Here is a 44884-nt window from a genome sequence, read left to right on the forward strand (position 1 = left end):
CGCTGTCGACCGTGACCCGCCTGGGCGGCACCGTCCTGGACGGCCCGATGGACTCGCCCTTCGGCCGCCTGGCCACCGTGGCGGACCCGCAGGGCGCGAGCTTCCAGATCATCCAGGCGGTCTGAGGTCCCCGCGGTCCTCGTCGCGGCCGCTGGAGCGCGACGAGAACGCCGTGGTTCCGGGGCGCGATGCACTTCCGCTCGTTGACCGGGATCAAGGCGCCTGGCGCGTCCAGCGGGCACCGTGAAGGCATCAGCTCACCGGAGCCGCATCCTGTCGAGACGGAGGACCGCCATGGAGCCGCTGCACCGCATCGCCGACGACCTGCTGGAGACCGCGCGGGGCGAGGAGAACGGACGAGCCGCTCGCCTGCTGGTCCACGACGGCCCGCTGCGGCAGACCCTCGTGGCCCTGCGAGCCGGCGCGGAGCTCGCCGAGCACAACTCGCCGCCCGCGGCCTCCATGCAGGTGCTGCGCGGCCGGGTCCACGTCACGGCCCAGGAGCACGACGAGCTCTCCGAGGGCGAGATCGCAGCCCTGACGCACCACCGCCACGGGGTCCTCGCCCAGGAGGACTCGGTATTCCTGCTCACCACGGTCACCGGCGTTGCCGGAATGGACAGCCACTGCGACCAATGAGGTCGTTCTTGCTCAGCCGCGGGCCCAGACGATCTCGCTCGAGCCCAGCAGCCGACCCTGCGGATCGCGGACCTGCGACTGCGTGATCGCGATCCGGCGGCCGTCCTTGAGCACCTCGACCCCCACGCTCAGGGGTGGGCCGTCGACCGGCACCGGGCGGTGATAGGTCGTCCCGATCGAGACGGCCCTGCGTGCGCCGTCCGCTGATCCTGGCCGGCTCAGCGCCTGGGCCGCCTCGCCACGGCCCTCGTGCGCGGCCTTGGCCGCAAGCATCCGTCCTGCCGCCAGCTCGTGCAGGCGCATCTGGATCCCGCCGTGCATGATCCCGGCGCTGTTGGCCGTGTCGGCGGAGGGGATCACGCTGAAGCGGCCGTCGTCGTTCCCGGCAGGCTCCAGCGGCAGCAGCCGCGCCCAGTCCTGGGGCTCGGCGACCTCTCCCCACTGCTGGGTGGACTCCGGGCTGGAGCCCGCGTAGCCACCCTGGCCGTCGACCGCCATGAAGCGTCCCAGCGCCTCGGCGACCGCGCGCCCGTCCTCGCCCACCAGCACGCCGCGGGCCACGATGCCGGTCGGCCCCGCACTGAGCAGCTGGCCCGCACCGCGCAGCGTCTCCCCCGAGCGCGGCGCGCTGAGCTGCTCGACCCGCAGCGACAGCGTGAGCATGGACTTGCCCTTCCCCAGCCCCTCCCGGATGCCCTGGGCCACGGAGATGTCCGCGGCGACTCCCAGATGGCTCGCCACGGGATCCTGGGGCATGCGCGCCAGCACGGCGAGGTGCTCGCCGTGGATCGTCGTCACGCGCGTCCCGCCCGTGAGATCGCCGGGCTGACGGGGGCTGCGGACGACGGTGGCGTCATCGGCGAGGAAGTCGCGGCCGATCGCCTGGAGCGCGGCCGAGGGAAGCATCTGCCGGAAGGGCATGGAGAACTCCTGAGGTCGGGGCCGCTCTCACCTTAGGTCGTTCGCCGTCGCCCAGGTCAGAAAGGCTCTCCTCAGACGACTCCCGTTGAAGCCGCACATGCACCACCGCTCAGCGCTGATGGCCTGCGGTGGTGCGGCCTCGTCCCACGCGTCAGTTCAAGCCGCACCAATGACTCCGATCGACTCTGATCAGGTGCGCACATGCGGCTTCGAAGCTCAGCGACCCGCTCTCGCAGCCCGTACCAGTCGGACCGCTTCCGGAGCTGTCCCAGGCACTTCCTGGCGCATGTCCTTCCAGCTCAGGCGGATCTCGCGCCAGCCGGCGGCGGCGGTCGCTCGCTCGCGTTCGATATCTCGAACTCGCTGATCGATGCCGTCGTGGTGGGGGCCCTCGATCTGCAAGGCAAGACGATTCCCCACGTCCGCCAGATCGGGCCAGACTGGTCGATGCCCGGGCGCCGTCAGCTCGATGTCGGTGACCCACCCCCGGAGACCGAAGGCCTCCAGCAGCAGGCGCATTCGCGTCTCCAGCGCCGAGTCCACGGCGGGGAGCGCACGCTCGAGTCCCTGCCGCACCCGCGCGACGCCGCGCACACGCGACATCCGCCGCAGATCGGTCGCCATCGTCTCCAGCGGACGAAGGCACCCCAGGCCGGCTCGAGGGCCCGTCGAGTGCTCATCGATGATGCCCTCCAGCAGAACGAGCAGGTCGTCGTCGGTGAGCAGCGGTCGGCCCCGGCCGCGGGTCATCCCGGCCAGATCGACGGCGGTCCGCGTGGGCCCGGTGACCAGCATTTCCGCGCGCATCACGACATCCTCAGGGACCAGGAGTGCTCGGTGCCCGACAACGCCGATCCGTCTGGGGGCTTTCCGGCCAGCCGTCTGGGTGAGGTGGACCGCTGTGGAGCCGCGAAGGCGCTTCGAGAGTCGCAGACCGAGCACCTGCGCCGCGGTGACATGACTGATCACAGCTCCTGGAGTCACCACCTGAGCCGGCAGCGCCAGCGACGGGGCGTGCCCCGGCGGAGTCTCCGGTGCCCGATGCTCCGTACAGGACCAGAGGCTGCGCCCTTCGCTGCCATACGCCCTGCCGGAGAGCTGTCCTCGCGTCAGGCCAGCGGCGCGTGCGTCGTCGAGGGTGAATGTGCGCGCCTGCAGAGACGCCGGCGGATGATGCGGTGGTGTGGGCATGAGCCCCATCGCACTCCGACCGACGACCGGCTCCAGCTCTCTGCCCCTCCGAAGAGGATGCTGCGACGGGCGCACCCTGGAAATGTGTCGCTGTGGAGCCGCGAAGGATGGGCGGCCTGCAGTCATGCGCCCTCATCGAGGCCGCACCACCGCATGTCATCACGTCCGATCAGCAGCAGAAGTGCGGCCTCGGCGCGGCGTCTTCGCTCATGCCGCAGCATCGCAGGCCATGGGGCGGGATCAGAGGAATACGTGCGGCCTCAACCGAGGGGGCGGGGCGGCAGGTGCAGGACGACGACAGCGGCGGATCAGCTGCGCAGCGCGCGCTCTGCGCCGGAGGCGGCCAGCACGGCGCAGGACAGCCAGATCGCACTCGCAGGCCCCAGCGGGGCGGCGACCGCGCCGGCGATCAGCGGCATCCCCACCTGTCCCAGCCGGTTGGCCATGAGCCGCACGGCCAGCGCCGAGCCGCGCCAGCTGGAGGGAACGGCCGTGGTGATCATGGACATGGTCAGCGGCTGGCCGAGCCCCAGGAAGAAGCCGCCGATCGCCAGCAGCAGACCCGCCAGCCACACGTGCCCCATCACGAACGGCGGCACGGCGAGCGCGATCGCCGAGCCCAGGAGGCTGGCCTTGAGCAGCCCGGGCCGGGAGAAGCGCACCACGAGCTTGGGCAGCACCACGCGCGAGAGGATCGAGGCCCCGCCGCGGATGGCCAGCAGTGCACCCACGACCACCGGGGCCACCCCCGCCTGCTCGCCGACCAGCGGCAGGAACGCGGTGAGGATGTCGAGCATGGCCAGCAGCCCGAGCGAGGCGGTCATCTGCGGCGTGACACCGGGGGTGCGCATGACGCGGGCGATGGAGGCGCGCGGCGCGTCGTCGTCGGAGGAGGCAGCGGGCCGAAGCGTCCCGGAGCTCGTGCGCAGGACGACCGGAAGCAGCGCGGCCAGCGCCAGTCCCGCCCCGACCCACAGGGCGAGCTCGATCCGCGCCAGACCGTCGGCGGAGCCGGTGACCGACTGCGAGCCCACGAGCGCCCCGCCCAGCAGCGGCCCGAGCATCTGCCCCACCGAGTACGAGGCGGTGAACCAGCCGAAGCCGGCATCCAGGCGGTCGTCGGGAGCGATGCGCGCGATCGAGGTCTGCCCCGCGATCGTGAAGGCAAGGTGCCCCAGCCCGAGCACAGCACTGGCCGCGGCGATGCCCAGCACCGACGGGAGCAGAGCCAGCCCGGCGCCGCCGATCGCCAGCATGGCCACGCCGGCGCAGAGTATCAGCCGCAGCGAGGACATGCGGTCGGAGACCCGCCCGAGCCACAGGGCGGTGAACAGCGGCAGGATCGCGTACGCGGCGGTGGTGATGCCGATCGTGAGCGGGCCGGCATCCAGGGCGATCAGCTTGTAGCTCGTGATGGGGCGCAGCAGGTTCAGACCGGTCTGGGTCAGCGCCCCAGCCAGGCACAGCAGCCACAGCCACATGAGCGAGCGCGCAGAACGGGTCATCGTCGACGAGGATACGCCCGTGTCAGTCCAGGGGCGCGGCGACCTCCGGGTCGAGCCGCCGGCGGGCGTCGCGGCGCCTCCAGTAGGCGCGCAGCCCCAGCACCAGCGCGATCACCACGACGACCGCCGCGGCCGTCACCACCGGCTGGCGCAGCCAGGCCTGCAGCACGGCCATCCCGACCGTGCCGTAGATGCAGCCCCAGAAGAAGGTGCCCGCGAGCATGGCCGGGATCCAGCGCACCAGGGGCATGCGGGTCAGCCCGGTCGTGACGATGACGGCCGTCTGGAATCCCACGGTGAGGAAGCATGCCGGGACGGCCAGCACGCCCCACCGGTTCACGAAGGCCTCGGCGCGCAGGTACGCCGGGGAGGCGACGACGCGCTGCACGAGCCGCGAACGACGGCCCCCGCTGCCGGCCGCGCGTGCGATCCCGTACATGATCGACGTCCGCAGGATGCCCACGGCCCAGAAGAAGAGGATGGCGCCCACGACGGGCAGCGATTCGATCCACTGCCCCATCGCCTCGAGGGAGGAGGGGGCCTGGTCGTCCATCCCGCCAGGCTACAAGCGCGCCGAGCCGCTGGTTGGCGACGAGGTGTCGCCCGCCAGCACGCACGACGACGGCGCCGCCCCCTCGCACGAGGAGAGCGGCGCCGTCGTCGATCGGTCCTATCGGGCCTCAGCTCTTCTTGGCCTCCGGGTTCACGGCGTAGGGCGGGACCTCGCCGGCGGCGATCGCGATCGCGTTCTGGGCGCACATCTCGCCCATGCGGGCGCGGGCGGACTTCTCCGCCGAGCCGATGTGCGGCAGCAGGTACGCGTTGGGCAGATCGATCAGCCCGGGCTCGAGCACCGGCTCGTTCTCGAAGACGTCCAGCCCGGCGGCCGAGATCTCGCCGTCCTGCAGCGCGGCCACGAGCGCCTTCTCGTCCACCACCGGTCCGCGGGCGGTGTTGACCAGCACCGCGGTGGGCTTCATGGCCGCGAGCTCCTTCTGGCCGATCAGATGCCGGGTGCCGTCGCTGAGCGGGACGTGCAGGGAGATGTGATCGGAGGTCTCGAGCAGCTCCTGGAACGGGACCTGCTTCACCTTGCCGGCCAGATCGCCGAGCTCGTCGTCGGAGACCTCACGGTCCTCGGGGGCGCGCTGGACGAACACGACCTCCATGCCGAAGGCCAGGGCGCGGCGGGCCATGGCCTTGCCGATCCGCCCCAGGCCCACGATGCCCAGACGCGTGCCGGAGACGTCCTCGGAGAGCTTCTCGTTGGGTGCCAGCGGTTGGAACTGCCCGCCGCTCTCTCGCACGATCTGCTGCATCTCGTAGGCGCGACGGGCGGCGCCCAGCAGCAGGAGCATGGCGATGTTCGCCGTGGGATCCGTGACCGCATCCGGGGTGTTGCCGATCAGCAGGCCGTGCTCGGTGGCGGCGTCGACGTCGAAGTTGTTGAAGCCCACGCCGAAGTTCGCGAAGCCCTTCACCTTGGCTCGGGACATGAGGTCGGCGTCGACCTTCTGGGACAGCTGCTGGATCACGGCGTCGTACTCGCCGCCGCTGATCGCTGCGTCGAAGTCCTCGGGGGAGATCCCCTCGATGACCTCGAGCTCACCGGCCTCGCGCAGCATCTCCTCGGCGGGGCCGGGGACGTTGAACGTGCACAGGAACTTCGGCATGGGGCTTCCTCTCGACGGGCTCTCGACGCACGGGCCAGGGGTTTCCGCTGAGACCAGCGCTCGCGTGCGGCCCGTGTCACACGCATGCTTCCCATCGTCGCCCGGAACCGCGCTCGAGTCCACCGCGCACCCGTCGTCGGCGCCAGCCACCTGCGCCCCGCGCCGAGATCCCGCTTCCGTGCACCGAACCGGCGATCTGGCGCATTTGAGCATGATCTCGGCGCACCACCTCGCTGCGCCTACAAGGCGGGGGGCCCGGGCATGGCAGCGCCCCCGTGCCCTTGCGGGCGACGGGGGCGGTGCGGGCGGACTCGGCCGCGCTCAGGCGGTCGGAGTCAGCTGCTGTTCGGAGACGGTCGGTCTCAGACGAGCGAGGAGGCGCCGGCGCGGGCCTTCTCCAGGCGCTGGGCGACGTCCTCCCAGTTCACGACGTTCCACCAGGCCTTGACGTAGTCCGGCTTCACGTTCTGGTAGTCCAGGTAGAAGGCGTGCTCCCACATGTCCAGCTGCAGCAGCGGGAACGTGGCGACGGGGACGCCGTTCTGCTGGTCGTACATCTGCTCGATCACCAGGTTGCCGGCGATCGGCTCGTAGGCAAGGATCGCCCAGCCGGAGCCCTGGATCGTGGTGGCCACAGCGGTGAACTGCGCCTGGAAGTTGTCGAAGGAGCCGAAGGCGTCATCGATCGCGGAAGCCAGGTCGCCGGTGGGCTTGTCGCCGCCGTCCGGGGACATGTTCTTCCAGAAGATCGAGTGGTTGATGTGACCGCCCAGGTTGAACTGGAGGTCCTTGGAGAGCTTGGCAGCACCGGCGGCGTCGCCGTTGGCGCGGGCCTCCTCCATGGACTCGAGGGCCTTGTTGGCCGCGGTCACGTAGGTGTTGTGGTGCTTGTCGTGGTGCAGCTCCATGATGCGACCGGAGATATGCGGCTCCAGTGCGGCGAAATCATAGGGCAGGTCGGGCAGAACGAACTTCTCAGCCATGAGACTTCCTTCCTTCTTCCTTCGTCGAAGTGACTCTTCCATCCAATAGTTCTGAGTCACTCAGGTCAAGGTGGTTCAGCCAAGGGCTGAGGAAAATCTCAGTGTGCTGATCACCGGGGGATGACGCGGACCCAGGACCAGCCGTGGGCCTCGAGCAGGATGCCTTCGCGCAGGTCGATCTCGACGTCGTCGCGCAGTCGCGTGCCTCGCGGGAGGAAGCCAGACAGCGTCTCGCCGGTCACGAACTGGGCCCAGTCCGAGAAGTTGGCCAGGCACAGGACGACGGTCTGCGGCAGCTCGCCGTCGGGGCGCAGCCCCACCCGCTGGAGCCCGAGCACGGCGGGGTTCCGAGTGTCGAAGTCCACGACCTCCTGTCCCTCGAACTCGAAGGCAGCCGCGCGCATCTGGGCCAGACGGCGGATGGTGCCGTAGACCTGCCCGGCTGTCGCGAAGAAGTCATGGCGGCTCTCGAGCGCCGAGGCCTCGAGCCGCGGTCGGTGCAGCCAGCGCGGATCGTCGGCATGGCCGGGCTCCCGCTGCCAGTCGACGTCGTTGAGCACGGCGAGCTCATCGCCGAGCCACAGCTCGGGCACCCCGCTCATGCTGAAGGCCACCGCGTGGGCCAGCAGCAGGCGCGCGGCGCCGGCTCCGGGCTCCTCGCGGACGCCGCTGAGCGAGGCCGAGGTGCCGCAGACCCCGTGCTCGGTGCGCACGCATCCGGACTCGGCCGCGAAGGCACCGGGGAAGCCGCCGGTGTAGAACCGGTCCAGGAACTCGCGATGCGCCTGCGGATCGATGCCCTCGGGGACGTCCTGGGGGCCGAAGCCCCAGCTCAGGGCGTCGTGCTGGCGCACCGGCAGCAGCCGCCCGGTGCCCGCGCTCGCCCCGGGCTGCGAAACCGCGCGCTCGAGCATCTCGACGCTGCGGGTGGCCAGTGCGCTCCAGATCAGCGACGTCCGCCCGAGCCCCTGCCCCACCGGGGCGCCCTCGGACCGGACATCATCGGCATCCTGGGTCTCGAGCACGCTCGAGGGCGCGGCGATGCACAGCACCTCGGCCAGCGCCTCCAGGACCAGCAGGCCGCGGCGGTGGGATTCGCGGGCGTCGTCGCCGCTCCACAGGCGGTCGGCGGGATCGACGCGCAGGACCTGCGCCCCCAGCCCGGCCACGTGCAGCAGCTCGCCCGCCACGCACAGCAGGACGTGCGGCGAGGTCCAGTCGAGATCCCACTGCTCCGGTGCGGCGGTGGAGCGCACGAGCCGGGGATCGAACCGGCTGCCCGGATTCAGCGGCACCCACTCCTGGCCTGCGGCCGAGCGGGCCTGGGCTTCGTCGAGCGTCAGCGGCCGTGACGACCCCCGACGCGTCCCCCGCCGCACCTGGTAGAGGCGCTCGAAGTACTCGCTGCCATCGGCGGCGGCCCGCGCCCAGTCGTGGTCCGACGACGTCCTCGACGTCACGACGTCGAGCATCAGCGAGATCCCGGCCCGGCGCAGGGCATCGGCGAGCCGCCGCAGGTCGCCGGCACCGCCCAGGCGGGGATCGGTCTCGCGGTGGCTGGAGACCGCGAAGCCACCGTCCGGACGCTCGGGATGCGCGCGGAAGGGAGGCATCAGCCGCAGATGCGTGACCCCCAGCTGCTGCAGATAGGGGATGCGCTCCTGCACGCCGGAGAACCCGCCGGCCCACCGATCGGCATAGGCGGCCGCTGCGAACGAGCTGCGCGAGAGCCACCAGGGCTCAGCCCCCTCGGCCTCCGCATCGGCCTGGCGCAGCGCACTGGAGCGGGCGGCCCAGGACCCTGCCAGCATGACGGCGAGATCCCCGACGACGACCGCCAGCTCCTGGTGCTCGGCCCGGTCTCCGTAGATCTCCACGATCAGCTCGACGAGCCGCCCCAGATGCTCCTCGGCGCGGCGGCGGAAGGCCGGAGCGTCGGGAAGGTGCCGCAGGGCGTCGTCATCGAGGCGCGTTCGCGCCACGCGCAGCAGGTCGGCATGCGGAGCCTCGGCCCGCTCGGGGAGCTCCCGCTCGCGGGGGCTCGGTGCGAAGGCCTCGACGGACCGTTCGGCCGGTCGATGCGCGGTGAGGCCCTCGGAGCTCTCGGCGGATGCGAGGGCGGCTGCGACATCGCCGCCGCTCAGGTCCGCATGCGGCCGTGCGACCGAGCGCCGACGTCGGCCGACGGTCCCGGATCCTGCCCCAGGGACGGAGGCGCCGGGACGGTCGTCGTCGGGGTGGCCGGGTGCGGAGATCGCGAGCTGAGTGATGTCTTCTCCCAAAGGTCAACCCGCGTGGGCAGCAGCGGGAACGGCTCAGGATCTCCATCGACTCCGAGTAGGTGCTTCTGCCCCGACGAGCGGCGCGGGCACGAGGTCCGCAGGTCGCTTCGAGTCGGGACGCCGCCAGCATAGTCAGCACATAGCAGGAAGCCACTTCCAGGAAGCGCTGTGACACTGTGGGCGGTCTGGGGGGCATTTCGGCAGATGACGCGGAGATCACCCGCCCCTGCGCACCCATCCACCACCGCCCACAGCCGGTCCACACGGTGATCCACAGAGTTCTCCACAGCTGGTGGATAGTCCACCATGTCGCTCACAGATTGTCCACCGGGTTATCCACAGGCGAAGCGCTTTCGGGAAGGGCGTTCAGGAGTCAGCAGCAGTCGTGTTCGACCCCATGCGCACTGAACCCCCAGGTCAGGGGCCGTTTCTCTGCAACGATCCCCTCCCATGAAAGGCCACATAGCACAGTCGGACCGCACTCGCGAAGCTGTGGAATCCACCGTCCACTCTGTGGACAGCTCGTCTGAGAGTGTGGAGAACAGGGCTTGCCCTGGGGACAGCACGCAACCAGAAGGTCCGCGAAGTCCGCCAGCATGCTGATCCCGGCGTCCCCAGCCTGTGGAGCGGCCCGTCAGCCGACTCGATAGCCGTTGTCCGCCAACCAGCCCTCAGCCGCCTGCTGTGCGGAGATCGCCTGATCGCCGCTGATCTCCTGATTGAGCTCGAGCAGGTCCTCGGTGCTCAGCTTCTCCGAGACGCCGTCGAGCACCCCCTCGGCCCCGTCGGGAAGGCGCTGCGGGGACACGAGCGGGATGACCTGCTGCGCGGCGAAGTTGCTGCGCGGGTCCTCGAGCACCACCAGGTCCTCCTCCACGATGGCCGGCGTGGTCGTGAAGATGTCGGCGGCATCGGCGTCGCCGCTGGTCAGGGCGTCGACGGTGAGCGGGCCGCCGGCGTCGTTGATCGGCTGGAAGGACGCGGGCTCGCAGCCGTAGACGGAGGCCAAACCGTCGAGGCCGTAGGAACGCTCCTGGAACTCCGGGGCGCCCGCGAAGGTCATGTCCGCGCACAGCGGGGCGAGATCCTCGAGGCTGCGCAGCCCGTGCTCGTCAGCGGTCTGGCGCGTGACCACGATCGAGTCCTTGTTCTGGGCCGGCGACGGCTCGAGCACCGACAACCCCGGAGGCATGGCCTCGGGAAGCTCCTGCAGGATCTCCTCCTCCCCGGTGGCCGTAGCCTCCGGATCGAAGTAGGTCAGCAGGTTGCCCGTGTAGTCCGGGACGGCGTCGATCGAGCCGTCCTGCAGGGCCCCGATGTACGCCTCGCGGGCGCCGATCCCCGGCTCCGTGTCCGCCTCGATGCCCTCGGAGCGCAGGGCCCCGGCATAGATCTCGGCGATGATCTGCGACTCCGGGAAGTCGGCCGAGCCCACGGTGACGGAGCCGTCCGGCGTGCTGGCTCCCCCACCGGTGGCCAGCGGGTCCGAGTTCAGCCCGCAGCCGGTCAGCACGAGCATGAGCGCCGCGCCGAGGGCCAGGACCGGACGACGGCTGCGCTCGGCCGGGGAGGGTCGGAATGCGGGTCCGGTCACGGTGTGCCTCCTGCGGGACGACGGATGCCGGGCGAGGTGAGCCCGCGCTGCAGCAGCGAGAGCAGGGCATCGACCAGCAGCGCGAGCACGGCCACGAGCAGCACCGAGCCGAGCATCCGGCCGTAGTCGCGCACGGCGAGCCCGTCGATCAGGTAGCGGCCCAGTCCGCCCAGGTTGATGTAGGCGGCCACGGTGGTCGTGGAGATGACCTGCAGGGCGGCGTTGCGCACCCCGCCCATGATCACCGGCACCGCCAGGGGCAGCTCCACGCGGGTGAGGACCTGCCACGGCGTCATGCCCTGGGCGATCACGGCGTCGCGGACCCGCGGGGAGACCTCGGCCACGCCCACGCAGGCCGCGCTGAGGATCGGCGGGACGGCCAGGATCACGAGCGCCAGCAGCGGAGGGACGAGCCCCAGGCCCATGAGCAGCGAGAACAGGGTCAGCAGGCCCAGGGTCGGCAGGGCGCGCAGGGCGCCGGCAGCGCCGATGACCGCTGCGGCCCCGCGCCCGGTGTGCCCGATCGCCGCTCCCAGCGGCACCGCCAGCACGACGGCGATCAGCATGGTCAGCCCGGAGTACTCGAGGTGCTCCAGGATCCGCATGGGGATCCCGGCGCTGCCGCTCCACTGCTCGGGATCCGACAGCCAGGACCAGGTCAGCTCGATCAGGTTCATGCCGCACCTCCCGTGGCGGCCACGCGCGCGTGGACCCGGCGACCGGGTCGCTGCCAGCGCGTCAGGCCCAGTCCGAGCAGGCGCAGCAGCTGATCCAGCACCAGGGCGAGCACGACCGTGAGCACCACGCCGACCGCGATCTCCTCGACGATCCCGCGGCGCAGCCCGTCCGTGAACAGCGTGCCCAGCGACTGGATGCCGATGACCGCGCCGACCGAGACCATGGAGATGTTGGCCACCAGCGCGGTGCGGACGCCCGCGAGCATCACGGGCACGGCCAGAGGCAGTTCGACCGCCCAGAAGCGCTGCCACCGGGTGTACCCCAGCGCCGAGGCGGCCTGGCGCACGTGGGGATCCACCGAATCGAAGGCGTCGGCGCACGAGCGGACCAGCAGCGCGATCACGTAGAGGCTCAGGGCCACGATCACGTTCCACACGGAGGTGATCAGCGTGCCCAGGATCAGCGGCAGGAGCACGAACAGGGTCAGCGACGGGATCGTGTAGAGCAGCGCCGACCCGTTGATCAGCAGCGGGCGCAGCCACCGCGAGCCCACGGCCGCGCGTGCCACCGGGATCGACACCAGCAGCCCCACGACCACCGGCACGATCGACTGCACCAGGTGGGTGAGCAGCAGCTGGCCCACCCACTCGAGGTTGTCCTGCAGCCAGCTCACCGGCCGGCCTCCCGCTCGCGGCGCGCGTCCTCGATGGCCGCGAGCACGTCCTCGGGCCGCAGGACGCCGCGCACCCGTCCGTCGTCGTCCACCGCCACGGCCAGGCCCGACGGCGACGACAGCGCCGCGTCCAGCGCCGAGCGCAGCGGGGCGCCCCGGCGATGGAGGGAGCCGCCCACGCGCTGCGCGTCGGAGCGGTCGGCGAGCGCCGGCTCGGACTCGCCGCCGCCCCACGGAGCGGTCCTGCCTGAGCCCGGAAGCGGGGCGAGCCAGCCGATGGGGCGGCCGTCGTCGTCGACCTCGAGCGTCCACTCCCCGGCCGTGGCGTGGCCGCCGAGCGTGGTCGTGCTGCCCTGCGGATCGCGGACCCGCACGCCGCTGAGCACGACGTCCGCCTGATCGAACTCGAGCGCCCGGAAGCCGCGGTCGCGGCCCACGAACTCGGCGACGAAGCCGTCGACTGGCGCCCGCAGGACCTGCTCGGGGGTGTCGTACTGCGCCAGGCGGCCGCCCTGGGCCATCACGGCCACGCGGTCGCCCAGCATGACCGCCTCGTCCATGTCGTGGGTGACGAACACGATCGTCTTGTCGAGGCGGTGCTTCAGCTCGATCACCTCGCGCTGCAGATCGGCGCGCACGAGCGGATCCACCGCGGAGAAGGGCTCGTCCATGAGCAGGATCGGCGGGTCGGCGGCCAGTGCGCGGGCCACGCCCACGCGCTGCTGCTGTCCTCCCGACAGCTGCGAGGGATAGCGCGAGCCCAGCGCGGGATCCAGCCCGATGATCTCCATGAGCTCCTCGGCGCGCTTGCGCCCGGAGGTCCGCGAGCCGCCCTGCAGCCGAGGCACGGTCATGATGTTCTCGCTGACCGTGCGGTGCGGCATCAGGCCCGAGGCCTGCATGACATAGCCCATCGAGCGGCGCAGCCGGTGGGCGGGGACGGTGGAGACGTCGCGGCCGTCGACCTCCACGACCCCGGAGCTCGGCTCGACCATGCGGTTGATCATCCGCAGCGACGTGGTCTTGCCGCAGCCGGACGGGCCCACGAAGACCGTCAGGGAGCCGCGGGGGACCTCGAGATCAAGGTCGTCCACCGCAGTGGTGCCGTCCGGGTAGGTCTTGCGCACACCGCGGAAGGCGATCGCGATCTCATCGCTTGCGTTCACAGGAGGTCCTGACGTCGGGGAGCTCCAGTGTAAGCCTGTCCGGCCCGAGTTCGCTCAGCAAGCTGGCAGTTCATCGGATGTTCCGGGCGATGCCCTCGTGGCATCGGACGATTCGCGGCCGCGGCGCTTACCCTGCTGGCATGACCCGGACCCCCGCGCTCCCGCGCCCCCTGTGCCCCCTCGCGGCCGTCGCCGTCCTGCCGAGCCGAGGCGCGCGATGAGCGGCGGTCTGATCGCGCTGCTGGACGACGTCGCGGCGATCGCCAAGGTGAGCGCGGCCTCCGTCGACGACATCGGCGCCGCCACCGGCCGCGCCTCGATCAAGGCCGCCGGTGTGGTGGTCGACGACACCGCCGTGACCCCCCAGTACGTCAAGGACGTGGAGGCCTCGCGCGAGCTGCCGATCATCTGGCGGATCACCAAGGGATCGCTGCGCAACAAGCTGCTGATCATCCTGCCGATCGCGCTGCTGCTGAGCCAGTTCGCGCCCTGGGCGCTCACGCCGATCCTCATGCTGGGCGGGTCCTACCTGTGCTTCGAGGGCGCCGAGAAGATCTGGGGAGCGCTGTCCGGGCACTCCCACGAGGAACCGGCCGTCGACCAGGACGCGGCCTCCGACGGCAAGTCCGCCGAGGACAAGATGGTCGCAGGCGCCGTGCGCACCGACCTGATCCTCTCGGCGGAGATCATGGTCATCTCCCTCAACGAGGTCGCCTCCGAGGGCTTCCTCTCCCGCCTGATCATCCTGGCGATCGTGGCCGTGGTCATCACGGGCGTGGTGTACGGGGTCGTGGCGCTGCTGATCCGCATGGACGACGCCGGGCTCAAGTTCGCCTCCACCGGCTCCGGGGCGCTGCAGACGATCGGGCGCGGCATGGTCAAGGCCATGCCGAAGATTCTGCAGGTCATCTCGGTCGTCGGCACCGTCGCCATGCTCTGGGTGGGCGGGCACATCATCCTCGTGGGCCTGGACGAGTTCGGCTGGCACGCCCTCTACGGCTTCGTGCACCACATGGGCGAAGCCGCCGCTCACGTGGTGCCCGTCCTCCAGGCCGCCGTGTCCTGGATCGTGAACACCTTCTTCTCGGCGGTGCTCGGACTGATCTGGGGCGCGATCATCGTGGTCGTCGTGACGCTGATCCAGAAGGCCCGCGGCAAGTCGGCCCACTGACGCCCGCTGCCGTCAGCCGACGGCCGTTTCCTCAACCCACCCGCATCGAGTGGCACCGCAGTGTGCTGTGCCCCGTTGAGTGGCCCCGCAGGCCCGACGACGCGACCGATCACTCCTGGTCGGCGAACTGCGTCTCGTAGAGCTCGGCGTACCGGCCTCCGGCGGCCAGCAGCTCGTCGTGGGGGCCCTGCTCGACCACGCGGCCGCCCTCGATCACCAGGATCCGGTCGGCGCGGCGGATGGTCGAGAGCCGGTGGGCGATCACCAGGGCGGTGCGCTCGGCCATGGCCTCGTCGAGCGCGGCCTGCACGAAGGCCTCGCTCGTGGAGTCGAGCGCGGAGGTGGCCTCGTCCAGGATCACCACGCGCGGGGAGGCCAGCAGCAGCCGCGCGATGGTCAGCCGCTGCCGCTCGCCGCCCGAGAGCCGGTAGCCGCGCTCCCCGATCATGGTGTCGAGCCCGTCGCCGAGCTCGCGCACCACATGGTCCATGCGCGCGCGGGACAGCGCGGACCACATCTGCTCGTCGTCGGCGTCGGGCGCGGCCAGCGCGAGGTTCTGCCGGATGGTCTCGTGGAACAGGTGCCCGTCCTGCGTGACCATCCCGACGGCGCCCTGCAGATCCGTGAACGAGGTCTCGCGCACGTCCACCCCGCCGATGCGCACGGCCCCTGAGGTGGCGTCGTAGAGGCGCGGGACCAGTGAGGCGATCGTGGACTTGCCGGCGCCGGAGGACCCCACGAGCGCCACGGTCTGACCGTGCTCCACCGTGAAGTCCACACCGTGCAGCACCTCCTCGCCCACCCGGGAGTCGAGGGCGCTGACGTCCTCGAGCGAGGCCAGCGAGGTCTGCTCGGCGGAGGGATAGGTGAAGCGCACCTGGTCGAGCTCGACGGACACGGGACCGTCGGGGATCGCCCGGGGGTTCTCGGGCTCGCGGATCAGGGGCTCGAGGTCGAGGATCTCGAAGACCCGCTCGAAGCTCACCAGCGCGCTCATGAGGTCCAGGCGGGCATTGGCGAGCATGGTCAGCGGGGTGTACAGCCTGGTCAGGAGCAGGGCGAGGGTGACCACCTGGCCGGCGTCGAGATTCCCGACGATCGCCTGCACGCCGCCCACGCCGTAGACCAGCGCGAGCGCCAGCGCCGAGACCAGGGTCAGGGCGGTGAGGAACGTGGCCTGGAGCATGGCCACCCGCACCCCGATGGTGCGCACGCGACCTGCGCGGCGGGCGAACTCGTCGGACTCGGACTGCGGCTTGCCGAACAGCTTGATGAGCGTGGCCCCGCCGGCGGAGAACCGCTCGGTCATCTGCGTGGACATCGAGGCGTTGTGCTGGGCCGCCTCGCGCTGCAGCCTGGCCAGCCGCCCGCCCATCAGCCGCGCGGGGATCAGGAAGATGGGCAGCAGCAGGACCGACAGGAGGGTGACCTGCCATGAGATCGAGACCATCACCCCGACGGTGAGGATCAGCGAGACCAGGTTCGAGACCACCCCGGACAGCGTGTTGGAGAACGCGCGCTGGGCGCCCAGGACGTCGTTGTTCAGCCGCGAGATCAGCGCTCCCGTGCGGGTGCGGGTGAAGAAGGCGACCGGCAGGGTCTGCACGTGGTCGTAGACGGCGGTGCGCAGGTCGAGGATGAGCCCCTCCCCGATCGTCGCCGACAGCCAGCGGTTGAGTATGCCGAAACCGGCATCCAGCACGGCGATCAGCGCGATCAGCAGCGCCAGGCGCACGACGAGATCCACTGAGCCGCTGCCGGTGATCGCATTGACCACGCGGCCCGCGAGCACCGGGGTGATCACGCCGAGCACCGCCACGACCACCGACGTCAGCAGGAAGCCCAGCAGCATCCGGGAGTGCGGGCGGGCGAAGCGCACCACGCGGCCGACGGTCTCGCGGGAGATGCGCGATCCCTTGAGGCTCTCGCTCTGCGTGGCCGAGCGCATCAGGGCCCAGGGGGAGGCGTTCATGCTCATCCCGCCCACGCTAGACCCGCTCCGCTGCTCGCGGGCCGGATCAGAGCGGGGTCATCAGACAGCGAACAGCCGGACCACGACGCTCAGACGCGCGGAGGCTCGACGCCGTCGGTGAGGTCGCGGGCGATCCGGGCGATCTGCTCGACCTGCCGGGCGCTGAGGCGATCGAAGATCTCCTCGCGGACGTGGGCGACGTGCCCCGGCGCCGCGCTGCGGACCTTCTCGAAGCCGTCCTCGGTCAGCTGGGCGACGACCACTCGGCGGTCCTGGGCGTTGGCGCTGCGTCGGACGTAGTCATGGCGCTCCAGCCGCGCGACGATGCGCGAGAGCCGGGACTGCCCCGTGAAGGTGGCTGCGGCCAGATCTGACATGCGATGACTGCGATCCGGGGCCTCGGAGAGCATCGCCAGGACCAGGTACTCGGCGAGGCTGAGGTCCTCGTCATCGACCAGCTGGCGCTCGATCGTGCCGGGCATCTTGAACATCAGCGCGACGAGGGCAAGCCATGCCTCTCGCTCGTCGTCGTTGAGCCATTGCGGTTCCACCATGGTCGTAACCTTACTGTCCATTCTGAGTACTTGACGCATCACGTAACAAGGCGTAGAAATACTTTCCGACGTAACCGGCAGAAGGCTTGCCTCTTCGAACAGGAGCCCCCGATGACCACCCAGCCCACCTCGGCAGGAACCGCGCCCGGCATGATTGCCCTGGACCGCCACGACCTCACGGCCGTGCCGCGCAGCGCCATGCAGCCGCGCTGGCAGGACGGCGACGCCCCGCTGCCGACCTTCTACATCGGCCATGGCTTCCCCGGGCTGCTCGACGACGGCCTGTGGATGTCGGAGCTGTTCGAGTGGGCGGTCTCCCTGCCCAAGCCCAAGGGCATCGTGATCGTCTCCGCCCACTGGGAGCAGGCACCCACCATGATCACCGCCCCGGCGGCGGGGACCCCTCTGGTCTACGACTTCGGCGGCTTCGAGGAGCGCTTCTACCAGCTGCAGTACGCGACCCCGGACGCCACCGAGCTGGGCCGCCGGATCGCCGCGACCATGCCGGACGACGAGCCCCTCTACCAGCACCGCATGCGCGGACTCGACCACGGCGCCTGGGTGCCGCTGCGCGCCATGTACCCGCTGGCCGACGTCCCCGCCCTGCAGGTCTCCATGCCCACGCACGATCCCGAGCGACTGATGGACCTGGGACGGCGCCTGCGCGAGCTGCGCGCGGAGGGGCACCTGGTCGTCGGGTCGGGATTCATGACCCACGGGCGCCCCTCGGTCCAGCTGCTGCGCGCCGACGACGGCACCGCCGAGAACTGGTCCTCCGACTTCGACCTGTGGGCCGCCGAGATGCTCGACGCCGGCCGCGTGGACGCCCTGGCCGACTTCCGCCGCCAGGCCCCGGGCATGCCGCACGCCCACCCCACCGTGGAGCACTTCACGCCGCTGTTCATCACCCTGGGGGCGGCCTCGTCCCCCGATGCCGAGGTCCGCACCAGGATCGAGGGGTTCAAGATCGGGCTGTCGAAGCGCTCGATCGAGATGAGCTGACACCGGCCCCCGCTGCTCTGCGAGGATGGTGGGCATGGATGATCAGGGAACCTGGCCCGTGCCCCTGTCCGCTCAGGACGGCACCGACGCACGCGCCTTCGACCGCCAGATGATGGACGAGATCCGCTGCGACCCGCAGGCGCTGCAGGATATCGGCGGCGTGAAGGGCAATGTGCTGATCGTCCTGGTGCCGATGCTGGCTGCGATCGCCGCAGTGGTGCTGCTGCTGCAGTGGATGCGCGACGGCTCCTGGGTCTGGCCCGCGATCCTGGCGGTCGTGCTGATCGCGGCAGGCGTCGTGTGGATCGGGCGCCTGCGCGCGGTCATGGGCCAGGCCCGCCAGGTGCTGGGCCAGGCAGCCACCGGCTCGGTGGGCTACGGGATCGGCATCATCCGCGAGCTGCGCATCGGCGGGGACGCGGCCGGCGTCGACGACGACCCCGCGGACCACGCCGCTGAAGAGGCCCCGAACGCCGCCGGGGCCGACGAGACCTCCGACGGCCCCGCCGAGGATGGCTCCTCGACCACGGGCCCGATCCGCGATGCCGACCCGGCCGACGAGTTCGAGCTGTCGGAGGACGAGGACGACGACCTCTCCTCGGTCGAGGTCCAGCTGACCCTGTCCGTGACTCCGGGGCGGGGCAAGCCCTTCACGGCCCAGCTCTCCCAGCGCTACGCCACCGTCGATGCCCTGCGCCTGGAGCGCGGCCAGCACGGTCCGGTGCGCTACCTGCTGCGCTCCCCCGAGACCACGGCGGCCGTGGACGCCAGCCTCAGCCCCGACGCCGTCCAGCGCCTCTACCGCGCCGCCGCCATGAACGGCTGATCCGCAGGCCCGGGCGGGCGGATCAGCTGGGCAGGTTCGGCTCGGCGCCGCCGATGAGCGCCTGCAGCCGATCCAGCAGCTTGGGGCTCAGGTCCTCGCCCGCCTGGAGCACTCGGGGCGCCAGGTCGCGCTCCAGGGTCCGCGCCCGGAAGGCCTCGGCCACCGTGATCCCGTGCTCGGGACGGGAGATCACCCGGACCTCGTCGCCGCGCCGGACCTCTCCTGGGGCGTCGACGGCCAGGTAAGCCCCGGAGCGGGCTCGCTGCGTGAAGCGCTTGATCCAGCCCTGCTCCTCCATCACGCCGGCGAATGTGCCGCACGGGATGCGGGGCTCGGTGACGCGCAGCCACGCGGTCCCGATCTGCCAGAGCTCGCCGATCACGGCGTCGTCCACCGCCACGGACTCGAGCGTGAGGTTCTCACCGAACATGCCGTCGTGCAGCGGGCGGCCCAGCTGCTCCTCCCACCAGTCCAGCTCGGCGCGGTCGAACGCGTAGACGGCCTGGAACCTGCCGCCGTGGTGGGCCCGATCGCCCACGAAGTCGCCTGAGACCCCCGAGGCGACCGGGGCGTCGGGGTCCCTGGGACCCGGGTCGGCGATCGCCACGGGTCCGTCGATGGGCTGCTTGAAGATGCCGGTCGAGACCCGACGGGGCGCCGGATTCTCCCGCTCGGTGCCCACGTTGAGGCTGCGGACCCGGCCCGTCGCGTTCCCTCTGTGCTCGTGCGCGCTCATGCCGGAATCCTAGATCCGCACCCTGTGCGCACAGACCGAGCGCTGGGGCCAGGCGCATCGCTTTGCTAACGTGGCAAGCGGTGAGCCGGGAAGTCTGGTCGGCCCGCGAGAGCGGAATGCACATGCACCTGCCCTCATGCAGGCCGGATCCCACAGGAGACCGATGACCACGCCCCACAGCTCTGCGGAGAGCTCCGCCGAGCCCGATCATCACGCCGAGCCGCACCACGACCCCGTCTACGGCGCATCCGACACTCCCTCCTCGAGCGGGATCGGTCGGCTCCTTCGCTCGGAGACGGTCGCCGGCGTCCTGCTGCTGATCGCCACGGTCCTCGCCCTGAGCGCGGCCAATGCACCCGGGCTGCGCGAGCTCTACGAATCGGTCAGCGACTTCCACTTCGGCCCCGTCCTGGGCGACCCCGACAGCCCTCTGCTCACCCTGGACCTGAGCGTGAGCCACTGGGCGGCCGACGCCCTGCTGGCGGTGTTCTTCTTCCTGGTCGGCCTGGAGCTGAAGCAGGAGTTCGTGGACGGCGAGCTGCGCAATCCAGGCAAGGCCGCCGTGCCGATCGCAGGCGCCTTCGGCGGCGTCGCGGTCCCCGCCCTGATCTTCGTGGCCTTCGCCGCCAGCAGCGGCGGCGGCGAGCTCATGGGCGGCTGGGCGATCCCCACCGCCACGGACATCGCCTTCGCGACCGCAGTGCTGGCGATCGTCGGCTCGCACCTCCCGGTGGCCATGCGCACGTTCCTGCTGACGCTGGCCGTCGTCGACGATCTGATCGCCATCACGATCATCGCGCTGTTCTACACGTCGGATCTGAGCCTCGCTCACCTGGGGGCTGCGATCATCCCGATCGCCGTCTTCGCGCTGATCGCCTACAAGGGGCAGGCCACGTTCGCCGAGAAGACCTGGCTGACCTGGCTGAGCCTGTTCCCGCTGGGCGTGATCACCTGGGCGCTGTTCTACAACTCGGGCATCCACGCCACCATCGCGGGCGTCGTCCTGGCCTTCATGGTCCCCGTCCACCCGAACCGCCGCACCATCGAGCGCAACCCCGAGGCCGTGGGCCTCGCCTCCCACCTCGAGCACCTGGTGCGCCCGTTCTCCGCCGCGCTGTGCGTCCCGATCTTCGCCTTCTTCTCGGCCGGGGTGTTCGTGGAGGGCTGGAGCGGCCTGGTCGAGTCCTGGACCTCGGTCGCGGCGCTGGGCGTGATCGTGGGCCTGCTCGTCGGCAAGACGGTCGGCATCACCGCCACCACCTGGCTGCTCACCCGTCTGCGCAGGTTCAACCTCGATCCGGATATCCAGTGGATCGACGTCGTGGGCCTGGCCGCGCTGGCCGGCATCGGCTTCACGGTCTCGCTGCTGATCAGCGAGCTGTCCTTCGGGACCTCGTCGGATCTGGGCGCCACCTCCAAGGTCGGCATCCTGACGGGCTCCGTGCTGGCCGCCGTCGTGGGCGGCGCCCTGCTGGGCATCCGCAACCGCCACTACAAGAAGCTCGGCACGGGCTCCTCGGACGAGGCCACGCAGGACGAAGCCTCTCAGGGCAGCTGAGCGGACATGAGTGAGGGGCCGGGACAGCTGTCCCGGCCCCTCACTCATGTCGACTCCGCCTCAGCGGCGCTTGCTCGAGCTCCCCGCGGAGGACGACGCCCGCGCAGATCCCGGCACGGCGGTCGAGCCGGCGCGGGAGTAGGCGGACTTGTCTCCCTTGCCCGGCTTGCCGTCGCGCTGAGCGGAGACCGTGCGGGAGGGCTGCGCCTGGACCGGCTGACCGTCCGCGTCGCGGATGACCTCGGCCTCGGCCTCGCGCTCGTCGTCGTGCTCGACGCCGCGGGAAGGCGCCGCCGAATCGCGCAGCGCCAGGCGCTCGCGCTCTGAGCGCTGAGCCGCCCCCGGACGCGCCGGAACGCGGCGGGCGCCGTCGCCTTCGGAACCCGGGACCGCGATGACCGCCACGGCCACCACGTTCAGGGCCAGGCCGGCCAGCCCCAGGATCCAGCCCAGGATGGCCCAGCCGAAGCTCACGAAGAGCAGCGCCAGGAAGATCAGCCCGAGCGAGGTCAGGACGGCGGGGGTGAGGCGTCGGAAGTCGTACTTCATGCGTCCATTCCATCACAGGCACCGCGGCGGCGCCGGGCCCGCATGGGCTCACGGCCGGGGCGAGTCGCCTACCGTGGGGGCCATGAGCACCGAGAAGGATCCCGACGAGTCCCTGTCCGAGCGCGCCGGCCGGCTCAACGCCCAGCTGCAGGCGATCGGTCCCGAGGTGCTGGATCTGTGCCGCTCGGCCTCGAGGGTCGCGGTGCTCTCTGGCGCCGGCATCTCGGCCGAGTCCGGCGTTCCCACCTTCCGCGCCCCGGAGACCGGGCTGTGGGCGCGGTACTCGCCGCAGGAGCTGGCCACCCCGGAGGCCTGGGAGGCCGATCCGGAGCTGGTCTGGGCCTGGTATATGCAGCGAGCGCGATATGTCCGGCAGTGCGCGCCCAATGCGGGGCACCGGGCGCTGGTGTCGTGGAGCGAGTACGCGGACGTCACGATCGCGACGCAGAACATCGACGACCTCCACGAGCGCGCCGGCTCCTCCGATGTCTCGCACCTGCATGGCTCCCTGTACTCGTTCCGCTGCTCGCACTGCGGCCGCCCGGCGGATCAGTGGCAGGTCGCCGACCTGCGCCTGGACGAGCCGCCCCTGGACGAGCCGCGCCCCGAGACCCCGCCGGAGTGCCTGGAGTGCGACGGCCCCATCCGCCCGGACGTCGTGTGGTTCGGCGAGGCCCTGCCCGAGGGCGCCTTCGACGACGCCGAGTCCGCGATGGCCTCCGCGGAGCTCGTGCTCGTGATCGGCACGTCGGGGCTCGTGCAGCCGGCCGCCTCGCTGCCGCTGACCGCGATGGGCCTGGGTGTCCCGGTCGTGGAGATCAACCCCGAGCCGACCGGCTTCTCCGCCCACGCCGATCACTCGGTCCAGCTGGCCTCCGGCACCGCGCTTCCGCTGATGCTCTCGGCGGCCCGTCGCAGCCCCGGCAGGGCCTGACCGGCCCTCTCCGGCGCCGGAGCGCAGCGCAGCCGTCGTCGGGAGCCGAGCGCTTGAGCACGGTCCCGTGGGGCCGGGCTGTCCCCGCAGCCCCATGCGGAAGAATTCATCCCCGCAGGACACGGCGGATGTGGCGCATCCGGGCCGGAAGGGCCGTACAGTGGGCGCACCCTGTGGGTCCAGTCACAGCCACCTGTGATAGCGGCGACAGCGCACCACCTGTCACCCCGGGTCCCGTCCGCATCCGTCCTCGGGAGCACCCAGTGAGCACCAACTCGCGCGAGAGCGCGCCCTCAGATCCCCGCGGCACCTCCACCGACGGCACCGCACCTGTCGAGAGCAGCGACCTGGCCAAGGTCATGGGCCCCGGCCTGCTGCTGCTGTTCATCGTCGGCGACATCCTGGGAACGGGCGTCTACGCCCTGACCGGCACGATCGCCGGCGAGATCGGCGGCGCCGCCTGGGCCCCGATCCTGCTGGCCTTCTTCGTGGCCGCCGTGACCGCCTTCTCCTACCTGGAGATGGTCACCAAGTACCCCGGCGCCTCGGGCGCCGCGCTCTACACCCACAAGGCCTTCGGGATCGGCCTGCTGACCTTCATGGTCACCTTCGCGGTGCTTGCCTCCGGCCTGACCTCCGCCTCCACCGCCGCCCGCACCGTGGCCTCCAACCTCGTGGCGGGCTTCGGCTGGGAGGATCCGCCCATGACGGCGGTGACCCTCATGGCCGTCGGCTTCATGGTCCTGCTCATGATCATCAACCTGCGCAGCGTCAAGGAATCCCTGATGCTCAACGTGGTGCTGACCTGCATCGAGCTCTCCGGCCTGGCCATCGTGATCCTCATCGGCCTCTGGGCCGCGACCCAGGGCAACGCCGACTTCTCCCGGACCATGATCTTCGAGACCCAGGGCGACAAGTCGATCTTCCTGGCGCTGACCGCCGTGACCTCCCTGGCCTTCTTCTCCTTCGTGGGATTCGAGGACTCCGTCAACATGGTCGAGGAGACCAAGGACCCGCAGAAGAACTTCCCGCGGATCATGCTCATCGGCCTGTGCATCACCGGCGCCGTCTACGTCCTGGTCTCCATCCTGGCCGTCGCGATCGTCCCGATCGGCGTGCTGGGCGAGTCCACGACCCCGCTGCTCGAGGTCGTCAACGCCGGCGCCCCCGGCATCCCGGTCGGCGCGATCTACCCGTTCCTGACCATCTTCGCGGTGGCCAACACGGCGCTGATCAACATGCTGATGGCCTCGCGCCTGCTCTACGGCATGGCCTCCCAGGGCGTGCTCCCGGGCTTCCTGGCCAAGGTCAGCTCCAAGCACTCCGTCCCGTGGGCCTCGGTGGTCTTCACGACCGTCCTGGCCGCGGCCCTGATCCTGGTGGTCGGACAGATCATGGCCAAGGAGACCGCTGCCGCACTCGGCGGCACGACCGCACTGCTGCTGCTCGGCGTGTTCGCGGTGGTCAACGTGGCCGTGATCGTGCTGCGCAAGGACAAGTCGCGCGAGGGCACCGGCTACTTCCGGGCTCCCACGTTCATCCCCTTCATCGGCGCGGCCACCACGCTGTTCCTGATCGGCCCGTGGGCGCAGGACGTCATCGAGTACCAGATCGCCGCCGTCCTGCTGGGCATCGGACTGCTGCTCTCGGCGGTCAACTGGGCGTACAAGCGCTTCGTGAAGCACGAGCCCATGGGCTTCGAGGACACGCAGGCGATCGCGACCCTGGGCGAGGGGCCGGACGGGCACGATCCGCTCGGTGACTACTCCACGCACGAGCACCACAAGAAGTGATCTGCGCCCCGCCGCGCGGGGTGCAGCTGCCGGCCAGGGGCCGTCGGATCGATCCGACGGCCCCTGGCCGCTGTCGCTCACAGGGCCATGAGACAGTGAGGTCTCCCCAGCGAATCGAGCAGGACCAGTGAACACTCCAGCAGAGCACCGCCGCCCGTGGGCGCGCACCCTGATCGCCCCTGCCCTGATCCTCATCTGGCTGGCCGTGCTGATGCTCGGCGGGCCGTTCTTCGGGCGGATCTCGGACGTCTCCACCAATCAGCAGAGCTCGTTCCTCCCCCAGTCCGCCGAATCCACCCAGGTCTCTGACCGGGCAGACGACTTCACGGAGGACCCCTTCCTGCCCGCCGTGGCCGTGGCCCAGCGCGACGACGGCCTCACCGACCAGGACAGGCAGTGGGCGCAGGAGCTCTCCGACTCGCTCGTGGACCGCGGCATCGCCGAGCAGCAGCCCTCCCCTCCCGTGGTCTCGGAGGACGGCAAGGCGCTGCAGCTCTTCGTGCCCATGGACGAGGACGAGTTCGGGGACCAGGTCTCTGAGCTACGCAGCGCCATGGAGGACCAGGCGCCCCAGGGGCTGACAACGGCGGTCACAGGCCCTGCGGGCTTCGCCAGCGAGCTGGCCGAGGGATTCTCCGGGATCGACGGCATCCTGCTGCTGGTGGCCCTAGCGGTCGTGTTCGTGATCCTGGTGGTCGTCTACCGCTCCCCGCTGCTACCGGTGCTGGTGCTGATCACCGCCATGGCGGCGCTGTGCGCGGCGATCGTGGTGGTCTACCTGCTGGCCTCGGCTGGGCTGATCCAGATCAACGGCCAGGTGCAGGGCATCCTGTTCATCCTGGTCGTGGGTGCCGCCACCGACTACTGCCTGCTCTACACCGCCCGCTACCGGGACGCCCTCCATGCTCATCGCAGCACGCGCCAGGCCACCCGGGAGGCGCTGCGCGGCACCATCGAGCCAGTGCTGGCCTCGGGCGGCACGGTGATCGCCGGGCTGCTGTGCCTGCTGGTCTCGGACCTGGGCTCCACCGCAGCGCTGGGCCCGGCCGCCGCCACCGGCATCGTCTTCTCCATGCTGGCCGCGCTGACCCTGCTGCCGGCGGCGCTGATGCTCATCGGGCGCGCGGCCTTCTGGCCGGCCCGCCCCCGCTTCCAGGACCAGGGTCCGCAGGCCCTGGAGGTCGTTCCCGGCGACCGCGGACATGCCGTGGAGGGCAGCGGCCTCTGGGCGCGGATCGGCCGATTCATCGCCAGACGCCACCGCCCGGTGTGGATCCTCTCCACCCTGGTCCTGCTGATCGCCGCGGCCTTCGCCCCGCAGCTGCAGGCCTCGGGCCTCAAGCAGTCCGAGACGCTGATCGGCGAGTCCCCGGCCGCCGACGGCCAGCACATCCTCTCCGAGCACTTCCCCGGCGGCTCCGGATCCCCGATCACGGTCATCGCCCCGGAGTCGCGCATGGATCAGGTCGCGGAGGAGGCGGAGGCCCTGGATCCCGTGGGCTCCGTGACGGTCACGGCGCTCGATGCCCCGCAGGGCTCCATCCCGCTGGGCTCGGCGGCCGCTCAGCTCGAGTCCGCTCCCCCGGGCGCGAATCCGTTCGAGGGGGTCTCCCCGACCGTCGTCGACGACGACGTCCAGATCCAGATCACCACCACCACCGACCCGGATGCCGATGAGACCTTCCAGGCCGTCGAGACCCTGCGCTCCGAGCTGCACGGGATCGACGACACCATCCTGGTCGGCGGCGAGACCGCCAGCACGCTGGACACCAATCACGCCGCCGAGCGCGACCGTGCGGTGATCATCCCCATGATCCTGGCGGTCGTGCTGGTGATCCTCATGCTGCTGCTGCGCTCGGTGCTCGCGCCGGTCCTGCTGGTGGTGCTCACGGTGATCTCGTACGCCTCGGCGCTGGGCGTCAGCGCGCTGGTGTTCAACCACGTGCTCGAGTTCCCGGGCTCGGATCCCTCGGTGCCGCTGTATGCGTTCGTGTTCCTGGTGGCGCTGGGCATCGACTACAACATCTTCCTGATGTCGCGGGTGCGGGAGGAGTCCCTGGAGCACGGGACGCGCGCCGGCGTGCTGCGGGGAACGGTGCTGACCGGCGGTGTCATCACCTCGGCCGGTATCGTGCTCGCGGCGACCTTCGCCGCGCTGGCCGTGATCCCCATCGTGTTCATGGTGCAGCTGGCCTTCATGGTGGCCTTCGGCGTCCTGCTCGACGCCCTGCTGGTGCGCTCCCTGCTGGTCCCGGCGCTGACCTACGACATGGGCCGCATCATCTGGTGGCCCCGCCACCGCCGCCTGGCCCCCTGAGCCGCACTCTTCCCCCGCCTGCGTGCTGCATCGCGTCTCTGCGCGCGCTGCGCCGGCTGCACCCGGAAGCACGTAAGCGCGGGGGCCCGGCGTGCGCCTCCGTGCGCATGTGCGCTCTGGGTGCGGGAAAGCGCAGGGACGCACGCAGGCGCGGGGCGGGAGGGCGGCGACGACGAAGGGCGCCTCCCCCTGGCGGGAGAGGCGCCCTTCGCGGAGCAGCAGGGGCCGGGTCAGGCGGCGGCGTCGTCCTCGCGGATGACGGGCAGCTCCTCGGTGATGGGGCCGTCGTCGAGGTCGCGGTGCGCGGAGGCCGCCGCAGTGCTGCGGGACTCGGAGCGGGCGTAGGCGGTCTCGGCGTCGCTGTAGCGCGGAGCCTGGCGGTGAGCCAGCTTGCGGTCCGCGCGCGGGAGACCCCAGCCGAAGCGCTCTGCCATGGCCGGGACGACCCGGTTGGCCAGGCCGCAGCCCAGCACCACGCCCGCCCAGGCGACCGGCAGGGACAGCACGACGTCCAGCACGTAGGCGGATGACGTCAGCAGCGCCGACAGCGCCACGGCCAGGCTCACACCGGCACCGGCGAGCAGGACCGCCATTCCGGAGATGTGGCGCCGCGAGGCCACCAGGAAGGACAGGGAGATGCCGATGGCGGCGCACACGGCAGCGGAGGGCAGCGAGGAGCCGACCTCGGCGGTCAGGACGCCGTCGCCCAGGCCGGGAGCCGGGCGGCCGATGATCTGCTGGGCGGTGCTCGCGACCACGACCATGGTCACTGCGGTCACGGCGAAGCCCGCGGCATCGCGGCCGCTGCGCTTGACGAGCGCCAGCCACGCGGTGAGTGCGGCGATGATGCCGTAGACCCAGGGTGCGGAGAAGATGCCGTGGACGAAGCCCGCGACGGCCAGGAGAAGGCCGGAGCGAACAGGGTCGAGGGCCGCGAGGACCTGGGACTCCGCGGCGCCGACCTCAGGTGTGAGACTCACGATCCGTCCGATCGCGCCGATCGCCAGGACGACGATGAGCGGGACGATGATCCAGTGCTCAAGCTGGGGCAGGTGCCAGGTAGCCCGGTCCGGCGAGGGGGAAGAAGACTGCGCCGGGGTAGACATTCTTCGATTCTGGCATCCATTTGCCCCTGGACCTGGAGACACAGCGTGGAATGACAAGAATCCGCAGGAATTTTTCGCCGATCCCACAGCCGCTGTCATGGTGGGGGAACAACGGCTCGGCCTCGGCGGCTGCGGTACCCGGACCCGCATCACCCTTGAAGGAGACCCTCATGGCCCTCGAATCCCGTCCCAGCGCCGACCAGGCGACCGCCCTGCAGCACATCGCCGACGGCGGCGCCGTCGTCTACTGGCGCCCGGGCTGCGGCTTCTGCGCCGCGCTGGACCGCTCGCTCGGCGAGACCGGCGACCGCGCCCTGTGGGTGAACATCTGGGAGGACGACGCCGCCAAGGGCTACGTCGAGGACATCAACGACGGGAACGCGACCGTGCCCACCTTCGTGACCACGCAGGCGGGGTTCGTGGTGGCCACGCCGGAGGAGCGCGCCCTGGCCGCGACAGCGCTGGAGCAGGCGACACCCGCGGCCTGAGCAGCCGCCGAGGACACAGCCCCCGGAAGGCACGGGCGCCGATGACCCGGTGATCACGGCGGCCGGGCCCCGACCGGACCGCCCGAGCGCGCCGCCCACCGGCGGCGCACTCAGTCGTTGCCGCTCGGATGCCTCATCTGATGGACATCTGCAGTGAGCGCGCCTAGCCTGTGCCCACTGTTCACCCGCGGTTCACCATGGACGACCCTCCTCGCCCAGCCGCGGCGGAGCGCGACCGACCCCGGCCCGAGCGCCAGGGCCAGCCCGCCACCACGTGCTCGACACAGCGAAGGAGCTGCGATGTCCACCTACACCTCGCCGATGTCCCTGGGAGGGCATACGGCCAACATGGGTGCTGTCCTGCGGATCACCCTGGTGGCCGCCATGGGCGGCTTCCTGTTCGGCTACGACTCCGCGGTGATCAACGGCGCCACCGGCGCCATGCAGGAGTACTTCGACGTCTCCCCCGGCGCCCTGGGCTCGGCCGTGGCCTCCGCTCTGCTGGGTGCGGCCGCCGGCGCGTTCTTCGGCGGCCGGCTGGCGGACAGCATCGGCCGAGTGAAGGTCATGCGGATCGCGGCGATCCTGTTCCTGGTCTCAGCGATCTTCTGCGCCTGGGACCCGTTCTTCACGGATGACACCGCCGGGTTCGCGTGGCTGATCTTCTGGCGCGTGGTCGGCGGCGTGGGCGTGGGCGTGGCCTCGATCATCGCCCCGGCCTACATCGCCGAGGTGGCACCGGCGGATGTCCGCGGCCGCCTGGGCTCGCTGCAGCAGCTGGGCATCGTGACCGGCATCTTCGCCTCCCAGATCGTCAACCGCATCATCGTGGGGATCGCCGGCTCCGCCGACGGTCATGTCCTGGGCGGCATGGATGCCTGGCGCCTCATGTTCCTGGTCTGCGCCCTGCCTGCCGCGCTGTACCTGATCGGGGCGTTCATGATCCCCGAGTCCCCGCGCTGGCTCGTGGGCCAGGGCCGCCGCGACGAAGCCCTGCGCATCATGACGCACCTGCAGGGCGAGGGCCCCGCGGTGCACCGCCTGGGAATCATCGACAAGACCCTCGACTCGGAGCGCAAGCCGCGCTTCTCCGATCTGCGCGGCGCCGTGGCCGGCCTGAAGCCCGTCGTGTGGGTGGGCCTGGGCCTGGCCGTGCTGCAGCAGCTGGTCGGCATCAACGTGATCTTCTACTACTCCAACCAGCTCTGGCAGTCCGTGGGCTTCCAGGAGTCGGACGCCTTCACGATCTCCACGATCACCTCGGTGACCAACGTGGTGGTGACTCTCGTGGCCATCGCCCTGGTGGACAAGATCGGGCGCAAGAAGCTGCTGCTGATCGGCTCGGCCGGCATGGTGCTGACCCTGGGCACCATGGCCGTCGTGTTCTCGACCGCCACGATCACCGACGCCGGCCCCGTCCTGGGCGACACCGCCGGCCCGATCGCGCTGGTCGCCGCCAACCTGTACGTCGTGTTCTTCGGCGTCTCGTGGGGCCCGGTCATGTGGGTCCTGCTGGGCGAGATGTTCCCCAACAAGATCCGCGGCGCCGCGCTGGCCGTCGCCGGTCTGGTGCAGTGGCTGGCCAACTGGGCCGTCACCGCGTCCTTCCCGGTGCTCTCCGAGGCCTCCCTGGTGCTGGCCTACGGCCTGTACGCGTTCTTCGCGGTGGTGTCGCTGATCTTCACCGCCAAGATCGTCCGGGAGACCAAGGGCGTGGAGCTCGAGGACATGCAGAACTGATCTGCCGCTGAACCGCTCGAGGGCCCGACGCCCGCGCACCTGAGACGGTGCGCGGGCGTCGGGCCCTCGTCGTGCGGGGGACTCGCCGGACGACGACGGCCGCGCGCCCCGTCCTTGCAGATCAGCTCTCGGGGGCTGCAGTGAGCTCCTGGAGCAGGCGCTGGACGCGGGCGTCGATGTCGTCGCGGATCAGGCGCATGCGCTCCATACCCTCGATCCCGCGCGCGGACGGCTCGTCGGTCTCCCAGGTCTCCAGCCGACCGTCGAGCGGGATCTCGGTGTCGAGCCTGGCCTCGGTGCCCAGCACCACCACGCGGTCGGCGCGGCGCAGGAGCTCGGGATCGATCGGGCTGGGCCGCCCCTGGGACATGTCCGCGCCGAGCTCGGCGACGGCCTCCACGGACTGCGCATTGAGCTTGCTGCCGGGCTCGGTGCCTGCCGAGCTGACGCGGACGGCGCCCTGGGCTCGGTGGTCCATCAGCGCTGCGGCCATCTGGGACTTGCCGCCGTTGCGGACGCAGACGAAGAGGATCTCGGGACGGGTGTCGTCGTTCATCGGAATCTCCTGGAGGTGGGTCGGTTCAGGCGCGGAAGGCCGGCACGGTGGGGTCCCCGGGGAAGAGCCTGCGCCCCGCCCAGAGGCTGACGTACACGAGACCCACCAGCACGGGCACCTCGATCAGCGGGCCGACCACGCCCGCCAGCGCCTGGCCCGAGGTCACGCCGAACGTGCCGATCGACACGGCGATGGCCAGCTCGAAGTTGTTGCCGGCGGCGGTGAAGGCCACCGTCGTCGAGTGGGCGTAGTCCAAGCCCGCGGCCCGGGAGGCCAGCAGCGCCAGGGCGAACATGACCACGAAGTAGGCCAGCAGCGGCAGCGCGATCCGCGCGACGTCCCACGGGCTGGAAGTGATCGCCTGACCCTGCAGCGCGAACAGCAGCACGATGGTGAACAGCAGCCCGCGCAGCGCCCAGGGGCTCAGGCGCGGCAGGAACGACTCCTCGTACCACTGCCGTCCCTTGGCCCGCTCCCCCAGCACGCGCGTGAGGAAGCCGGCGAGCAGCGGGATACCCAGGAAGACGAGCACGCTGAGCACGATCGCCCCGACCGAGAACTCCACGGAGGTTGTCGCCAGGCCCAGCCAGGAGGGCAGGACCTGCAGGTAGAACCAGCCCAGCGCGCCGAAGGCGATGACCTGGAAGACGGAGTTGATCGCCACGAGGACCGCCGCAGCCTCGCGGTCGCCGCAGGCCAGGTCGTTCCAGATCAGCACCATGGCGATGCACCGCGCCAGGCCCACAATGATCAGCCCCGTGCGGTACTCGGGAAGGTCGGGCAGCAGCAGCCACGCCAGGGCGAACATCAGCGCCGGGCCCACGACCCAGTTCAGCACCAGCGACGTCCCCATCAGCCGGTGGTCGGCGGCGATGCGGCGGGTCTCGTCGTAGCGGACCTTGGCCAGCACCGGGTACATCATCACGAGCAGCCCCACCGCGATCGGCAGGGAGACGCCTGCAATCGAGACGGACTCGAGCGCGGTGTCCAGACCCGGGATCAGCCGCCCCAGGGCCAGGCCCAGCGCCATGGCCAGCAGGATCCACACCGGCAGCCAGCGATCGGTGAAGGACATGGCCTGCATGACGGGCTGGTCGGGGGCGGTCGTCGCAGCGTCAGCAGCCAAGGAGCGCGGGCCTCTCAGATCGATGGATGTCGATGGGAGGTTACGTCCTCATATCGACGTTCGTCAATGTATTGTGAGGGCATGAGCGCCATCGCACGCGAGCAGAGCACAGAGGGCACACAGGCCATGGCATCCGGCCAGGAGTGCTGCTCGCTGTCCGCCGGGCCGCTGAGCTCCGCGGACGCCGAGCGCTCCGCTTCCATGTTCAAGGCACTGGGCGATCCCATGCGCCTTCGACTGCTCTCCCACGTGGCCGCGCAGGGCTGCGAGTCCGTATGCGCCTGCGATCTCACGGAGCCACTGGGGATCAGCCAGCCTACGGTGAGCCATCACATGAAGCGCCTCGTGGAAGCCGGCCTGATCGTCCGGGAACAGCGGGGCCGCTGGGCGCACTACAGCGTGGTGCCGGAGGCCTTCGCGCGGCTGCGCCAGGTGCTCGACCTGCGCTGAGCGACCCGCGCGGCTCAATCCTTCAGCGGGTGCGCGGCCTCGTCGCGCGCCATGCGGAAGGCGAGCCAGACGACGACGGCCATCACCGCCGGCACGATCGCTGCGGCGGCGAAGATGGCCTCCACGGGAACCACCGTGGACAGCGGCCCCACGACGGCCATGGACACCGGCATGAGCAGCAGCGAGACGAAGAAGTCCAGGCTGGAGACGCGTCCGAGCATCCGTGCCGGCACGCGGCGCTGCAGCAGGGTCCCCCACAGCACCTGGCCGATGCCGTCGGTGGCGCCCACCACGATCATGATCGCGACCAGCACTGCCCAGGACTCGGTGAAGCCCACGAAGAGCAGCGGCAGCGTGCCGAAGCCCCAGGCCACCATGATCCAGGTCAAGTACCGCCGCGGCAGGGGCATCCCGGAGATCACCAGCGCACCCACTGCCGAGGCCGCGCCCGTGACGCCCAGCAGCAGACCGACTTCCGATGCCCCACCGCCGAAGGAGTCGCGCACCACGAACGGCAGCAGCACTTCGAGCGGGCCGATGAAGCAGAACACGGTGATCACCGCGAAGATCAGGGTGCCCATCAGCCACGCGGTGCGCCGGACGTAGGAGACGCCGTCCATCATGTCGGCGAGCATGGATCGCAGCCCGCCGGACGGGGCTGCGGCGGGGTCGGGCGGGAAGAGGGTGACGGGCTCGTCGTCGCCGGTCTCCCGGTGGTGCTGTGCACCGGTGACCAGCGGATCCGCCGACGGCAGCTGCGGGAGCTGGCCCGTGACCGGGTCCGGGACCAGCTCGGGCACGCGCAGTCCCAGGATGATCGCCACGGCGACCGCGTAGCAGAGGGCGACCATGGCGAAGCCTGCGGTCGGCGAGAGCGCCGCGGCCAGCAGCCCGGCCAGCGCGGGCCCTGCGGCCGTCTGCAGCAGGGGCCGCGCGGAGCCCTCCAGCCCGTTGGCCGCCAGCAGCGCCTCGGCCGGCAGCAGCCGCGGCAGCGAGGCCGAGTACGACGGGTAGAAGATCCCCACGCCCGCGAAGACCAGGAACGACGCCGCCGCCAGCAACCCCACGCTCAGCATCCCGGTGGCGCTGAGGATCGCGGTGACGGCGGTGACGAGCGTGGAGGAGAACATCACGGCGCGCAGGACCAGGTGCGGCGGGAAGCGGTCGGCCACCACCCCGCCGATCAGCGCGAACATCACCACGCCCACCGCGCCGGTGGCCGAGACCACGGAGAGCTCGACCGGGGAGCCGCCCTGGGCCATGACCTGGAAGACGACGGTCAGCGCCCACGTGCCCTGCCCCAGCACCACCGAGAGCATGGCGCCGGCCAGCCGGGGGAAGCCCGCGTGGCTGAACGGGGCCACAGCACGCCGGGCCGCCCGGGACGCACCCGCCAGACGACGACGCCCTCCCTCGCTCGGGTCGGGCTCAGGCGTGGGCTGCTGCGGCTGATCGGTCGGGGTCATCGCGGGAAGTCTAGATGCTGGTGGTCAGGGGCCGCCCGGGCTGCGCGAGGCCGCCCCGAGCCGACTCTCCCCTACAGCAGCCCGCGGATCACGAGGACGAGCCCCACCACAGCGAGCAGACCGCCCATCACGCCCATGGGGAGCATGATCCGCTGGCCGCCGCGCGCGATCCCCTTGTTGATGACGTGCTTCTGGAACAGGTATGCGACGACTATCGAAAAGAGAGCCGATGCCGAACAGAGCAATGCCCAAGGCATCCATGCCGGGACTCACCCAGCCTTCCATACTTTCGCACACGAACTACCACCGTCGATGGCCATCAGCGACCAGGGTTCAATTTTCATTACCGCCGCAGTATGTCACTGCTACGCATTAACGGCCTAGTGACACCGACGCTTCAATGGTCCAGAACAAAGACATCACAATCATCCCACAAACGCCTATGCAGTAAAACACCTTTATCCGCTCGGGAACCTCATGGAAAAATAGACGGCCAGTTCTAGCGAGATTGATGAGCATGGCCACCGTGGCGATAACGAATATAGGGCCCATAATTAGCACTACGGACGCCCCTCTTTCGTCTTGACTTTAGGACACTAGACAATTTCGAATTGGCTCTAGCCGCGTTCAACTAACTGTACACGACCCACCACTTCACAACTCCCCGGCAGGCTCGATACCTCCCCGATCGTCGCCCCTCGACCCCCAGCCACGAGCCTCCGAAGTAATGCAGTGTTCTGCAGATGAAATTCCCCGTGTCTAAATGAAGGAATTTCTGGCGACGAGTGCAAATGACCGCCTTCCGCCGACTAGCGCCAGGTTAACCATCAACTCGAGCACCCCGTCATAGTCAGAGATCGACTCTCCCCTCGAGCAAGGCGACTCCTATGCCGATCACGATGAGCCCAACCAGTCCAAAAAGGAATGCCGAAGCAATTCGTCGTCCGGGAGGACAAGCGGCCCGGCTCGGAGCGGCCTGGCTCCGGTCAGCGGGTGCACCTGAGCTTCCAGAACGTGCAGGCGATCCTGCATCATCTGGCCCACCTGGAGCAGACGGCGCAGACCGGCTGAGGGTTCAGCGCCCGTCGGGTGCTCCCACCGCCTCCAGGCAGACCTCCCGGGCCACGGCCCACGAGGGGTGGGAGGTGTCGATCAGGTCGTTGTGCTCGGCCCCGTCGATCAGCTCCACGCGGCCTCGACCACCCGAGATCCGGCGCCGCTCGAGGTAGGGCAGGATCGTGGCCGCAGGAACGGTGGCGTCGGCCATGCCGTGCACCACGTTGATCGGCAGATCCACGGGCAGCTGCTGCAGCGGCGAGGCGCTGCGATAGCGATGCGGCACCTCAGACGGGGTGCCGCCGAGCAGGTCCATCACGAACTGGTCGTCATCCACCTCGACCGCTCGGACCGGATCCAGCACGCCTGCCAGGGCCGTGGCGCTGACGGGACGGATCCGCGTGGGCCCGAACTCCTCCGAGGACCCGACGCCGCGCGGCAGCCCGCCGAGCCAGGCCGCCAAGTGCCCGCCGGCGCTGTGTCCGAGCAGGTGGACCCGAGACAGGTCCGGTGTGAAGGCAGCACGGGCGCCGAGTTCGGCGACGGCGTCGAACCCGTCGACCGCATCCTGCAAGGTCACGGGCCAGCCACCCGGGGACGGGGTCCCGCGATAGGCGGGCAGCCAGACAGCCGCGCCGTAGCGCGCCAGATCGCGGGCCGCGCCCAGGACGTAGTCCCAGCTCGACGTCTCCCGCCAGCCGCCGCCGTGGAAGAAGACGATCACGGGCAGCCGCTCCCGACCCCACGCTCCGCGCTGCGGCAGCACGAGATGCCCGTACTGGCTCCGATCCTGGGAGCCCCAGACGATCACGCCGACGTCGTCCCAGCCTCCGGCCCGGGAGCGCCCGGCGACCACGAGCGACTGCGCCTTCCCCGGGCGCACTGGAGTGCTCGCTGCCAGACCGGCGACGGCCGCGGCCGAGAGGCCGGCACCGCGCAGCAGCACCCGCCGCGGGATCCGGGCGCTCACGCGGCGCCGAGCGGGATCTGCTCGAGCAGGGCCTGGCGCGCCCGGAACCAGGGCTCGCCGTGGACGTCGGCCCACGCGTCGTGATCGGCGTCGTCCAGGATCACGATCCGTCCGGTGTTGCCCGTCTCCTCGTGGCGCTGCACGTAGCTGCGGGTCGTGGACTCCGGGACGGTGGCGTCGTTGCGCCCGTGCAGGACGTTGACGGCCCGGTCCAGAGGCAGCTGGTCGATCGGGGAGGCCATCTCGTAGCGCTCGGGATCCTCGTCCGGGTCGGCGCCGCTGAGCAGGGAGCGCACCAGCCAGCCTCGCTGCGAGCGCTCCGCGAGCTCGAGGTCGTAGACCCCGGCCATGGCGGTGGCCGAACGGGCGATGACGCGGCAGTCGTTCCCCGGAGCGCCCTCGGGGAGCAGATCGCGTCCCAGCGCCCATGCAGCCAGGTGCCCGCCGGCGCTGTGGCCCAGCAGGTGGACCTGCTCCAGATCCGGGGTGAACTCCCCGGGCTTCCCGAGCTCGGCCACGTAGTCGATGGAATCCGAGACGTCCTGGAAAGTCTCCGGCCAACCGCCAGGGCCGTCGCTGCCGTCGAGCCCGCGGTAGGTGGGCACCCACACGGCCACGCCCCAGGCGGCCAGGTCCCATGCCAGATCCGCCATATACGAGGGATCCGAAGCGTCGTGCCAGGAGCCGCCGTGCAGCATCACGACCACGGGATGCGTGGGGCGCGAGGAGCCGTCACCCCACGCCTCCGGATCGGGCACGAGCAGCCAGCCGGTCTGGCGCTTCTCATCCGCGCCCCAGGTGTGGCGGCCGCGGTCCACCGGGGTGCCGGCGGGCTCGCGATCCGCGGGGTCGCGCCACGCCTGCGCGCGCTGCTGACCCACCGGCGTGGTGACAGTCGCTCCCACCCCGACGGCGGCGGCCAGACCGCCGAGCGCCTGCAGCAGGCGGCGACGTCGGATCGCCCCCGGCGCTGCGGCCCTCTCGGCGCGCTCCTGGAGCCGACGGCGCTCCTGCTCTGCTGCCAGCTCGCGCGCCTCTCGCCTGGATCCCGGTTCGGGGCGCGGCTGCTGCGCGCCGTTCACGACCCGCGGACCACGGGACGCAGGGCGGGGTCCTCGGTCTCGCGCCCCCACTCGGACCAGGAGCCGTCATAGATCGTGAGGTCGCGGTCCTCCCACCCGGCGGCCACGGCCGCGAGCGCCCCGACGCAGGCGGAGACGCCCGAGCCGCAGCTGAAGGCCACGGGGCCTCTCCCGCCCAGGCGCTGCTGAAGCAGGTCGTCCAGCTCGGCGGGCTGCAGCAGGTGCCCGCCGGGGGCCAGGTCGCTGAACGGCAGGCTCACGGCGCCTGGCATGTGACCGGCACGCAGCCCGGGACGCGGCTCGGGTGCGGTGCCGGCGAAGCGCTCGGCGGAGCGGGCGTCGGCCACGGCGCCGTCGTGCTCGGCCAGGCGACGGGCGACGTCGTCGGCATCCGTGAAGGCGCGCGGATCCAGCTGCACGCGCGGAGCGGCGACGGGCTCGGGGCTGTCGTCGAGCGGGCCCTCCGGGCGGCCCGAGGCCACCCAGGCGGGCAGGCCGCCGTCGAGCACGTAGGGCGTGCCGACCCCGGCGGCGCGCAGCATCCACCACGCGCGCGCCGAGGAGAACAGGCCCTGGCGGTCGTAGGCGACCACCACGGTCTCGTCGCCGATCCCCAGCTCGCCCAGGCGCTGCGCTAAGTCGTCGGCACCGAGCATGGTGTGCGGGATGTCGGCCTCCTGATCGGACAGCGGGCCGTCCAGATCGAAGCGACGCGCACCCGGGATACCGGTGGCGGCACCGCGCTCGCCCATGATCGAGGCGTCGACGACCACGACGTCGTCCAGGTGATCGGCCAGCCAGTCGGCGTCGACGACGGGGCCCTGCGGGAGATGCTCGGAGCGCGCGGTGTCCATGTCCGGCATCTTCGCACTCCCGCCCGTCCAGCACAGCGGCGCAGGCCGCACTGGAGGCGGATCGACCCGAAAGGGACTACAGCAGCGCCCGCGCGCCGCGGCGCACGGCGTCCTCCAGCAGGGCCAGGGCCGGAAGCGCCGTGGACCAGCGCTGCAGGTGCAGGCTCACCGCCTCCGGGTGGAGGCCGGGAACGGGTAGCAGCGGGGTGTCGGCGGCGGCGAAGGGCGCCCCCGGCAGCTGGAGCCGCGGCACCATGCCCCATCCGATGCCGTCGGCGATCGCTCGCACGAAGGCCTCCGCCGAGGGCACCCGGTGCTCGGGCGGGCGGCCCGTGATGCCGGCCCGGTGCAGCGCCGCGGACTGGAGGTCGTCCTTGTCGTCGTAGACCACCACGGGGAGACGGGCGAGGTCAGGCTGCGGTCCCGCGTGCTCCAGCAGCGAGGCCGCCGCGCGGGGTTCGTAGACCATGGCGCCCAGGGGGATCGTGCGGCAGCCGGTGACCGGAGCCGAGGACGTGGTGATCGCCGCCGCCGCCTCACCGGCCAGCAGGAGCCGGCGGGAGTGGTCCTGGTCCTCGGCGCGCAGTCGCACGCTGATCCCGGTGCCGGGTGCGGCCAGCTCCGCCAGGACGGGGCGGAACCAGGTGGCCAGCGAGTCCGCGTTGACCGCGACGTCCAGCGGCGTGGACTCGGCCTGATCCATGCCGAGCTCGACCCGGGCGGCGTCATGCAGGGACAGCACCTGACGCGCCATCCGCAGCACGGCCTCCCCGGGCTCGGTGGGGCGCACGGGCGCGCTGCGGCGCAGCAGCACGCGGCCAGTCTGAGACTCCAGGGCCTTGATCCGCTGACTGACCGCCGGCGGGGAGATCTGCAGCCGGGCGGCAGCGCGGTCGAAGGCGCCCTCGTCCACGGCCGCCACCAGGGTGCGCAGCTGCTCGATGTCCACTTTTGAATCTCTTATCTGTGTTCAGGATCTTTCGCTGGCCTGAAGGGTAGCTGCACCGTAGGTTTCCTGGCCATGGACATCTACTTCACCGGCATGCTCACCGGCCTGGCCCTCATCGTGGCCATCGGCGCCCAGAACGCGTTCGTGCTGCGACAGGGCATCCGCCGGGAGCACGTGCTGGTGGTCGTGGCGATCTGCACGGCGGCCGACGCCTTGCTGATCACCGTGGGCACGCTGGGCATCGGCTCGGTCGTGGAGCGGGCTCCGTGGCTGCTCACCGCGCTGCGCTGGGGCGGGGTGGCCTACCTGGTCTGGTTCGCGATCGGGTCGTTCCGCTCGGCCCTGTCTTCCCATTCCCTCACAGCCGACGACGCGGTCGGCCCCGGCGGGTCGCTGCGCAGGGTCGCCCTGACCGCCCTGGCGCTGACCTTCCTCAACCCGCACGTCTACCTGGACACCATGGTGATGCTCGGCAACCTGGCCAATCAGCACGGGGACCAGCGCTGGACCTACACGCTGGGCGCGATCACCGGGTCGGTGCTGTGGTTCCCTGCCCTCGGCCTGGGGGCGCGTGCGCTGGCCAAGCCCCTGAACCGCCCCGGCACGTGGCGCGCGGTGGATATCGGGGTGGGCGTGGTCATGCTGCTGGTCGCGCTGCGGCTGGTCGTGGCGGGGTGAGCGGATGAGGTTCGCCGTGCGATGACGACGACCACGGCCCTTGTGCTGTCGGATCCTCGGCGCATCCTGCTGACATGGACACGCACGCACCGGCTCCCGGACCCGGCCGCGGCTGGAGCGGCACCGTCTTCTGCGGGGTGAGCCTGGACGGCTTCATCGCGCGGACCGACGGGGACATCGGCTGGCTGGAGGCGCCGGTTCCTGCCGGGCAGGCAGCGCCCTCCGGCTCGGGCGCCGAGGCCGTCCCGGACTTCGAGGCCCTGCTGGCGCGCATGGACCACCTGGTGATGGGCCGTGCCACGTTCCAGAAGGTCCTGGAGATCGGCTTCTGGCCCTACGACCCCGTCCAGGTCATCGTGCTCAGCTCCACACTGACCGGCCCGCAGCCCCACGGCGCGCTCGTCGCACCGGACCTGTCCGCCGCCGTCGCACTGCTGGAGTCCCGCGGCGCCCGCGGCGTCTACTGGGACGGCGGCGCCACGATCCAGGCGGCTCTGCGCGCCGACCTGGTGGATGAGCTCGTGGTGACCACGGTGCCCCGGCTGATCGGCGGCGGCATCGCCCTGTTCGGGGCGCTCGAGCACGATCTCCCGCTGCGGCTGCGCGGCAGCAGGGTGCTGGACGGCGGGATGGTGAGCACACGGTACGACGTCGTGCGAGAGGTCTCGTCGGGCTGAGCTGCTCGCCGTATCGTGGCCCCGGATCACCGCAGCGGTGCTCCGCATCCCTGCCGAGAGGACCCTCCGTGCCCCAGTTCTTCATCTCCGTGAACCACTCCGATGACTTCCAGATGCCCGAGGGCGTCTCCATCGAGCAGCTGCACACGGACGTCATGGCCTTCAACGAGAAGATGGCCGCAGAGCAGCGCATCGTCTTCGTGGGCGCCCTCGAGCAGCCCGCCTCCGACGCCCGCCTGGTGGATGCCACCAGCGGCGAAGCCCTCGTGGCGCAGGAGACGGCCTCCGGTGCGGAGATCCAGCTGGGCGGCTTCTGGATCCTCGAGGCGGCCGACCTGGACGAGGCGCTGAACCTGGGGGCGCAGGCCTCCGCCGCCTGCCAGGGCGCCGTCGAGGTGCGCAAGATGCAGGGCGAGGGCTGAGCCCTGTCCGCTGAGCCGGCGCGGGTCTGCGTCGTCGTCGATCGACCGCTCGCAGCGGTCGCCGCGGTCGCCGCCGTGGCCGCTGACCCGCGCCGGCTGCCCGAATGGGCCGCCGGCCTGGCCGGAGCAGAGGTCACACCGAGCGAGCAGCCCGGGGTGTGGGTCACCGAGTCCCCCATGGGCCGCGCCCTGGTGCGCTTCACCGGCGGAGACGACCCCGGCGTGCTCGATCACGAGGTCACTCTGCCGGACGGATCGACCACGCTGAACCGGTTCCGGGCTTCGTCCTGCGCCGGCGGAACCGAGCTCGTGTTCCTGGTGGAGCCCGCTGCCGGCGCCTCGGCGGACGACCACGCGCGGGACGTCGCCATGGTGCGCGCGGATCTGCAGCGGCTTTGGGAGCTGCTAAGGGGCTGAGATCCTGCCTGAGGGCTCGACCCCGCGTAGCCCTCAGGGCATCCGTCGGAACATTCCGGCGGAGACGTCGTGCCGGTCCTGGAACCCGTGACGCGCGTACAGCCTCCGGCCCGGAGGATCGGCCATGAGGGAGACGTATGCGCCGGCTGGTGCGCGATCGGCGACCTCCTGGAGCAGCCGGGTCAGGATCGCATCGCCCAGGCACTGACGCTGATGCTGCGGATGCACGGCCATGTCCGTCACCTGGAACATCCAGCCGCCGTCGCCGATCAGACGGCCCATGCCCACGGCTACTCCTTGGTGCGTGACATGGGCTGCGGCCCAGCCGCCTGCGACCGCGAGCGCGGCTTGCCCCGGGGTGACCGGCGAAAGCCCCGCCTCCCGACGCAGCATCGCGAAGTCCTCCGCCGACGGCGCGGCCATGTGCATCTCATACCCGTCCGGAATCTCCATCCCCCCATCCTCCCCCTCCCTCGCCGAGTGGATACTCAATTGCGCTGTTCGGGCGGATAGCGCAACTGGGTATCCACTCGGCAGTGGGGGTGGATGCAGGAGTGTTTCGGTTTGATCACGATCACATCGCGGGACTCGAAGTGCGCTGCTCATCTGGGCACGGTGGGGTCGTGGAGACACTTCCTGCGACTCCGACGGCAGACCGGGTGGCGAATGCGCTGCGCGCCGTGCAGCGGCGATTCCGTCCGGTCTGGTGGCACCGTCTGCCCGAAGGACTCGACACTGACCACCATGCTCGTGATCGCGGGGGCTGGCCGTCATGCTCGTCCTCACGCTGAAGGTCGCCGACCGCAGCTATCACCGCAACCTGCCGAGCATGTGGGCCGACCTGGGCGCTGCTCCTGGCCGCGCCGAGGCCGCACCTCCGCTGGACGATCCGCGCACCCTGCAGCTCAGGGCGGCCCTGGGCGCCTCCCAGGAGGCCCGGGGCTGGGCCTTGCGTGATGACCTCGGGATCAGCGCGGACGAGGCCCGCGAACGGCTCCGGGAGCTCGAGGACTTCGATCTGATCGAGGGGTATCGGCGATTCCTCGAGAGTCGCCGAGAGGAGAACCGGTGGTATCGGAGCACCCCTGTGGGCGAATCCGCGCTGCCCGGCCATCTGGCGGCCATGAGGCAGGACGCCCATGCGTGAGCACATGACATCCGCCGCGGGAGATGCGTTGACAGCACCGCGCCATAGCTCGTGGGCTGACGTCGACGTCGCCCTGGAGCAGGCGCGACGGCGGTTGCATCCTCGCTGGTGGGCCGGCTTGCCCGAGGCCGCTCTGCTCCTGGTCGCACTCACCGCCATACTCAGCTCCGTTGCCTGGGGATGGCTGATCTTGGTCTGCATCAGCATTCTGATCATCTTCGGACGAATGCGCCCTGCTCTGGTGGGGGCCGAACACCGCTACCCCGCGTATGGCCCGGCCTCCGTCTCGCTCCTTGTGTCGAAGTCCCTCGCGCTGATCTGGATCATCTGGGCCATCTGGAGCGTGCCGGAAGGCCGCCCGCTGGGCACATCCTTCGCGCTGGCACTCCTCACCGTGACTGTCGTCGGAATTCTCGAGCTGCTCACCCAGCGGATGCTGGCCACCTCGATGCCCAGTGCCGGTCGGCGGTGGGCCTCCCTGGCCAGACGACCCGAACTGCATCCGGCACTTCGTGACCCGCTTGTCCTGCGGGCCATGGTGATCCTTCACCCCACACGGAAGATGCGAGTGACGCAGCTGGCCGCCGACCTGGAGCTGGACCGTGACCGCGCAGAGGCCGTTGTCGAGGCCCTGGCTGGTCAGGGGCTGGTCACGCTCCGGAGGAAGATCGTCGACGGCCCCGACCGTCTCTGGGCGAGTTCCATGGGCCGCGGCCAGACAGTGCTGGAGGCGCACCTGGCAGCCATCCAGAGAGGAGCAGAATGACCACCGCTCAGCCCAACCCGTCTCCTGCGCAACGGCTCGGACAGCGGCTCATGCCGGGGCGGTTCGACTTCCTGGTCTTCACCCTGGCGGGGTTCTGGTATCTCCTGGCGAACTGGGCGGGTTCCCCATGGCTCATGGTGGCAGCATCCACCGTCGCCCTGATCGCAGGAGGCCTGGGCCAGTTCCTCCGTCATCGCCGCGACGGCGCGGTGGCGCACCAGCGCTTCGGCATGAATGGCCGGCTGGGCTGGGGGATCGCCGCGATCTGGCTGACAGCCGCTGTCGCCATTTTCGTCTTGGGGGTGGTCTTCGACCCGCAGGAGTGGCCGGCGTGGAGCCGGGGCGCGCTGGCCTTCGCGGTTGCCTTCGGACTTCTGATCACCGGCCGCCGATGGCTTGCCGCGCGATCTCAGCACATCGCCCAGTCCCCTGGGCCTGCATCCTCACTCCGTGCGGATCCCCGAGGGACCCCCGACGACGTTCTGTGCGATCTGCTGTCCCGTACCCAGATGATGCGCGTCGACGCCCTCTCGGTGGACCTCTCGATCCCACCCGAAGAGCTCGGCCCGCGCCTGGAGTCACTGATGGACGCTGGCGTCGTCGGCCGCAGGATGAAGGACGACGGCCCCGTGGACGACCACCATTGGGTGCACCTGAGCTTCCACGGGGAGCAGCAGCTCACCACCGCCTGACACCTTCGCCGAGTGGACACCCAGTTGCATTGTTCGCCCCGATAGCGCAACTGAGCATCCACTCGGCGGGGTGTGGCGGGCGTAGCGTGGGAGGCATGTCTGAGATGCAGCGAAGTGTCGACGTCGTCGTGGTCGGCGGCGGATCCGTGGGCGAGAACGTGGCCCAGTACGCGATCGAGGGCGGGCTGTCCGCGGCGATCGTGGAGCACGAGCTGATGGGCGGCGAGTGCTCCTACTACGCCTGCATGCCCTCGAAGGCACTGCTGCGCCCGCTCGAAGTCGTGGCCGCCGCGCAGCACCTGCCCGGGGTGACCGGCGCGCACACGGACGCGGACGCGATGCTGGCTCGCCGCGACAGCTTCGTCTCCCACTACGACGACGCCGGCCAGGTCTCCTGGGCCGAAGGCGCCGGGGCGGCCGTCGTGCGCGGTCACGGCGAGCTGAGCGGCGAGCGTCAGGTGCGTGTGCGGGGCGACGACGGCAGCGAGCAGACCCTGCACGCCGAGCGCGCCGTGGTGATCGCCACCGGCAGCACCGCGTCGATCCCGTCGATCTACGACGGACTCGGTGCTTGGACCTCGCGCGATGCGACCGGCGTCCGCGAGATCTCGCAGCGCCTGGCGATCGTGGGCGGTGGCGTGGTCGCCTGCGAGGCCGCCGCCTGGATGGCGGGGCTCGGCTCGCAAGTCACCATGCTGGTCCGCGGGGAGACGCTGCTGGGCGGCATGGAGCCGTTCGCCGGCGAGCACGTGGCCGAGGGGCTGCGCCGGGCGGGGGTCGAGATCCGCTTCGGGGCCTCGGTGTCTGCGGCTTCCCGTCCCGACGTCCGCGACACCGGCCTGGGCAGGATCCACGGCGGCCCGGTCTCGCTGTCGCTGGGCGACGACGAGCTCGAGGTCGACGAGCTGCTCGTGGCCACCGGGCGCCGACCGGCGCTGGATGCCGTGGGGCTGGAGTCGGTGGGTCTGGAACCCGACGACGTTCTGGCCGACCGCCTGCCGTCGTGGCTCCACAGCGTGGGCGATGCCTCCGGCGCCGCCATGCTCACCCACACCGGCAAGCACGACGCCCGCGTGCTCGGCTCCCGCCTGGCCGCTGAGGCCGGGATGGCGCCCGCCGAGACGCCCGAGCCCCAGGACGTCCCCGTGCCGCAGGTGGTCTTCACCGACCCGCAGGTCGCCGCCGTGGGATGCACCGAGGCGCAGGCCCGCGAGAGCGGCCTCGATGTCGTGGTCGCGCAGGTGCCGTACGGATCGGCGGCCGGATCGGCGCTGCTGCGCGACGACGTCGACGGCACTGCCCAGCTCGTGGTCGACCGCGGCGCGGGAGTCGTCGTGGGCGCGTCGTTCGTGGGACCGGAGGCGGCCGAGCTGCTGCACGCGGCCACGATCGCGATCGTGGGACAGGTTCCGGTGTCCCTGCTGCGCCATGCCGTCCCGGCCTACCCCACGGTCTCGGAGCTGTGGCTGCGCCAGCAGGCGCAGCCACAGCTCCGAGCCCGTGGGGTAGGCCGGGACGGCATGGC

At 70.9% G+C, this 44884-nt stretch carries 46 protein-coding genes (1 of these 46 only partly in view); 21 read left to right on the forward strand and 25 right to left on the reverse strand.

Annotated features, from left to right (window positions below; all coding sequences use genetic code 11):
• Both FFS25_RS00980 and FFS25_RS00985 read left to right on the forward strand, forming a co-directional pair.
• A protein-coding gene (locus FFS25_RS00980) for a VOC family protein (RefSeq protein ID WP_137801590.1) crosses the window boundary here: on the forward strand, positions 1-125 show its end. It extends 697 nt beyond the left edge of the window; 125 of the gene's 822 nt are visible here — the last part of the coding sequence; its start codon lies off the left edge, out of view; the stop codon is at positions 123-125.
• Between the two features lie 169 nt (positions 126-294).
• Positions 295-639: a cupin domain-containing protein gene (locus tag FFS25_RS00985; protein ID WP_053448052.1), complete on the forward strand. Its 345-nt coding sequence runs from the start codon at positions 295-297 to the stop codon at positions 637-639.
• Between the two features lie 12 nt (positions 640-651).
• Here FFS25_RS00985 and FFS25_RS00990 read toward each other — a convergent pair whose 3' ends face one another.
• The 11 genes from FFS25_RS00990 to FFS25_RS01040 all read right to left on the reverse strand — a co-directional run bounded on the left by FFS25_RS00990 (position 652) and on the right by FFS25_RS01040 (position 13305).
• Entirely contained in the window at positions 652-1560 is a 909-nt protein-coding gene (locus FFS25_RS00990; RefSeq protein ID WP_137801591.1) for a PaaI family thioesterase, read from the reverse strand.
• Between the two features lie 216 nt (positions 1561-1776).
• A complete protein-coding gene (locus tag FFS25_RS00995; RefSeq protein WP_137801592.1) occupies positions 1777-2367 on the reverse strand; it encodes a putative endonuclease domain-containing protein in 591 nt (196 codons plus the stop codon).
• A 692-nt stretch (positions 2368-3059) separates the two neighbouring features.
• Positions 3060-4256 (reverse strand): MFS transporter, encoded by a 1197-nt coding sequence (locus FFS25_RS01000; protein ID WP_249933708.1) that lies wholly within the window; start codon positions 4254-4256, stop codon positions 3060-3062.
• A 22-nt stretch (positions 4257-4278) separates the two neighbouring features.
• On the reverse strand, positions 4279-4809 hold the full coding sequence (locus FFS25_RS01005) for a DedA family protein (RefSeq protein WP_137801593.1): 531 nt from the start codon (positions 4807-4809) through the stop codon (positions 4279-4281).
• A 127-nt stretch (positions 4810-4936) separates the two neighbouring features.
• Complete coding sequence (locus FFS25_RS01010; protein WP_137801594.1) at positions 4937-5929, reverse strand: 2-hydroxyacid dehydrogenase; 993 nt, start codon at positions 5927-5929, stop codon at positions 4937-4939.
• A gap of 362 nt (positions 5930-6291) precedes the next feature.
• Positions 6292-6912, reverse strand: coding sequence for a superoxide dismutase (locus FFS25_RS01015; protein ID WP_137801595.1), 621 nt, complete (start codon positions 6910-6912; stop codon positions 6292-6294).
• A gap of 110 nt (positions 6913-7022) precedes the next feature.
• Entirely contained in the window at positions 7023-9194 is a 2172-nt protein-coding gene (locus FFS25_RS01020; protein ID WP_137801596.1) for an alpha-amylase family glycosyl hydrolase, read from the reverse strand.
• 634 nt (positions 9195-9828) lie between these two features.
• Positions 9829-10788 (reverse strand): ABC transporter substrate-binding protein, encoded by a 960-nt coding sequence (locus FFS25_RS01025; protein WP_137801597.1) that lies wholly within the window; start codon positions 10786-10788, stop codon positions 9829-9831.
• Positions 10785-11465, reverse strand: coding sequence for an ABC transporter permease (locus tag FFS25_RS01030; protein WP_137801598.1), 681 nt, complete (start codon positions 11463-11465; stop codon positions 10785-10787). The genes FFS25_RS01025 and FFS25_RS01030 overlap by 4 nt, the downstream gene beginning before the upstream one ends.
• Positions 11462-12139 (reverse strand): ABC transporter permease, encoded by a 678-nt coding sequence (locus FFS25_RS01035; RefSeq protein WP_006214040.1) that lies wholly within the window; start codon positions 12137-12139, stop codon positions 11462-11464. The genes FFS25_RS01030 and FFS25_RS01035 overlap by 4 nt, the downstream gene beginning before the upstream one ends.
• Positions 12136-13305, reverse strand: coding sequence for an ABC transporter ATP-binding protein (locus FFS25_RS01040; protein ID WP_375543944.1), 1170 nt, complete (start codon positions 13303-13305; stop codon positions 12136-12138). Before FFS25_RS01040 ends, FFS25_RS01035 begins: the two co-directional genes overlap by 4 nt.
• A gap of 217 nt (positions 13306-13522) precedes the next feature.
• On the opposite strand from FFS25_RS01040, the gene FFS25_RS01045 reads away from it, so the two are divergent.
• Complete coding sequence (locus FFS25_RS01045; protein ID WP_137801599.1) at positions 13523-14476, forward strand: DUF808 domain-containing protein; 954 nt, start codon at positions 13523-13525, stop codon at positions 14474-14476.
• Between the two features lie 109 nt (positions 14477-14585).
• Here the strand turns inward: FFS25_RS01045 and FFS25_RS01050 are convergent, their stop codons facing one another.
• On the reverse strand, positions 14586-16454 hold the full coding sequence (locus FFS25_RS01050; RefSeq protein WP_137801600.1) for an ABC transporter ATP-binding protein: 1869 nt from the start codon (positions 16452-16454) through the stop codon (positions 14586-14588).
• An 83-nt stretch (positions 16455-16537) separates the two neighbouring features.
• A complete protein-coding gene (locus tag FFS25_RS01055; RefSeq protein ID WP_137801601.1) occupies positions 16538-17002 on the reverse strand; it encodes a MarR family winged helix-turn-helix transcriptional regulator in 465 nt (154 codons plus the stop codon).
• 111 nt (positions 17003-17113) lie between these two features.
• Between FFS25_RS01055 and FFS25_RS01060 the strand changes: the two genes are divergently transcribed.
• Together FFS25_RS01060 and FFS25_RS13335 are read left to right on the forward strand one after the other, a co-directional pair.
• On the forward strand, positions 17114-18004 hold the full coding sequence (locus FFS25_RS01060; RefSeq protein WP_137801602.1) for a dioxygenase family protein: 891 nt from the start codon (positions 17114-17116) through the stop codon (positions 18002-18004).
• A 34-nt stretch (positions 18005-18038) separates the two neighbouring features.
• Positions 18039-18830: a DMT family transporter gene (locus tag FFS25_RS13335; protein ID WP_171004039.1), complete on the forward strand. Its 792-nt coding sequence runs from the start codon at positions 18039-18041 to the stop codon at positions 18828-18830.
• A gap of 22 nt (positions 18831-18852) precedes the next feature.
• On the opposite strand, the gene FFS25_RS01070 is transcribed toward FFS25_RS13335, so the two are convergent.
• A complete protein-coding gene (locus tag FFS25_RS01070) occupies positions 18853-19566 on the reverse strand; it encodes an MOSC domain-containing protein (RefSeq protein WP_137801603.1) in 714 nt (237 codons plus the stop codon).
• A gap of 163 nt (positions 19567-19729) precedes the next feature.
• Here FFS25_RS01070 and nhaA point away from each other — a divergent pair, with 163 nt between their 5' ends.
• Positions 19730-21124, forward strand: a complete 1395-nt coding sequence (nhaA, locus tag FFS25_RS01075; protein WP_137801604.1) for a Na+/H+ antiporter NhaA — start codon at positions 19730-19732, stop codon at positions 21122-21124.
• A 60-nt stretch (positions 21125-21184) separates the two neighbouring features.
• Here nhaA and FFS25_RS01080 read toward each other — a convergent pair whose 3' ends face one another.
• Positions 21185-21673 carry a hypothetical protein gene (locus FFS25_RS01080; RefSeq protein ID WP_137801605.1) on the reverse strand — a complete coding sequence of 163 codons (489 nt, stop codon included), beginning with the start codon at positions 21671-21673 and terminating at the stop codon, positions 21185-21187.
• 82 nt (positions 21674-21755) lie between these two features.
• On the opposite strand from FFS25_RS01080, the gene FFS25_RS01085 reads away from it, so the two are divergent.
• From FFS25_RS01085 to FFS25_RS01095, 3 genes are all read left to right on the forward strand, one after another.
• On the forward strand, positions 21756-22607 hold the full coding sequence (locus tag FFS25_RS01085; RefSeq protein WP_349654402.1) for an SIR2 family NAD-dependent protein deacylase: 852 nt from the start codon (positions 21756-21758) through the stop codon (positions 22605-22607).
• Between the two features lie 263 nt (positions 22608-22870).
• On the forward strand, positions 22871-24400 hold the full coding sequence (locus FFS25_RS01090) for an APC family permease (RefSeq protein WP_137801607.1): 1530 nt from the start codon (positions 22871-22873) through the stop codon (positions 24398-24400).
• Between the two features lie 127 nt (positions 24401-24527).
• Positions 24528-26717 (forward strand): MMPL family transporter, encoded by a 2190-nt coding sequence (locus FFS25_RS01095; protein ID WP_137801608.1) that lies wholly within the window; start codon positions 24528-24530, stop codon positions 26715-26717.
• Between the two features lie 230 nt (positions 26718-26947).
• Here FFS25_RS01095 and FFS25_RS01100 read toward each other — a convergent pair whose 3' ends face one another.
• The gene (locus FFS25_RS01100; RefSeq protein WP_024289586.1) at positions 26948-27823 is read right to left on the reverse strand and encodes a hypothetical protein; all 876 of its coding nucleotides are present in this window, start codon (positions 27821-27823) and stop codon (positions 26948-26950) included.
• Positions 27824-27993: 170 nt separating this feature from the next.
• Between FFS25_RS01100 and FFS25_RS01105 the strand changes: the two genes are divergently transcribed.
• Complete coding sequence (locus FFS25_RS01105; RefSeq protein WP_053448067.1) at positions 27994-28311, forward strand: glutaredoxin domain-containing protein; 318 nt, start codon at positions 27994-27996, stop codon at positions 28309-28311.
• 300 nt (positions 28312-28611) lie between these two features.
• Positions 28612-30051, forward strand: coding sequence for a sugar porter family MFS transporter (locus FFS25_RS01110; protein ID WP_137801609.1), 1440 nt, complete (start codon positions 28612-28614; stop codon positions 30049-30051).
• Between the two features lie 121 nt (positions 30052-30172).
• On the opposite strand, the gene FFS25_RS01115 is transcribed toward FFS25_RS01110, so the two are convergent.
• The gene (locus FFS25_RS01115; protein ID WP_137801610.1) at positions 30173-30607 is read right to left on the reverse strand and encodes an arsenate-mycothiol transferase ArsC; all 435 of its coding nucleotides are present in this window, start codon (positions 30605-30607) and stop codon (positions 30173-30175) included.
• 25 nt (positions 30608-30632) lie between these two features.
• On the reverse strand, positions 30633-31691 hold the full coding sequence (gene arsB, locus FFS25_RS01120; RefSeq protein ID WP_137801638.1) for an ACR3 family arsenite efflux transporter: 1059 nt from the start codon (positions 31689-31691) through the stop codon (positions 30633-30635).
• Positions 31692-31814: 123 nt separating this feature from the next.
• Here arsB and FFS25_RS01125 point away from each other — a divergent pair, with 123 nt between their 5' ends.
• Positions 31815-32183: an ArsR/SmtB family transcription factor gene (locus tag FFS25_RS01125; RefSeq protein WP_006214016.1), complete on the forward strand. Its 369-nt coding sequence runs from the start codon at positions 31815-31817 to the stop codon at positions 32181-32183.
• 14 nt (positions 32184-32197) lie between these two features.
• On the opposite strand, the gene FFS25_RS01130 is transcribed toward FFS25_RS01125, so the two are convergent.
• Both FFS25_RS01130 and FFS25_RS13340 read right to left on the reverse strand, forming a co-directional pair.
• Positions 32198-33649, reverse strand: a complete 1452-nt coding sequence (locus FFS25_RS01130; protein ID WP_137801611.1) for an MFS transporter — start codon at positions 33647-33649, stop codon at positions 32198-32200.
• A 71-nt stretch (positions 33650-33720) separates the two neighbouring features.
• Positions 33721-33894 (reverse strand): hypothetical protein, encoded by a 174-nt coding sequence (locus tag FFS25_RS13340; RefSeq protein WP_171004040.1) that lies wholly within the window; start codon positions 33892-33894, stop codon positions 33721-33723.
• A 679-nt stretch (positions 33895-34573) separates the two neighbouring features.
• On the opposite strand from FFS25_RS13340, the gene FFS25_RS13345 reads away from it, so the two are divergent.
• The gene (locus tag FFS25_RS13345; protein WP_171004041.1) at positions 34574-34720 is read left to right on the forward strand and encodes a hypothetical protein; all 147 of its coding nucleotides are present in this window, start codon (positions 34574-34576) and stop codon (positions 34718-34720) included.
• Between the two features lie 4 nt (positions 34721-34724).
• Here the strand turns inward: FFS25_RS13345 and FFS25_RS01135 are convergent, their stop codons facing one another.
• The 4 genes from FFS25_RS01135 to FFS25_RS01150 all read right to left on the reverse strand — a co-directional run bounded on the left by FFS25_RS01135 (position 34725) and on the right by FFS25_RS01150 (position 38560).
• Entirely contained in the window at positions 34725-35675 is a 951-nt protein-coding gene (locus FFS25_RS01135; protein WP_137801612.1) for an alpha/beta hydrolase family protein, read from the reverse strand.
• Positions 35672-36757 (reverse strand): alpha/beta hydrolase family protein, encoded by a 1086-nt coding sequence (locus tag FFS25_RS01140; protein WP_137801613.1) that lies wholly within the window; start codon positions 36755-36757, stop codon positions 35672-35674. Before FFS25_RS01140 ends, FFS25_RS01135 begins: the two co-directional genes overlap by 4 nt.
• Positions 36754-37611 carry a sulfurtransferase gene (locus FFS25_RS01145; protein WP_171004042.1) on the reverse strand — a complete coding sequence of 286 codons (858 nt, stop codon included), beginning with the start codon at positions 37609-37611 and terminating at the stop codon, positions 36754-36756. Before FFS25_RS01145 ends, FFS25_RS01140 begins: the two co-directional genes overlap by 4 nt.
• Positions 37612-37687: 76 nt before the next feature.
• Entirely contained in the window at positions 37688-38560 is an 873-nt protein-coding gene (locus tag FFS25_RS01150) for an ArgP/LysG family DNA-binding transcriptional regulator (protein WP_171004043.1), read from the reverse strand.
• 72 nt (positions 38561-38632) lie between these two features.
• Between FFS25_RS01150 and FFS25_RS01155 the strand changes: the two genes are divergently transcribed.
• From FFS25_RS01155 to FFS25_RS01170, 4 genes are all read left to right on the forward strand, one after another.
• Positions 38633-39238 (forward strand): LysE/ArgO family amino acid transporter, encoded by a 606-nt coding sequence (locus FFS25_RS01155; RefSeq protein WP_137801616.1) that lies wholly within the window; start codon positions 38633-38635, stop codon positions 39236-39238.
• 74 nt (positions 39239-39312) lie between these two features.
• Positions 39313-39915, forward strand: coding sequence for a dihydrofolate reductase family protein (locus FFS25_RS01160; RefSeq protein WP_137801617.1), 603 nt, complete (start codon positions 39313-39315; stop codon positions 39913-39915).
• Positions 39916-39983: 68 nt separating this feature from the next.
• Positions 39984-40337, forward strand: a complete 354-nt coding sequence (locus FFS25_RS01165) for a YciI family protein (RefSeq protein ID WP_006214006.1) — start codon at positions 39984-39986, stop codon at positions 40335-40337.
• Between the two features lie 75 nt (positions 40338-40412).
• Positions 40413-40754 carry an SRPBCC family protein gene (locus FFS25_RS01170; protein WP_249933709.1) on the forward strand — a complete coding sequence of 114 codons (342 nt, stop codon included), beginning with the start codon at positions 40413-40415 and terminating at the stop codon, positions 40752-40754.
• 33 nt (positions 40755-40787) lie between these two features.
• Here the strand turns inward: FFS25_RS01170 and FFS25_RS01175 are convergent, their stop codons facing one another.
• Positions 40788-41207, reverse strand: a complete 420-nt coding sequence (locus FFS25_RS01175) for a GNAT family N-acetyltransferase (RefSeq protein ID WP_137801619.1) — start codon at positions 41205-41207, stop codon at positions 40788-40790.
• Between the two features lie 319 nt (positions 41208-41526).
• On the opposite strand from FFS25_RS01175, the gene FFS25_RS01180 reads away from it, so the two are divergent.
• The 4 genes from FFS25_RS01180 to FFS25_RS01195 all read left to right on the forward strand — a co-directional run.
• The gene (locus tag FFS25_RS01180) at positions 41527-41901 is read left to right on the forward strand and encodes a hypothetical protein (protein WP_137801620.1); all 375 of its coding nucleotides are present in this window, start codon (positions 41527-41529) and stop codon (positions 41899-41901) included.
• Entirely contained in the window at positions 41894-42667 is a 774-nt protein-coding gene (locus FFS25_RS01185; protein ID WP_137801621.1) for a hypothetical protein, read from the forward strand. The genes FFS25_RS01180 and FFS25_RS01185 overlap by 8 nt, the downstream gene beginning before the upstream one ends.
• Positions 42664-43359, forward strand: a complete 696-nt coding sequence (locus FFS25_RS01190) for a hypothetical protein (RefSeq protein ID WP_137801622.1) — start codon at positions 42664-42666, stop codon at positions 43357-43359. The genes FFS25_RS01185 and FFS25_RS01190 overlap by 4 nt, the downstream gene beginning before the upstream one ends.
• Positions 43360-43463: 104 nt before the next feature.
• Positions 43464-44884, forward strand: a 1421-nt coding sequence (locus FFS25_RS01195) for a dihydrolipoyl dehydrogenase family protein (protein ID WP_137801639.1), incomplete at its 3' end; no start/stop codon positions are given.

Origin of the sequence: Kocuria sp. 2SI (assembly GCF_005502825.1) — a bacterium.
Classification (GTDB): Bacteria; Actinomycetota; Actinomycetes; order Actinomycetales; family Micrococcaceae; genus Kocuria; species Kocuria palustris.

Excerpts from the sequence above, each read along its gene's own strand:
- FFS25_RS00985 (WP_053448052.1), top strand. The coding sequence starts at position 295 with ATGGAGCCGCTGCACCGCATCGCCGACGACCTGCTGGAGACCGCGCGG.
- FFS25_RS01115 (WP_137801610.1), bottom strand. The coding sequence starts at position 30,607 with ATGAACGACGACACCCGTCCCGAGATCCTCTTCGTCTGCGTCCGCAAC.
- FFS25_RS01030 (WP_137801598.1), bottom strand. The coding sequence starts at position 11,465 with ATGAACCTGATCGAGCTGACCTGGTCCTGGCTGTCGGATCCCGAGCAG.
- FFS25_RS00995 (WP_137801592.1), bottom strand. The coding sequence starts at position 2,367 with ATGCGCGCGGAAATGCTGGTCACCGGGCCCACGCGGACCGCCGTCGAT.
- FFS25_RS01085 (WP_349654402.1), top strand. The coding sequence starts at position 21,756 with ATGAGCACCGAGAAGGATCCCGACGAGTCCCTGTCCGAGCGCGCCGGC.
- FFS25_RS00990 (WP_137801591.1), bottom strand. The coding sequence starts at position 1,560 with ATGCCCTTCCGGCAGATGCTTCCCTCGGCCGCGCTCCAGGCGATCGGC.
- FFS25_RS01100 (WP_024289586.1), bottom strand. The coding sequence starts at position 27,823 with ATGTCTACCCCGGCGCAGTCTTCTTCCCCCTCGCCGGACCGGGCTACC.
- FFS25_RS01080 (WP_137801605.1), bottom strand. The coding sequence starts at position 21,673 with ATGAAGTACGACTTCCGACGCCTCACCCCCGCCGTCCTGACCTCGCTC.
- FFS25_RS01130 (WP_137801611.1), bottom strand. The coding sequence starts at position 33,649 with ATGACCCCGACCGATCAGCCGCAGCAGCCCACGCCTGAGCCCGACCCG.
- nhaA (WP_137801604.1), top strand. The coding sequence starts at position 19,730 with ATGACCACGCCCCACAGCTCTGCGGAGAGCTCCGCCGAGCCCGATCAT.
- FFS25_RS13345 (WP_171004041.1), top strand. The coding sequence starts at position 34,574 with ATGCCGAAGCAATTCGTCGTCCGGGAGGACAAGCGGCCCGGCTCGGAG.
- arsB (WP_137801638.1), bottom strand. The coding sequence starts at position 31,691 with ATGCAGGCCATGTCCTTCACCGATCGCTGGCTGCCGGTGTGGATCCTG.
- FFS25_RS01190 (WP_137801622.1), top strand. The coding sequence starts at position 42,664 with ATGACCACCGCTCAGCCCAACCCGTCTCCTGCGCAACGGCTCGGACAG.
- FFS25_RS13335 (WP_171004039.1), top strand. The coding sequence starts at position 18,039 with ATGGATGATCAGGGAACCTGGCCCGTGCCCCTGTCCGCTCAGGACGGC.
- FFS25_RS01185 (WP_137801621.1), top strand. The coding sequence starts at position 41,894 with ATGCGTGAGCACATGACATCCGCCGCGGGAGATGCGTTGACAGCACCG.
- FFS25_RS01180 (WP_137801620.1), top strand. The coding sequence starts at position 41,527 with ATGCTCGTCCTCACGCTGAAGGTCGCCGACCGCAGCTATCACCGCAAC.
- FFS25_RS01160 (WP_137801617.1), top strand. The coding sequence starts at position 39,313 with ATGGACACGCACGCACCGGCTCCCGGACCCGGCCGCGGCTGGAGCGGC.
- FFS25_RS01110 (WP_137801609.1), top strand. The coding sequence starts at position 28,612 with ATGTCCACCTACACCTCGCCGATGTCCCTGGGAGGGCATACGGCCAAC.
- FFS25_RS01175 (WP_137801619.1), bottom strand. The coding sequence starts at position 41,207 with ATGGAGATTCCGGACGGGTATGAGATGCACATGGCCGCGCCGTCGGCG.
- FFS25_RS01015 (WP_137801595.1), bottom strand. The coding sequence starts at position 6,912 with ATGGCTGAGAAGTTCGTTCTGCCCGACCTGCCCTATGATTTCGCCGCA.
- FFS25_RS01055 (WP_137801601.1), bottom strand. The coding sequence starts at position 17,002 with ATGGTGGAACCGCAATGGCTCAACGACGACGAGCGAGAGGCATGGCTT.
- FFS25_RS01045 (WP_137801599.1), top strand. The coding sequence starts at position 13,523 with ATGAGCGGCGGTCTGATCGCGCTGCTGGACGACGTCGCGGCGATCGCC.
- FFS25_RS01060 (WP_137801602.1), top strand. The coding sequence starts at position 17,114 with ATGACCACCCAGCCCACCTCGGCAGGAACCGCGCCCGGCATGATTGCC.
- FFS25_RS01010 (WP_137801594.1), bottom strand. The coding sequence starts at position 5,929 with ATGCCGAAGTTCCTGTGCACGTTCAACGTCCCCGGCCCCGCCGAGGAG.
- FFS25_RS01155 (WP_137801616.1), top strand. The coding sequence starts at position 38,633 with ATGGACATCTACTTCACCGGCATGCTCACCGGCCTGGCCCTCATCGTG.
- FFS25_RS01145 (WP_171004042.1), bottom strand. The coding sequence starts at position 37,611 with ATGGACACCGCGCGCTCCGAGCATCTCCCGCAGGGCCCCGTCGTCGAC.
- FFS25_RS01125 (WP_006214016.1), top strand. The coding sequence starts at position 31,815 with ATGAGCGCCATCGCACGCGAGCAGAGCACAGAGGGCACACAGGCCATG.
- FFS25_RS01105 (WP_053448067.1), top strand. The coding sequence starts at position 27,994 with ATGGCCCTCGAATCCCGTCCCAGCGCCGACCAGGCGACCGCCCTGCAG.
- FFS25_RS01070 (WP_137801603.1), bottom strand. The coding sequence starts at position 19,566 with ATGAGCGCGCACGAGCACAGAGGGAACGCGACGGGCCGGGTCCGCAGC.
- FFS25_RS01005 (WP_137801593.1), bottom strand. The coding sequence starts at position 4,809 with ATGGACGACCAGGCCCCCTCCTCCCTCGAGGCGATGGGGCAGTGGATC.
- FFS25_RS01000 (WP_249933708.1), bottom strand. The coding sequence starts at position 4,256 with ATGACCCGTTCTGCGCGCTCGCTCATGTGGCTGTGGCTGCTGTGCCTG.
- FFS25_RS01050 (WP_137801600.1), bottom strand. The coding sequence starts at position 16,454 with ATGAGCATGAACGCCTCCCCCTGGGCCCTGATGCGCTCGGCCACGCAG.